This window comes from Ruegeria sp. HKCCA5463 (genome assembly GCF_013034175.1).
Classification (GTDB): domain Bacteria; phylum Pseudomonadota; class Alphaproteobacteria; order Rhodobacterales; family Rhodobacteraceae; genus Ruegeria.
Genome location: NZ_WQFL01000010.1, coordinates 1 through 57075, shown reverse-complemented (window position 1 = coordinate 57075; position 57075 = coordinate 1). Strand labels below are relative to the sequence as shown.

58 protein-coding genes (1 of these 58 only partly in view) are annotated in these 57075 nt (G+C 57.3%); 37 read left to right on the top strand and 21 right to left on the bottom strand.

Translation table 11 applies throughout. The features are described from left to right. From dctP to GOW09_RS18730, 3 genes are all read right to left on the bottom strand, one after another. On the bottom strand, positions 1–290 hold the 5' portion of the coding sequence (gene dctP / locus GOW09_RS18740; RefSeq protein ID WP_170456270.1) for a TRAP transporter substrate-binding protein DctP. The gene continues 721 nt to the left of window position 1, outside the view; the window shows 290 of its 1011 coding nt (coding positions 1–290); its start codon is at positions 288–290; its stop codon lies off the left edge, out of view. A 156-nt stretch (positions 291–446) separates the two neighbouring features. After that, on the bottom strand, positions 447–1538 hold the full coding sequence (locus tag GOW09_RS18735) for an NADH:flavin oxidoreductase/NADH oxidase (protein WP_171120023.1): 1092 nt from the start codon (positions 1536–1538) through the stop codon (positions 447–449). A 151-nt stretch (positions 1539–1689) separates the two neighbouring features. Then, the gene (locus tag GOW09_RS18730; protein WP_253285094.1) at positions 1690–2166 is read right to left on the bottom strand and encodes a RidA family protein; all 477 of its coding nucleotides are present in this window, start codon (positions 2164–2166) and stop codon (positions 1690–1692) included. Positions 2167–2727: 561 nt separating this feature from the next. On the opposite strand from GOW09_RS18730, the gene GOW09_RS18725 reads away from it, so the two are divergent. From GOW09_RS18725 to GOW09_RS18690, 8 genes are all read left to right on the top strand, one after another. Beyond that, complete coding sequence (locus GOW09_RS18725; RefSeq protein WP_171120021.1) at positions 2728–3597, top strand: polysaccharide deacetylase family protein; 870 nt, start codon at positions 2728–2730, stop codon at positions 3595–3597. A gap of 183 nt (positions 3598–3780) precedes the next feature. Continuing rightward, a complete protein-coding gene (locus tag GOW09_RS18720) occupies positions 3781–4290 on the top strand; it encodes a YbhB/YbcL family Raf kinase inhibitor-like protein (RefSeq protein ID WP_253285092.1) in 510 nt (169 codons plus the stop codon). Positions 4291–4432: 142 nt separating this feature from the next. Continuing rightward, complete coding sequence (locus GOW09_RS18715) at positions 4433–6826, top strand: transketolase (RefSeq protein WP_171120019.1); 2394 nt, start codon at positions 4433–4435, stop codon at positions 6824–6826. 20 nt (positions 6827–6846) lie between these two features. Continuing rightward, positions 6847–7965, top strand: coding sequence for an L-dopachrome tautomerase-related protein (locus tag GOW09_RS18710; RefSeq protein WP_171120018.1), 1119 nt, complete (start codon positions 6847–6849; stop codon positions 7963–7965). 64 nt (positions 7966–8029) lie between these two features. Beyond that, positions 8030–9025: an NADPH:quinone reductase gene (locus GOW09_RS18705; RefSeq protein ID WP_171120017.1), complete on the top strand. Its 996-nt coding sequence runs from the start codon at positions 8030–8032 to the stop codon at positions 9023–9025. A 63-nt stretch (positions 9026–9088) separates the two neighbouring features. Further along, entirely contained in the window at positions 9089–9997 is a 909-nt protein-coding gene (locus tag GOW09_RS18700; protein ID WP_171120016.1) for a LysR family transcriptional regulator, read from the top strand. Positions 9998–10081: 84 nt separating this feature from the next. Then, the gene (locus GOW09_RS18695) at positions 10082–11089 is read left to right on the top strand and encodes a zinc-binding alcohol dehydrogenase family protein (RefSeq protein WP_171120015.1); all 1008 of its coding nucleotides are present in this window, start codon (positions 10082–10084) and stop codon (positions 11087–11089) included. A 235-nt stretch (positions 11090–11324) separates the two neighbouring features. Then, the gene (locus tag GOW09_RS18690) at positions 11325–12125 is read left to right on the top strand and encodes a glycine betaine ABC transporter substrate-binding protein (protein WP_171120014.1); all 801 of its coding nucleotides are present in this window, start codon (positions 11325–11327) and stop codon (positions 12123–12125) included. Positions 12126–12232: 107 nt separating this feature from the next. On the opposite strand, the gene GOW09_RS18685 is transcribed toward GOW09_RS18690, so the two are convergent. After that, the gene (locus tag GOW09_RS18685; protein WP_171120013.1) at positions 12233–13192 is read right to left on the bottom strand and encodes a LysR family transcriptional regulator; all 960 of its coding nucleotides are present in this window, start codon (positions 13190–13192) and stop codon (positions 12233–12235) included. Positions 13193–13326: 134 nt separating this feature from the next. On the opposite strand from GOW09_RS18685, the gene GOW09_RS18680 reads away from it, so the two are divergent. Continuing rightward, positions 13327–14445, top strand: a complete 1119-nt coding sequence (locus GOW09_RS18680) for an alkene reductase (protein WP_171120012.1) — start codon at positions 13327–13329, stop codon at positions 14443–14445. Between the two features lie 40 nt (positions 14446–14485). Here GOW09_RS18680 and GOW09_RS18675 read toward each other — a convergent pair whose 3' ends face one another. The 5 genes from GOW09_RS18675 to GOW09_RS18655 form a co-directional block, all read right to left on the bottom strand. After that, a complete protein-coding gene (locus tag GOW09_RS18675; RefSeq protein ID WP_170456292.1) occupies positions 14486–15046 on the bottom strand; it encodes a thioredoxin domain-containing protein in 561 nt (186 codons plus the stop codon). Beyond that, positions 15043–15372: an NIPSNAP family protein gene (locus GOW09_RS18670; protein ID WP_171120011.1), complete on the bottom strand. Its 330-nt coding sequence runs from the start codon at positions 15370–15372 to the stop codon at positions 15043–15045. The genes GOW09_RS18675 and GOW09_RS18670 overlap by 4 nt, the downstream gene beginning before the upstream one ends. 176 nt (positions 15373–15548) lie before the next feature. After that, a complete protein-coding gene (locus GOW09_RS18665) occupies positions 15549–16658 on the bottom strand; it encodes a substrate-binding domain-containing protein (protein WP_171120010.1) in 1110 nt (369 codons plus the stop codon). Positions 16659–16687: 29 nt separating this feature from the next. After that, a complete protein-coding gene (locus tag GOW09_RS18660; protein ID WP_170456297.1) occupies positions 16688–17761 on the bottom strand; it encodes an ABC transporter permease in 1074 nt (357 codons plus the stop codon). Beyond that, positions 17748–19289 carry a sugar ABC transporter ATP-binding protein gene (locus GOW09_RS18655; protein WP_170456299.1) on the bottom strand — a complete coding sequence of 514 codons (1542 nt, stop codon included), beginning with the start codon at positions 19287–19289 and terminating at the stop codon, positions 17748–17750. The genes GOW09_RS18660 and GOW09_RS18655 overlap by 14 nt, the downstream gene beginning before the upstream one ends. A gap of 172 nt (positions 19290–19461) precedes the next feature. On the opposite strand from GOW09_RS18655, the gene GOW09_RS18650 reads away from it, so the two are divergent. The 3 genes from GOW09_RS18650 (at position 19462) to GOW09_RS18640 (ending at position 21743) form a co-directional block, all read left to right on the top strand. Continuing rightward, positions 19462–20271, top strand: coding sequence for a helix-turn-helix transcriptional regulator (locus GOW09_RS18650; RefSeq protein WP_171120009.1), 810 nt, complete (start codon positions 19462–19464; stop codon positions 20269–20271). Positions 20272–20519: 248 nt separating this feature from the next. Further along, entirely contained in the window at positions 20520–21008 is a 489-nt protein-coding gene (locus tag GOW09_RS18645; protein ID WP_171120008.1) for a YbhB/YbcL family Raf kinase inhibitor-like protein, read from the top strand. Between the two features lie 21 nt (positions 21009–21029). After that, the gene (locus GOW09_RS18640; protein ID WP_170456304.1) at positions 21030–21743 is read left to right on the top strand and encodes a cytochrome b561 domain-containing protein; all 714 of its coding nucleotides are present in this window, start codon (positions 21030–21032) and stop codon (positions 21741–21743) included. A 54-nt stretch (positions 21744–21797) separates the two neighbouring features. On the opposite strand, the gene GOW09_RS18635 is transcribed toward GOW09_RS18640, so the two are convergent. The 8 genes from GOW09_RS18635 to GOW09_RS18600 form a co-directional block, all read right to left on the bottom strand. Then, positions 21798–24602: an FAD-binding and (Fe-S)-binding domain-containing protein gene (locus GOW09_RS18635; RefSeq protein ID WP_254442758.1), complete on the bottom strand. Its 2805-nt coding sequence runs from the start codon at positions 24600–24602 to the stop codon at positions 21798–21800. 151 nt (positions 24603–24753) lie between these two features. After that, on the bottom strand, positions 24754–26004 hold the full coding sequence (locus GOW09_RS18630; protein ID WP_170756600.1) for an LVIVD repeat-containing protein: 1251 nt from the start codon (positions 26002–26004) through the stop codon (positions 24754–24756). A 125-nt stretch (positions 26005–26129) separates the two neighbouring features. Then, positions 26130–26984 (bottom strand): DMT family transporter, encoded by an 855-nt coding sequence (locus GOW09_RS18625; protein WP_253285088.1) that lies wholly within the window; start codon positions 26982–26984, stop codon positions 26130–26132. Positions 26985–27130: 146 nt separating this feature from the next. Then, positions 27131–27802 carry an SDR family oxidoreductase gene (locus GOW09_RS18620; RefSeq protein WP_171120005.1) on the bottom strand — a complete coding sequence of 224 codons (672 nt, stop codon included), beginning with the start codon at positions 27800–27802 and terminating at the stop codon, positions 27131–27133. Then, positions 27792–28193 carry a glyoxalase gene (locus GOW09_RS18615; protein WP_171120004.1) on the bottom strand — a complete coding sequence of 134 codons (402 nt, stop codon included), beginning with the start codon at positions 28191–28193 and terminating at the stop codon, positions 27792–27794. The genes GOW09_RS18620 and GOW09_RS18615 overlap by 11 nt, the downstream gene beginning before the upstream one ends. Before the next feature lie 111 nt (positions 28194–28304). Next, positions 28305–29954: an acetolactate synthase large subunit gene (locus GOW09_RS18610; RefSeq protein ID WP_253285086.1), complete on the bottom strand. Its 1650-nt coding sequence runs from the start codon at positions 29952–29954 to the stop codon at positions 28305–28307. A gap of 34 nt (positions 29955–29988) precedes the next feature. Continuing rightward, positions 29989–31368, bottom strand: a complete 1380-nt coding sequence (locus GOW09_RS18605; protein ID WP_171120002.1) for an aldehyde dehydrogenase family protein — start codon at positions 31366–31368, stop codon at positions 29989–29991. Positions 31369–31437: 69 nt separating this feature from the next. Further along, on the bottom strand, positions 31438–31812 hold the full coding sequence (locus GOW09_RS18600; RefSeq protein ID WP_170456186.1) for a cupin domain-containing protein: 375 nt from the start codon (positions 31810–31812) through the stop codon (positions 31438–31440). Between the two features lie 135 nt (positions 31813–31947). Here GOW09_RS18600 and GOW09_RS18595 point away from each other — a divergent pair, with 135 nt between their 5' ends. From GOW09_RS18595 to GOW09_RS18580, 4 genes are all read left to right on the top strand, one after another. Next, positions 31948–33030 carry a TRAP transporter substrate-binding protein gene (locus tag GOW09_RS18595; protein ID WP_171120001.1) on the top strand — a complete coding sequence of 361 codons (1083 nt, stop codon included), beginning with the start codon at positions 31948–31950 and terminating at the stop codon, positions 33028–33030. 156 nt (positions 33031–33186) lie between these two features. Next, positions 33187–33708 (top strand): TRAP transporter small permease subunit, encoded by a 522-nt coding sequence (locus tag GOW09_RS18590; protein WP_216598322.1) that lies wholly within the window; start codon positions 33187–33189, stop codon positions 33706–33708. Then, positions 33701–35251 (top strand): TRAP transporter large permease subunit, encoded by a 1551-nt coding sequence (locus GOW09_RS18585; protein ID WP_171120000.1) that lies wholly within the window; start codon positions 33701–33703, stop codon positions 35249–35251. Before GOW09_RS18590 ends, GOW09_RS18585 begins: the two co-directional genes overlap by 8 nt. A 74-nt stretch (positions 35252–35325) precedes the next feature. Beyond that, the gene (locus GOW09_RS18580; RefSeq protein ID WP_171119999.1) at positions 35326–36042 is read left to right on the top strand and encodes a TetR/AcrR family transcriptional regulator; all 717 of its coding nucleotides are present in this window, start codon (positions 35326–35328) and stop codon (positions 36040–36042) included. Positions 36043–36360: 318 nt separating this feature from the next. Here GOW09_RS18580 and GOW09_RS18575 read toward each other — a convergent pair whose 3' ends face one another. Then, positions 36361–36939 (bottom strand): hypothetical protein, encoded by a 579-nt coding sequence (locus tag GOW09_RS18575; protein ID WP_171119998.1) that lies wholly within the window; start codon positions 36937–36939, stop codon positions 36361–36363. Positions 36940–37071: 132 nt separating this feature from the next. On the opposite strand from GOW09_RS18575, the gene GOW09_RS18570 reads away from it, so the two are divergent. From GOW09_RS18570 to GOW09_RS18505, 14 genes are all read left to right on the top strand, one after another. Next, complete coding sequence (locus tag GOW09_RS18570; protein WP_050524067.1) at positions 37072–37386, top strand: hypothetical protein; 315 nt, start codon at positions 37072–37074, stop codon at positions 37384–37386. After that, positions 37358–38023 carry a lytic transglycosylase domain-containing protein gene (locus GOW09_RS18565; protein WP_171119997.1) on the top strand — a complete coding sequence of 222 codons (666 nt, stop codon included), beginning with the start codon at positions 37358–37360 and terminating at the stop codon, positions 38021–38023. Before GOW09_RS18570 ends, GOW09_RS18565 begins: the two co-directional genes overlap by 29 nt. A 16-nt stretch (positions 38024–38039) precedes the next feature. Beyond that, positions 38040–38321, top strand: a complete 282-nt coding sequence (locus tag GOW09_RS18560; RefSeq protein WP_171119996.1) for a TrbC/VirB2 family protein — start codon at positions 38040–38042, stop codon at positions 38319–38321. Between the two features lie 130 nt (positions 38322–38451). Then, a complete protein-coding gene (locus tag GOW09_RS18555; RefSeq protein WP_171119995.1) occupies positions 38452–38730 on the top strand; it encodes a VirB3 family type IV secretion system protein in 279 nt (92 codons plus the stop codon). After that, complete coding sequence (locus tag GOW09_RS18550) at positions 38705–41098, top strand: type IV secretion system protein B4 (RefSeq protein WP_171119994.1); 2394 nt, start codon at positions 38705–38707, stop codon at positions 41096–41098. The genes GOW09_RS18555 and GOW09_RS18550 overlap by 26 nt, the downstream gene beginning before the upstream one ends. Next, entirely contained in the window at positions 41095–41304 is a 210-nt protein-coding gene (locus GOW09_RS18545; protein ID WP_171119993.1) for a hypothetical protein, read from the top strand. Before GOW09_RS18550 ends, GOW09_RS18545 begins: the two co-directional genes overlap by 4 nt. Continuing rightward, on the top strand, positions 41301–42413 hold the full coding sequence (locus GOW09_RS18540; RefSeq protein ID WP_171119992.1) for a lytic transglycosylase domain-containing protein: 1113 nt from the start codon (positions 41301–41303) through the stop codon (positions 42411–42413). The genes GOW09_RS18545 and GOW09_RS18540 overlap by 4 nt, the downstream gene beginning before the upstream one ends. After that, positions 42410–43177, top strand: coding sequence for a type IV secretion system protein (locus GOW09_RS18535; RefSeq protein WP_171119991.1), 768 nt, complete (start codon positions 42410–42412; stop codon positions 43175–43177). Before GOW09_RS18540 ends, GOW09_RS18535 begins: the two co-directional genes overlap by 4 nt. Positions 43178–43236: 59 nt before the next feature. After that, positions 43237–43611 carry a hypothetical protein gene (locus GOW09_RS18530; RefSeq protein WP_371732289.1) on the top strand — a complete coding sequence of 125 codons (375 nt, stop codon included), beginning with the start codon at positions 43237–43239 and terminating at the stop codon, positions 43609–43611. Next, positions 43612–44625, top strand: coding sequence for a type IV secretion system protein (locus tag GOW09_RS18525; protein WP_171119990.1), 1014 nt, complete (start codon positions 43612–43614; stop codon positions 44623–44625). A gap of 17 nt (positions 44626–44642) precedes the next feature. Further along, positions 44643–45323 (top strand): type IV secretion system protein, encoded by a 681-nt coding sequence (locus tag GOW09_RS18520; protein WP_171119989.1) that lies wholly within the window; start codon positions 44643–44645, stop codon positions 45321–45323. Positions 45324–45328: 5 nt separating this feature from the next. After that, positions 45329–46063, top strand: a complete 735-nt coding sequence (locus GOW09_RS18515) for a TrbG/VirB9 family P-type conjugative transfer protein (RefSeq protein ID WP_171119988.1) — start codon at positions 45329–45331, stop codon at positions 46061–46063. Positions 46064–46065: 2 nt separating this feature from the next. Beyond that, on the top strand, positions 46066–47490 hold the full coding sequence (locus GOW09_RS18510; RefSeq protein WP_171119987.1) for a TrbI/VirB10 family protein: 1425 nt from the start codon (positions 46066–46068) through the stop codon (positions 47488–47490). Next, the gene (locus tag GOW09_RS18505) at positions 47490–48467 is read left to right on the top strand and encodes an ATPase, T2SS/T4P/T4SS family (protein WP_171119986.1); all 978 of its coding nucleotides are present in this window, start codon (positions 47490–47492) and stop codon (positions 48465–48467) included. The genes GOW09_RS18510 and GOW09_RS18505 overlap by 1 nt, the downstream gene beginning before the upstream one ends. A 116-nt stretch (positions 48468–48583) precedes the next feature. Here the strand turns inward: GOW09_RS18505 and GOW09_RS18500 are convergent, their stop codons facing one another. Beyond that, complete coding sequence (locus tag GOW09_RS18500) at positions 48584–49480, bottom strand: LysR family transcriptional regulator (RefSeq protein ID WP_171119985.1); 897 nt, start codon at positions 49478–49480, stop codon at positions 48584–48586. Positions 49481–49565: 85 nt separating this feature from the next. Between GOW09_RS18500 and GOW09_RS18495 the strand changes: the two genes are divergently transcribed. Then, entirely contained in the window at positions 49566–50741 is a 1176-nt protein-coding gene (locus GOW09_RS18495) for a CaiB/BaiF CoA-transferase family protein (protein WP_171119984.1), read from the top strand. Continuing rightward, a complete protein-coding gene (locus GOW09_RS18490; protein ID WP_171119983.1) occupies positions 50738–51874 on the top strand; it encodes an acyl-CoA dehydrogenase family protein in 1137 nt (378 codons plus the stop codon). Before GOW09_RS18495 ends, GOW09_RS18490 begins: the two co-directional genes overlap by 4 nt. Before the next feature lie 219 nt (positions 51875–52093). Here GOW09_RS18490 and GOW09_RS18485 read toward each other — a convergent pair whose 3' ends face one another. Beyond that, positions 52094–52441 (bottom strand): helix-turn-helix domain-containing protein, encoded by a 348-nt coding sequence (locus GOW09_RS18485; RefSeq protein ID WP_171120074.1) that lies wholly within the window; start codon positions 52439–52441, stop codon positions 52094–52096. Positions 52442–52697: 256 nt separating this feature from the next. Here GOW09_RS18485 and GOW09_RS18480 point away from each other — a divergent pair, with 256 nt between their 5' ends. From GOW09_RS18480 to GOW09_RS18460, 5 genes are read left to right on the top strand one after another with little or no spacing between them, the layout of a single operon-like run. Next, positions 52698–53939 carry a hypothetical protein gene (locus tag GOW09_RS18480; protein ID WP_216598321.1) on the top strand — a complete coding sequence of 414 codons (1242 nt, stop codon included), beginning with the start codon at positions 52698–52700 and terminating at the stop codon, positions 53937–53939. A gap of 7 nt (positions 53940–53946) precedes the next feature. Beyond that, positions 53947–54783, top strand: coding sequence for an Ig-like domain-containing protein (locus GOW09_RS18475; protein WP_171119982.1), 837 nt, complete (start codon positions 53947–53949; stop codon positions 54781–54783). A 26-nt stretch (positions 54784–54809) separates the two neighbouring features. Then, positions 54810–55424, top strand: a complete 615-nt coding sequence (locus tag GOW09_RS18470) for a glutathione S-transferase family protein (RefSeq protein WP_171119981.1) — start codon at positions 54810–54812, stop codon at positions 55422–55424. Between the two features lie 2 nt (positions 55425–55426). Continuing rightward, the gene (locus GOW09_RS18465) at positions 55427–56002 is read left to right on the top strand and encodes a hemerythrin domain-containing protein (protein ID WP_171119980.1); all 576 of its coding nucleotides are present in this window, start codon (positions 55427–55429) and stop codon (positions 56000–56002) included. Next, positions 55989–56447 carry an SgcJ/EcaC family oxidoreductase gene (locus GOW09_RS18460; protein WP_171119979.1) on the top strand — a complete coding sequence of 153 codons (459 nt, stop codon included), beginning with the start codon at positions 55989–55991 and terminating at the stop codon, positions 56445–56447. Before GOW09_RS18465 ends, GOW09_RS18460 begins: the two co-directional genes overlap by 14 nt. A 149-nt stretch (positions 56448–56596) precedes the next feature. Here GOW09_RS18460 and GOW09_RS18455 read toward each other — a convergent pair whose 3' ends face one another. Further along, the gene (locus GOW09_RS18455; protein WP_171119978.1) at positions 56597–56917 is read right to left on the bottom strand and encodes a monooxygenase; all 321 of its coding nucleotides are present in this window, start codon (positions 56915–56917) and stop codon (positions 56597–56599) included. Positions 56918–57075: the final 158 nt, after the last annotated feature.

Below are 57075 nucleotides of genomic sequence, written 5' to 3'. Positions count from 1 at the left end.
AGGCCGGGATTGTAAACGGAAGAGACCTGCCCCACGTCAAAGGAACGTGCCTGAAGGCCAGTCGGCTGGCCGGACAGTTTGCCCAACGCACCGCCAAAGACGCGGTTGAAGCCAACGCGGCCATCGGTGCGTTTCTCAACCTCGTCCATCCAGACCCGAACGGACTCATTAAGCCCCGCCTCTCCAAAGGGAGAGTGGAAAGTCAGGTTGTGGTCAGCGGCGTTTGCAGCGCCTGCGACGGTGGTGGCCGCAAAGGTCAAGGCGGCGGCGAATTTGGTAATCGAGATCATTTGGACCTCCCTATCTGTTGGTTTGTGAAAGGCAGCCGCCCACGCTCCTCTTGAGGACGGTCGCCGGGGTTCACGGGTGAATTTTCGTTTTTGGGTGGATTTGCTCCGCCTGCCTGTCCTCCTTTTCGGCAGGGCGGATCTTTACTTGCGGCAAGGTTAGGGCGGCGGCCCCTTCAGGACGTCGGGATGAGCGCGCTCGTATTGCTTCGGATATGTCAGATCGACGCCAAGCTCCTCGGCGGCGCGCCAGGTCCAGCGCGGATCATGCAGATGGCGCCGGGCAACAGCGACAAGATCAGCTGCCCCCAGCCGCAGAACGGTTTCGGCCTGATGCCCGTTGACGATCTGCCCGACCGTTATGACCCGCGCGGAAACAGACTGGCGGACCGCGGCGGCAAAGCCGGTCTGATACCCCGGGCCGACCGGGATTTTCTGAAGCGGGCTGTTGCCGCCGCTGGAGACGTGGATATGGTCGCACCCCAGTCGGTCCAGCTCTTTGGCAAAGGCAACCGATCCTTCGATGTCCCAACCGCCTTCGACCCAATCAGTGGCCGAGATACGAATGCCCATAGGCTTGTCATCCGGCCACTCGGCCCGCACCGCTTCGAACAGCTCCAGCCCGAACCTCATCCGGTTCTCGAGCGCGCCGCCGTATTTGTCGCCACGCTGGTTCGAAAGCGGTGATAGGAACTGGTGGATCAGATAGCCATGCGCCCCATGCAGTTCCAGCGCATCTGCGCCCGCTTCGTTCGCGCGACGCGCAGCCGCCACAAAATGCCCGATCGTGTCCTGGATGCGGTCGACCGACATCTCTTGTGGCACGGCAAACCCCTCGCGCAGAGCCAGGGCAGTCGGCGCGTATGACTGGAACCGATCCTCTTCATTCAACGGGCCCGCGCCTTCCCATAGCGGTTTGTGGCCTGCCTTGCGGCCCGCGTGACACAACTGCACACAGAACTTGGCATCTGAATTGGCATGAACGAAATCGATTACCCGGCCCAGCCCTTCCGCCTGCTGGTCTGAGTAGAGTGCCAGACAGGCCGGGTTATTGCGGGCATGCGGCTCGACATAGGTGCTTTCGGTGAACACCATGGCGGCACCGGAAACCGCGAACTGGCCCAGATGCATCAGATGCCAATCCCCGGCCACGCCGTCATTAGCGCTGTATTGGGTCATTGGCGGAACGACGATCCTGTTGGAAAGGGTCATTCCACGCATTTCCAAGGGCTCGAAAAGAAGCGGTTTCATGGCTGTCCCTCCCCACCGGTTGCCAAGCGCCCTTGCGTCGAACAACCGCAGCGATCCCGATGGAGGTTGATATTGAGTTGTCCGTCAGGCGCCGCCCCTTGAGTCCAACGGGCGGAATGGGGCAGCGCCCTTCGGGGAGAAGATCGGACCGTTACTGTTCGACCTGAGCCCAGAGCACGACCAGCGTCGTACAATCCAGGCACATACCGGGATCAGTGAAGATCATGCGCGAATGGCGCCCCCTGCCACCAAACACCTCATTGATCAGGTGCGATGCCCCGTTCAGCGCCTGAGGTTGTTCGGTGAAGTCCGGCGTGGCCTGAACCGAGCCCTCAAGGCGGATGACACGCTTGATCCGGCTCAACTCACCCACGGCCGATTTCAGTTGGGCAATCGCATTCAAAGCAGAAATCCGGAACGATTGATAGCCATCCTCGGCGGTCAGCACGTCGCCCAGTTTGCCTGTGTATTTCATGTCGCCGTCAATCCACGGCAGTTGGCCCGATGTGTAGATGATCCCGTTGGCTTCGACCCAGGGCTCATAATCTCCGACTGCAGACGGAACAGTCGGCAGCTCCAAGCCAAGCGCTTCCAAACGCTGCTCTGGGGTAAGTAATTCATCAAGCATAGCTTCCTCCCTTTTATATTTCATTATTTGAAAACTTTTTTGTTTTCAACAAACAATTTCATGCAGAACTAGAGCGCAGCCAAGTGAGACCACCTCCTTCAACACCAGACACAAATCGGCCGAGAATGGTCAACAGAACATCAACATAAGGCATTTAAATATAAGTAATTTTCTTGACGAAATCAGCACAGATGAACTGACTTGAAAGCAGAAGCTTCGCACTGCCTCATGCCACCCATCGACTCGCCCAACAACCATGATTGTCTCAACACACCACTCTCGAGGGAATGCGAATAAGTTACTAATAAAGATATTTTATACCGGGCGGCTAACTATGATTCGCCACTCTAAGTGTTGGCCCTCTTTGGGTGAGGCAGGCCTGCTAGATCTTTCGGAAATGAGCCCCAGCCAGATTGCTTTCCCGATCTCCGCGCCCCCAAAGCACCTAGGTTTCGTTAACGTAACCAACAAATGAATTCAGGTGTTTGGAATTGTTCGTCCGTGCCTGGCCCCTAGTCTCTGTCGGAAAGCTCAAATCTATCCAAACACGGGACAAAGGGTATGACGGAAGAACATCAAAATGACACCGGCTTCTGGCCAGGTGGCGCGCAACTTGCCATCTCGATTTCGATGCAGTTTGAGGCAGGGGCGCAGGGAAAAGACGCTGATGGGCCCTTCCCTCCAATGGAGGCTGGGCTCGTCGATACAATCACACCGACATGGTACGAGTACGGGATGAACGAAGGTATTCCCAGATTGCTCGACCTTTGGGACCGGCACGATGTTAAGGTCACTTCTCATATGGTAGGCCAAGCAGTCGAGCGCCGTCCGGACCTTGCCAAAGAACTCGTGTCTCGGGGACATGAAGCTGCTGCTCATGGCTACAACTGGACTCCACAATTTGGCATGGACCCAAGGGAAGAACGCCTGTCGTATGAGAAAAACATAGAGGTGGTGGAGCGTGTGACCGGTCATCGGCCAGTGGGGTTCAACGCGTTTTGGATGCGTCAGACACGTGCAACATTCGAAATTCTTCAAGAACTAGGTTTTCTCTATCACACCGATGATCTTTCTCGCGACGAGCCAGCTCTGACTTTGGTCAACAACAAACCGCTCGTTGTGGTTCCCTATACTTTGCGTTGCAACGACATCGGACGTTTTTCTTCGCAAGGCATGACATCAGCGGCATTTGAGCAGGAACTGAAAGATGAGTTCGATATTCTCTATGCTGAGGGAGCCCGGCGTCGGCGCATGATGTCCATCAGCACACATGATCGCATTGGTGGCGCTCCCGGAATTGTCGGTGCGCTGGATCGGTTTCTCATCTATGCAAAACAGCATGAAGGCGTCATCTTCATGCGAAAGGATGAGATCGCGCAGTACACACTCCAACAGGACGATGTACCAATCAATCCTCCGCGCAAATTTTGATCAATTTTCAGTTCTTTACAGGAGACCAAAAGGGCGCACTTGCGCCCTTTTTTGTTTGCCTATGCCACATGCTGATTTTGCTAAGAAGACGATTTGCTTTCTCCCCCCAGATCTTAGCTTCGCGTCAGGCACCAAATCAAAGAAAGGCCCATCATGCACCTAATAACCGTAGCTGCCACGATCTTGACCACTCTGGCTTTCGGCACCGCGCATGCGGACGAACCCTTTATCTTGTCGAGCCCCGAACTCACATCAGGCCAGTCGATCCCGGCCAAGTATTACTGGAACAACTTCGGTTGCTCTGGTGAAAACGCTCGCCCAGAACTAATCTGGTCAGGAGCACCCAAGGGGACAAAGAGTTTTGCCGTCACCTTTTATGACAAAGACGCGCCGACCGGCAGTGGATTTTGGCATTGGAGCGTCTACAATATCCCCCTCAACGCAACTGGCATAGGAACTGACATTCCCAAAGGCGCGATTGAAAACAACACTGACCTGAATCAACCTGGTTTCTTTGGGCCTTGTCCACCTGTCGGACGGACGCATTCCTATGTTTATACGGTATACGCTCTGTCCACTCCCAGTCTGGATCTTCCAGAAAACGCCTCGGCCGCACTCGCGGGCTTCTTCTACAACAGCAACACGCTTGCAACCGCAACGCTTGAGGTGATTGCCGGACCGCGCGAGGAATAGCAGTCCCCCTGGATCGGGTCAGGGTCGGCCGAGGCTCCTCGGTCGACCTTTGTTTGCTATTCCCAAAAATAGATTTCGCAACTGATCTGATTATCTGGCCGAAACGCGCACATAGGCTGTCCCGACAATTAAGGAAAACCTGATGTCGGACCATCGCGCACACTCCACCGTTCTTGAAGACCTCGAGAAAAAGGCACTCTGGCTATCGACATGGACGATACACCACGCCAACTCCATCCGCCCGAAACCGGATACTCTCAAAGTTGGTGGTCATCAGGCGTCGTCGGCTTCGCTCTCGACCCTTATGGCGGTACTCTATGGTGCGGTGCTGCAGCCCGAGGACCGGGTCGCCGTCAAACCGCACGCTTCTCCGATCTTTCATGCCTGGCAGTACCTTCTCGGGCGACAGACCCGCGAAAACCTCGAAAACTTCCGTGGATTCGGCGGCGCGCAATCTTATCCGTCCCGTACAAAGGATGCCGATGACGTGGATTTTTCGACCGGTTCGGTCGGCCTGGGAGGGGCGATGGCGGTGTTTTCCGCAATGGTGCAGGACTACGTTGCTGCCAAGGGTTGGGGCAAGCGGGCTCCGGGGCGCATGATCTCCATCCTCGGCGATGCCGAACTGGACGAGGGCAACCTCTACGAGGCGCTACTTGAGGGCAAGAAACACGATCTTCGCAATTGCTGGTGGTTCATCGACTATAACCGGCAAAGCCTTGATGCAGTCACGAAAGATGCGCAGAATGCATTTTTTCGCGATGTTTTTGTTTCGATGGGCTGGGAAGTGGTCGAGCTCAAGTACGGATCGCTTCTAGAGGCAGCGTTCGCCGAACCAGGGGGCGAACAGTTGCGCGACTGGATAGATGACTGTTCCAATCAGACCTATGCGGCGCTGACCTTTTCCGGCGGGGCCGCCTGGCGCGAACAACTGTTGAACGATCTTGGTGATCAGGGCGATGTTAGCCGCCTGATCGAGAGCCGCACGGATGACGAACTGGCTAGGCTGATGACCAACCTCGGTGGTCACGACCAGCGCAGCTTGATGCAGACTATTGCATCAATCGACCATGATCGCCCCGTTTGCTTCATCCTTTACACAGTCAAGGGCTATGGCCTGCCTCTTGCGGGTCACAAGGATAACCACTCGGGCCAGATCAACAGCGCCCAGTTGGGAATCTTGCGTGGTGCACACCAAATTCGTACCGGGCATGAGTGGAACCTTTTCGAGGGTCTGCCCCGCCCCACCGCCGAATACGATGCATTCCTGAATCAGGTGCCCTTCATCGCGCAAGGTTGTCGACGTTACACCGCCGCGCGTATCAAAGTGCCGGGTCTGACGCCTATATCGGCAAAAGCCGCTCTGTCGACGCAGGACGGGTTCGGCAAGCTGCTGGACGATCTTGCGCGCGGCTCATCCCCTCTATCGGATCGCATTCTGACCATTGCGCCGGATGTGGCAACCTCAACGGGGCTGGCTGGATGGGTGAACCGTAAGGGGGTTTTTGCCAAGACCCCGATTGCGGATGAGTTTCGGGATCGGGGCATTGCATCGATGCAGAAATGGGCTGCTTCGCCTGAAGGCGCGCATATCGAGCTGGGCATTGCCGAGATGAATCTCTTTACCCTGCTCGGTGCAGCAGGACTGTCGCACGCACTGTTCGGCGAGCGGCTTATTCCTATAGGAACGCTTTATGACCCCTTCATCGAACGCGGCAAGGATGCGCTGAACTATGCCTGTTACCAGGATGCCCGATTCATCGTGGCCGCGACGCCATCCGGCATCACCCTAGCGCCAGAGGGCGGTGCGCATCAGTCCATCGGAACACCGCTGATCGGCATGTCACAAGATGGCCTGGCCAGTTTCGAACCTGCCTTCGTGGACGAGCTTAGCTGCATCCTGGAATGGTCATTCGACTATTTGCAGCGTGACGGAGAAGAGGCCCCCGAACCCGGCGACTGGCTGCGCGATGAAACCGGCGGATCAGTCTATCTGCGCTTAACCACCCACAAACTGGAACAGCCGACACGCACATTGGATGACGGGCTAAGGCGCGACATCGTCAATGGTGGTTACTGGCTCCGCAAGCCGGGTCCGGGTTGCGCCCTCGTGATAGCTTATACCGGCGTGGTAGCAGCCGAAGCGATTGCCGCTGCCGGGCGAATTGGACAGGATCAGCGCGACATCGGCGTCCTGGCTATCACATCGGCAGATCGGCTTAACGCGGGGTGGCACGCCGCAGACCGAGCTCGCGCCCTGGGGCATCCCAATGCGCAATCCCATGTCGAAACGCTGTTGTCCGAGGTCAGCAGAGATGCAGCCATCGTCACGGTCACGGATGGGCATCCCCTCGCCTTGTCCTGGCTTGGGTCGGTCTTGGGTCAGCGGGTTCGCCCTCTTGGAGTCGAGCATTTTGGGCAGACTGGATCAATAGCAGATCTGTACCGCGCTCACCGCATCGACGCCGATGCGATCATGCGAGCGGCGGAACTAGCGCTCAACGGACGCCCGCTCCGTCTGGCCCGAATTAGCTGAAACCAAGAAGGGAAGACTCCATGAAACACCTTGTCACCTCGCTCTGCATGAGTGCGGCCATCGCCTTTCCAGCCTGGAGCGAAGCCCCGCAAACTGCTGAGGTCGTTGCCGAACTCCCGCTATCTGTCGGCAATATCACATTCACGCCGGATAATCGGATTATCTATAGCCACCACCCGTTCTTTTCGCCTGAAATCCGGGTGGCCGAACTGGGCGAAGACGGAAAATCCTTTGCCCCGTTTCCCAACACCGAATGGAACACACCACGGGATGGAACCGACCGCTATTTCGACAGCGTGCTGGGTCTTCGCGGCGATGAAAACGGGATCGTCTGGATCCTCGACATGGGTCAGCGCACCGGGCTGACACCCAAGCTGGTGGGCTGGAACACCTGGGAGGATCACCTGGAAAAGATTTACTACATTCCAGCCCCTGCCTCGCGCCCCGAAAGCCAGCACAACGATTTTGTCGTCAATCACAAGGATGGCGTGTTCGTCATCGCCGACGAAGGCATCGGACCGGGTGGCGACGGAACGACGGCGGCATTGGTCATCGTCGACATGACGACTGGCGCCACGCGGCGCGTTTTGCAAGGTCACGTGTCGACCTTGCCCGAAGATGTAGCGATCGTAGTGGATGGCAAACCGCTGACCGTCCCGGATGGCAATGGGGGGCAGGCCGTGATCAAGGTGGGTGCGGACGGTATCGCTGCGGATACGGAATTCGAATGGTTGTATTACGGTCCGCTTAACGGCTCCGCCATTTATCGCATTCGTTTTGCCGATCTTCTGAATGAAACCCTGACCGAGACTGAGCTCGGCGCGCGGGTCGAACGCTATGCCGACAAGCCCAACAATGGCGGTCTGTCAATCGACCAGGCTGGAAACCTCTATCTGACCGAGGTGGAAACCAACGCTGTCGGGATCATCCCGGCAGACAGCCGGGAATATCGCCGCTACGCCGTGGCAGAGGATCTGTCCTGGCCAGATGGCGTAAGCTATGCGTTGGACGGCTACATGTATGTTTCCGCAGCCCAGATTTCCAAAGCCGCTCTGTTCAACGATGGTGAGGCAAGAAACGAGGCGCCTTACCTGATCTACCGATTCCGCCCTGAGGCACCAGGGCGCATCGGACACTGACACCTCTCCCCAAACTTGTCCGCACGGTTATCCGCGCGGACCCTTTTTTGAAGTAGACACACACATGAAAACCGTATCCGTAGTTGGCCAAGGAGCCGCAAAAGACAGTTTCCGCATCACAAACGGCGCCGTACCTGAACCTGGATCAGGCGAAGTGCGCGTGCGTATTCACGCCAGTGGAATCAATCCGTCAGACTATAAGGTCCGCTCGGGCGCTCAGGGCCCGTTGCCTGATGGCGATGTAACCCCTCATTCAGATGGTGCCGGCATCATTGAGGCTGTGGGCAAGGGGATTTCCTCCGACCAAATCGGCCAGCGTGTCTGGCTGTTCAATGTGAACCGTACTGAAGACGGCCTAGCCCAGGGCAACAGGGGCACCGCCGCGGAGCAGATCGTGGTCAAAGCCGAACTTGCGGCCCCGCTGCCTGATGGCATCTCCTTCGAACAGGGTGCTTGTCTAGGCGTGCCTGCGATGACCGCTCATCGCGCTCTGATGGCGGACGGGCCGGTCAAAGGCCAGTGGGTTCTGGTTACCGGAGGGGCCGGTGCCGTTGGCCAATGCGCCATCGCCCTGGCGAAATGGGCCGGTGCGCGGGTGATCGCCACGGTCAGCGGACCCGAAAAAGCGGAGATCGCTCGCCAAGCCGGGGCAGACTACATCATCAATTACCGGGAAGAAAACCTGCCCGCTGCGGTCCTAACCATCACTGGCGGAAAGAGAATTGACCGGATTGTCGATGTGGCCCTATCCGATACGATGAAGGAGGCCCATCTCTACCTCAAACAGGGCGGTGTTATTGCGCATTATGCTACCAGTGACCCTGCCGCTCCCCTGCCCTATCGTTCCCTTCTGGTAACAAATGCGGTCGTCAGGTTCGTGTTTGTCTATGCAATCCCCGCCCAAGCGCAACAGGATGCGATTGAGGACATAAACGCATGTCTTCAGACTGGTGCACTAAAACTCAAGATCGAGCGGTCCTTCCCTCTGGACCAGATTGTGGCCGCGCATGAGTTCGCTGAACAGGGCGGCTTTGCCGGAAAAGTCATTTTGACCGTTTGAGGCCATTCCGCCGCTGCAAACAATGCGGTTGATTTTGCCTGCTTTGTTTGGCTCACTCAAAGAATGACCTTTGACTTGAAATCGCTGGAACTTTTCGTCCGAGTGGCCGCTCTTGGAGCCCTCGGACGGGCGGGCGAAGAATTCCGGCTATCGCCCACGGCTACGACCCAGCGCATACAGATGCTCGAAGCGGATCTGGGAACCAAGCTTCTCAACCGGACAACCCGAGCAGTGTCTCTTACGCCGGACGGAGAGCTATTCCTGGAGCATGCGCAAAGGGTTCTCGATAGCGTCGAAGAAGCAAGAGCAGCGGTTTCCACTGTCAAAGGACAGGTTGCAGGTGAACTGCGCGTGACCGCTTCGGCCTCTTTTGGGCGCTCACAGATTGTCCCCCATATCGGCGAATTCCTTAATCAATACCCAGATGTCACACTGAAACTCGACCTTAATGATTCCATCATCGACATCGTGGAGCAGGGGTATGATCTGGCAATCCGGGTTGGGATGCTGAACTCATCAACGCTGTTGGCCCGCAAGCTTGCGCCCAATCCACGGCTGCTTGTCGCCTCGCCGGACTATCTGGAGAAGTTCGGCGTTCCACAGCAACCCTCGGACCTGAAATCACACCGCTGTATCGTGCTTGGCGAAACGCGAAATTGGGCGCTCAAGGATGAGGCAGGGAACATTACAGAAGTACGTGTCGGCGGAAACTTCACCACAAACTTTGGCGAGGCGGTGACCGATACTACGCTTCAGGGGATAGGGATCGGGCTTAAATCTGTCTGGGACATATCAGACCACCTAAAGACCCGGCGACTGAAACGTGTCTTGCCCAGTCATACCGTTTCACCAGAATGGCAGGTATGGGCAGTCCGCCCCGCCAGCCGGACCACTCCACCAAGAGTACAGGCATTTACCAGCTTTCTTGAGGAACGGTTTCGCAAAACCGGCCTTGGAACGATTGTTTCATAAACCCAAAATCTGACTTGGGCTCCTCCGAGATTATCCTTCGTTGAACGTTGCCTACATCCAAAACAGCAACGAAAAGGACACCAAATGAAAGCCGTTGGATTTACTCGCTCTTACCCTATCGATCACCCTGCTTCACTCAAAGAGTACCAAGTACCCAAGCCCGAGCCACTTGAACACGATTTGATTGTGCGGATTGATGCAGTTTCCGTGAACCCTGCAGATGCCAAAATCCGCATTCGATCGGCGCAGGATCAAGACAGGGAAACCCCGCGGGTCCTCGGATATGACGCAGTAGGAACCATTGAAGCAATGGGCTCGGCGGTAACAGGCTTTACGCTTGAGGACCGCGTGTTTTACGCTGGCGATGTCACCCGCGATGGCTCTTATGCAGAGTATCAGGCGGTGGATGCTAGGATTACCGCAAAAGCTCCTCAAACCCTGGCAAATGCAGAAGCCGCAGCCCTGCCTCTGGTATCTTTGACGGCCTATGAAGCGCTATTTGATCGCATGAAACTGTCCAAAGGTCAGAGCGGCTCGCTGCTGATCATCGGTGGAGCAGGCGGTGTTGGCTCAACCATGATCCAGCTTGCAAAAGCCCTGACGAAAATGACGGTCATCGCAACGGCTTCACGCTCGGAAACCCGTGACTGGGTTCAGCGTATGGGCGCGGATCATGTGGCTGATCACCGCAATCTGGTGTCATCCGTGCACGATCTTGGGTTTGAGAATGTAGATTACATTTTCAACGCGGCAGACACCAAAGGGCATTGGGATGCCATGGCGGACCTCATTGCGCCGCAGGGTACAATCGGTGCCATTGTTGAGTTCAATGGTGGCGTTGATCTTTCAAAACTTCAGGGCAAGTCCGTGACCTTCGTATGGGAACTTATGTTCACGAGATCCTTGTTCAGCACGTCCGATTTGTCGCGGCAAGGAGAGATACTTTCTCAAATTGCAGACCTCGCTGATACTGGCAAGCTGCGTCCGACCGTTACACAGGAGTTATCAGGGTTGAGCGCTGAATCTTTCAAGGCGGCCCATCAATCCATCGAAACAGGCGCTACAATCGGTAAGATCGCTGTGACTTACTAAAGTCGCGTAGCGGAGGAGGCTCCCACCTCCTCCATTCTTCAGATCTGGCAAATTGTGATTTTCCAACTGGCTGATTGTTTTGACATCGCTGCAATGTCACTTGGTTCAACGATAGGTGCCGTGGAGCAAACAGCTCACACGCACATGATCTGTTCCGATCCGGCAATGTGCCTAAACTCCGAAACGTTCGTTCGGCTCCGGACCGGAACTGCATATTGAACAAAGGAAATTTCAGATGAGCACACCTTTGGTTGTTGGGCAAATCGCGCTTAGCTTTCACAAGGCAGCGGCGGCAGTTCTTTGTGAGCTGCTAACAAGAACCGGCCATGAAGTGGACGTGAAAGAAGCCCCCCATGAGGACATGTACGCCATGCAAAAAGCAGGTGGGGTGGATCTTGTCGTATCCGCGTGGCTTCCTGCAAGTCATGGACCTTACATCGGGCCGTACGCAGACGATCTGCTGAAACTCTCTGTCATCTATAACCCTTATTGCATCTGGGGCGTTTCAGACCGGGCCCCGCAGCACATTCGCTCGGTTGCTGATCTGGCTGATCCACAGGTTGCCGCACTGTTTCGCAAGCGCATTCAGGGCATTGGTCCCGGAGCTGGCATCAGCAGATTTTCGAAGCAATTGGTTCGAGATTATCAACTTGATACGCTAGGGTTCCACTTTGAAAATGGAACTCTTGATGAGTGTACCTCTGCTTACTTGGATGCAGAAGCCAAGGGCGAATTGGCGATCGTGCCGCTCTGGCATCCTCAGTGGCTGCACGGGCAGTCCAAATTGCGTGAATTAGAGGATCCATTGGGCTTGCTTGGTGGGCGAGACGACGCAACCTTGATGCTACGAAAGGATGCGGTCCACAAGCTGAATGCCCAAGGCCGCGCACTTCTTGACCGTATGCACCTCGGGAATGAAACGGTGTCTCGCTTGGATCGCGAAATCTGTATCGATGGGCGTAATCTATCTGATGTCGCCCGCTCGTGGATCGCAGCAAACCCCGATTTGTGCGAGGCTTGGATTGCCACAGGGTAATTGGGCAATCTGCCACTTCCACTCAAATAACCCGAAGCGCTTTCACGTTCGGTCCAATTCTGTGCACATCTGATTTCTCCAAGGTGGACGGCAGCGCCTCGGCTTACTCATTCACAAGCGGCACCGTCATTGGTCAAATAGTGCGGCTTCAGACTAATGGTCTCCAGGCATCTGTCGAGAATCTTCAGTTCCCGGATGATATGATCTGCCAGACGTCGCACCTTTGTCGGTTGACGCGCGAGCGGAGGGAATACTAGCTGCAAATCCACGGAGGGGGGGCAGAACGGGACCAGAAGTGGCACAAGACGGCCATAGTTCAAATCTTCCGCCACATCCCAGGCAGACTTCAACGCGATACCTTTGCCTTCTAGAGCCCACCGCCTTAACACCTCACCATCATTTGTTGCCCTGGAACCTGAGACCCGCACCGTCAGCGCCTTGGTGTTCTCAACAAATGTCCAAGTATCATTCTTGTCCCCCAAAGAAGACAGCAGCATACAGTCATGGCTCCCGAGATCCTTCGGGTGCTCCGGAACGCCTTCCCGCTCCACATATTCAGGAGAAGCGACCGGAATCCGCTTGTTTGAGGACACGCGTCGAATGCGCAAGCTGCTATCCATTAGCGCCCCGTATCGCACTGCAATATCGATCCCGCGTTCAGTTAGGTCTGTCACGCGGTCGGTACACACCAGGTCCACCGAAATACCGGGGTTCGCTTCGACAAACCGATCCAACGACGGAGCGATATAGTTTCGGCCTAGATCCACTGGGGCCGTCACCTTGATCATTCCGGACAGTTCTCGTTTTTCACGCGAAATCTGTTCGTCAAAAGCAGCCAGATCATTGAGAATATTTAACGAAACTTCAAGAAACTCTTCGCCTGCCGATGTTAGGTGCAACTGTCGTGTAGTCCGGCGAAACAAGGTGGCACCGACTGATCTCTCCATGGCTGACAAGCGAAGAGAGGCTGAGCCTGGAGAGATCCCAATATCACCTGCAGCCGCGCTAAGTGAACCAAGTTCCACGATGCGTTTAAACAGCCTCAGATCAGAAATTTTCTCGATCATATTCTTTGAGAATCCTAAAAGGTTTTATGCTGACACGATTATTAACAAGTTTTTCTAAAAAAGCGAAGGTCCAACTGGAAATGCCAAGCAGGTAACTGCTCGCAACAAATTTAAAACTAAAAGGACCTAGGTTCATGACTAAAGAACTGTTCAAACCCCTTACGATGGGGCCCCTCAACCTCCCCAACCGCATTGCTGTCGCGCCGATGACGCGGGCCCGCACAACGCAACCCGGCGATATCCCAAATGCAATGATGGCTGAGTATTACGCACAGCGTGCCAGCGCCGGCCTGATCATCACCGAGGCCACCCAAATCTCTAACCAGGGCAAAGGATACTCGTTCACCCCGGGCATCTTCACCCCGGATCAGATCGAAGGCTGGAAACTGGTTACAGATGCGGTTCACAAGGTCGGAGGGCACATCTTTTTGCAGCTTTGGCATGTGGGGCGGATGAGCCACGAAAGCTTTCACACTGATGGCAAACCCGTTGCGCCATCCGCTCTGTCACCAGACGCACAAGTTTGGATCGTTGACCCGGAAACTGGCGAAGGTGGCATGGTAGATTGCCCTGTTCCGCGGGCGCTGTCAAAAGCCGAGATCACAGACATCATTCAAGATTTCCGACAAGGTGCGGCCAATGCGATTGCCGCTGGATTTGACGGTGTCGAAATTCATGGGGCAAACGGATATCTGATCGACGAGTTCCTGCGTCGGTCTTCAAATCAGCGCACGGATGACTATGGCGGGTCACAGGAAAACCGTATCCGTTTCCTGCGCGAGGTCACCAAAGCCGTCGCCGATGAGATTGGCGCCGACAAGACCGGCATTCGGCTGTCGCCCTACATCACCCAACGCAACATGGCAGATGACGAGATCATCGAGGTGATCCTGAAAGCCGCCGAGGCTTTGAACGACATCGGGATTGCGTATGTTCATCTGTCCGAAGCCGACTGGGATGATGCCCCTATCGTACCCGAACAATTCCGCCACGATCTACGCAAGGTGTATTCGGGAACCATTATCGTTGCTGGAAAATACACTCAGGAACGTGGCGAGAAAATCATCAGCGATGGGTTGGCCGACATCGTGGCCTATGGCCGACCATTCATCGCCAATCCAGACTTGCCTCGCCGGTTTTCTGAAAGTCTGCCTTTGGCCGATTTCGACCCGGCAACCCTGTTTGGTGGAACTGCGGTAGGGTATTCCGACTATCCTGACCACGACGATGCGCTCGAAATCGCAGGTGAATAAATCCAACAACGGTTGGCGGCCTGATGGGGCCGCCAACGCATTACGCTTGTCTCAGGGCATCCACCCAGTTTCCAATGGGATCGCGGCTTCCCAAACCGGGATCTACGATGCCGTTGACCATAAATGTCGGGGAGGCGTGAATGCCGTTTTGCCGGGCATATTTGACGTGCTTTTTGATTTCCCGATCCAGATCATGCCGCGCAAACTGCTCTTTCAACGGGACACCGCTGACAGATTCAATCCGCTCGATAAGAGCATTCGGCGTCACGTCCATATTCGGACCTGAGCAGTGATGCTCAAACTCGAAATTCTCAGGTTGAGAGTAAATGGCTTCCATCACAGCCCAGGCAGACGCTTTTCCATCAGCACAGCAGGACGCGGCCAGGATCGCGCGACAGATAATTGCTGAGAACATGTGCCAGGGTTGCGACTGCAACCAAACCTGCAAAACAAGCCCATTCTCTCCGAACTCCTTTTGCAAAGAAGCGAGCTTTCCAAAAGCAATTGCTGAAAACGGGCAAGTTGGCTCTAGAAACACCTCGAAAACAGGGCCTCCCTGCCCCCAAACCAGCGGATCGGGTTTTGTTGTATCCTGGTTCATTTGCGTGTTCCGGGCAGCCAGAACTTGGCAGGCTTCAGCAACGTGTTGTGTTGTTCGGTTTGATAGCCCAGCTCCGCGCCGGCTTGACGATACGCCAACCAATCGGCGTCGTCATAAAGGGCCTTGCGGCGCGTCTCGCGATCCGCCGCATTCTCATACTGCCAAAGATGTACATAGGCATTCACATCGCCACTTTCGACGACACCATAAAAGGCAGGGTTTCCCAAATGCCGCTTTTGCGCTTCGAACCCAAGTTCTTCGTATAGCGCCAATTGCTTTGGCAATGTACCGGGGCGGGTGCGGTATGTTCTGAGGTCAAATAACATGCTGTTTCCTTCCGGTGAGATGTATCTTGTGCGTCTGAACTCGGTCCTTTTTGAACAGAAATCTGCCGGAAGCGTGGGGAGAGGTCACTTCCGGCAGGGGCTGGATCATGCATAAGCAGCCGATCCAGTCGCAGGCCCTATTAGGCGGGCCTGCCATAGTCCTGGACCTGTAAGGCTTAGTTCACACCCCAGATGCTGCGATAGACATCGCGATAACCATTGCCGGGATCATAAGACAGATCGGCGCCACCATCTTCCATCACGTTGTCAGGAGTGAAGAGATGAACCGGCACCACAAATCCAGAGTGCTCTTCTCCCGCCAGCGCACGGTTCATTTCATCAACGGCCTGCCAGCCATGCAGATTAAGCGGTTCCGCAACAGTCGCGTATTGATAGAAGTTCTGCTGGATGCGCTGGAATGCTGCCTCGGACCCGTCTCCTGCCGAAATATTCCTCGGGAACCCACCTTGCTCCTTGCCCGCCGAAATCAGAGCCGGAGCCATGAAATCAAACGGCAGATCATTGATGGTCAGAGAATAGGTCCAGTCATCCCCAAAACGCTGCAGCAGCGCGTTTGTCAGGGGCGGCATCCGCGTGCTAGCCTCGGCCAGAGGCGTGTCTTCGACTGAGAGGATCTTACACCCTTCGCAGGCACTGATCACTTCGGCAATGGCATCGGATTTCGCGATCGCAATCTCGTACACACTGTCCGTGAAAATCACCACATTTGCCGTGCCATCACTGTCGGCGACCGCAAGCGACGCCGCAGCTCGCGAAATCTCAAGAGGGTCGGTCGTGATGTTTGTGAAAATCGGATGTTTGTCCGACGGTCCAGTGGAGGCGGTCGAATGCCATCCTACAACCACAATGCCCGCCTCATCCGCCTGACGGATCGCCTCGGCCTGTTCATTGGCATCGATCGTGCCCAGGATAATTCCGTCAGGTTGCAACGCGATCGCCTGTTGCATAGCGGATGAGCGCCCGGAAACCGATCCTTGTCCATCAATGATGCGAAGATCCCAACCAATGGCTGCAACCGCTTCCTTGACGCCCTCGCTCACTCCAAGTGCGCCTCCGTTCCGCTGATCCGCAGAGACATAGACCACGGTTTTGCCTTGCTGGGCTTCCGGGCCGGCCGTCGGCCCAGTCCAGGGTGCATTGGGCGCCGAGGCAGCAGCAACGTAGGCTTTGGCATCGCTGACCGCATCTGCCAGCGCCATTTGTCCGCCAAACGCCGATCCGGCCAGCATCGCGGCGAAGACCGCTTTTTGAAGTGTCGTGTTCATGGTTTTCCTCCTCGTTGAACGTCTATGTTTCAGGCTTGTTTTTGTTGGTCGTTGGCTTCCGCTTTCACGTCGGGAACACGGGCATGACGCACGGAGCTCCGCTTGCGCTGTGCGTAGCCAGCAATGCCGATCGCAATCAAAAGGGTGGCCCCGTTGAAGAGTGGCTCCACAAAGAACGCACCGCCAAGTTGCTGGATCCCCGAGATGCCGACAGCCAGGATGATCACGCCAACCATCGTGCCCCAGACATTCACGCGCCCCGGTTTGATGGTCGTGGATCCCAGAAATGCACCGACCAAGGCAGGCAGAAGGAATTCGAGCCCAACACTGGCCTGGCCAATGCGCAGTTTCGCCGCCAGAACAATCCCGGCAATCGCACCGATCAGGCCAGACGCGATAAATGCTCCGATCACATAACGGCGGGTACGGATACCGTTCAGTTCAGCTGCTCTCGAGTTTGCGCCAATGGCATAAAGATTGCGGCCAATTGGCAGGTATTCGGACACCACCCACAGCACGATTGCGATAGCCAGGACATAGAACGCTGCAATTGGCAGGCCGAAAATTGTGTGTGCATAGATGCCAGTAAACGCCTCGGGCAACGCACCGATCACTTGTCGACCGCCGGTATGCCAAAGCGCCAATGCGTAAATGACCGTGCCCGTTCCTAGCGTGGCGATAAAGCTGTCAATCCGAGCCACCTCGACCAACAGGCCATTCAGCAAACCCAAAGCGCAGCCCCCAAGCAACACGATGACGACGGCAATGGTCCAATCGAATCCATAGACCGTTTGCAAACTGATCGCGAGCACGTGCCAAATGACGATCCCATATCCTACTGTCAGGTCGATCCGGCCCGTCATCATCGGGATCATTGCGGCTAACGACAGCAACGCGATTACCGACTTTTCCCCTAGAATTGCGCGCAAGTTCAAATAGGTCGGGAAAGTTTGAGGTAGCAAAACTGAAAACAGCAGGATTAACCCGAGCGTCAGGATCGGCAGACCGTAAACTGGCAGGAAGCGTATGATCTTTGCGGGGGTCGAAAGGCCTTTCAACTGTGCCTGTGTCGGTTCGAGTGCGTTGGATTCAAGCGATTGCATGGCTGGGCTCCTTGCTCGCCGGATCCAAAGACGCGGCATTCAGTAGGGATGTGATTGAGAGGTCTTCTTGCGGGATCTCCGCAACAATTTGGCCGTCATGAAAGACGCAAGCGCGGTGACTCAATGCGGCCACCTCTTCGAAATCGGTCGAAATAAGTAGCACCGCAAGCCCGTTTTCCAGCGCTTTGGCCAGAAGTGCGTAGATGTCGGCTTTTGACCCAACATCCACGCCCGCAGTTGGATCTTCCAAGATCAGGACCGAGCCTCCAACGCTCATCCACCTGGCCATCACAACTTTCTGCTGGTTGCCACCTGACAGAGTTTCAATGGGTGCCGCTGGATCGTTGGGGCGGATATCGAACGCGTCACCAATGCTGCGCGCTTCGCGAGCCTCATCGGCAGGTGTGCGAAACGACAGGTTACTACGCCCAGTCAGCGCCGGGTTGATGAAAAGGTTCTCCTGAATGGTCAGACCTGGAGCGATGGATTCAGCGTTCCGATCACCAGCCACCATGCAGATTCCTTGCTCGATGGATTGTTGTGGATGCGAGGTTTTGAGAGGCGCGCCGTTTTCAAGCTCGACACGGCCTTGTTCAATCGGGCTGCGTCCAAACAAGGCGTGTCCGACGGCGTCCTGCCCCGCGCCGCGAAGCCCAACCAACCCCAGGACCTCTCCGCGGCGCAGTTCAAAACTCACTGGTCCCACATCTTCGGTACACATCTCGTACAGTCGAAGCGCAACGGGGCTGTTTTCCATCGCGGGTGGGTGCACAAACACCTCTTCCAATGCGCGCCCAATGATCAACTGGATCAGGCTATCGCCATCCAGCTTTCCAATTGGCTCATCTCCAACCAGAAACCCATCTCGCAACACCACTGCACGATCGCCGATCGCAAATACCTCATCCAGGCGATGCGACACATAGATCATTGCCACACCGGTTTCCCTGAGGCGGCATAAAACCTCGTGCAGCATTTCAACATCTGACTGCGGAAGGCTCGCCGTGGGCTCATCCAACACAAGCAACTTGGCATTGCGCGCGAGAGCCCGCGCAATCGCGACTAGGGATTTCTCAGTACGCGTCAACTCTTGCACCCGCATATCCGGGTCAATTGCATCGGAAACCAGTGCAAGGGCTTCGCTGGCACGCTTACGGGTCAATCGCCAGTTGATCAGACCAAACCGACGTTCAAACGACCCCTGCATCAAGCCGATGTTCTCGGCGACGGTCATCCATTCAATCAGTCCCAAATCCTGGTGAATGAATGCCACGCCCGGATTTGAGCCTCTGGGATCAAATTTGCTACCTTCAAACAAGAAGCGTCCGCTATCGGCCGAATAAACCCCGGCGAGCATTTTGATCAGAGTTGACTTGCCCGCGCCATTCTCGCCGAGAAGCGCGACAATCTCCCCTTTTGAAACAGTAAAGCTGACATCTGTCACGGCTTTCGTTCCACCAAACCGCTTGTTCAACCCTTCGATTGACAAGACTGGAACGCCCGCATTTTTGATGCGCTCTTTGTCCATGTTCTTCCTCCCATCATCGCCAACTCAGGTGTCCTAAATTAAACGATTTGACATTTATCCACTATTTCGGACTTGTCCCGCATTCGATAATCGGCCAATATGTTTCTTGAATCGGCCACGTCGACACTTGTGCAAAGAACCCACTCTATCGCATTGCTGGGAAGCTTATTTTATGGAAATTCAGATGGATAAACCGTTTAGCATCACCGACCCGGAGCATAGCCATTCCATAGCGTTCAAGGCCGACCGCAGCTCATTTCAGTCGGAGCAAGAACCCGCCGGGCAACTGGTGATGTGTCAATCCGGAGAGATCGAGCTTTACGGCCACAATGGTGAGTGGGCGATCCCCGCCGACTACATGGTTTTCATACCAGCCGGCCGAATGTTTCGAATTCGGATTCGAATGCCCTCTTCTGGTTTGGTGATGAAGTTCTGCAAGCATGAAGTAACCTGGAACCACGACGGTTGTTGGGTTGGCCAAATCCCCGATATCGCGGCGCATATGGCGCAGTATTCGCTGAAATGGAGCCCGGAAGAAGAGCGGAGTCGACGCAAAAGCAAGGCCTTTTTTGTGACATTGGGGGATATGGTCCCGGGCTGGTTCCAACATGAGAGGATCATGTGGACACCTTATGCAGAGAACTCAGCCATCCAGAGGGTCATAGATTTTGCGCGGTCGCGCGGGCCAGCCACCTCTTTGCCCGAAGTCGCCGAACATGTTGGAATGTCCGAACGTACTCTGCGGCGCCATATGCAAACCGAACTAGGGCAAAGCTGGCGGGAGTTCATTCGGGAACTCCGCATGAACAAGGCCATGGAACTGCTGCGCAAAGAAAAGAAATCTGTGACCGAGACTGCCTTTGAGGTGGGATTTTCCAGCAGCTCCGCCTTTTCAAACGCCTTCTTGGACTATGTCGGAAAGACACCTTCCGCGTTTGCCAGATCGGTGCGCCCAAGTGCGGAAAAAATATCTAGCCTCTAAAAGGCTGACGAATGGATCAATGCACTGTCGACAAAGCAAGAGACCTCCAGCACATCCAGCGCGAAGCCTTTGACCGAATTTCCAAGGAGTTTGTCCGAATCTCGCATGCCTGAGTGTCCGTTTTTGGCAAAAATACCGAAAATGGGCGATATTGGGACAGATGAGTGTTGAAGGCACCCCCACCGAGTCAGTGGCTAAAATGCGCAAGTGGTCCGATGTCGTCAGAATTTCCGGCCTAGGAGAGAAATGTGACGGATCAGCAAACACTGCAACTCAACAGCACCACACTTGAAGAAAACGCCAACATTTCGGCCGCACAATACCTGAACAGTTTTGGTTGCAGCGGTGAGAACGAACGCCCAAGGCTCGAATGGCAGAACGTACCGGCTGGGACCAAGAGCTTTGCTCTCACCTTCTATGATCAAGACGCCCCCACAGGCAGTGGATTTTGGCATTGGGTCGCCTATGACATTCCAAGGCATATTACCCGATTAAACAGTGGGCCGTTGCCGGAGGGTATCAAAGAAGCGAATACAGATTTTGGTGAGCCAGGCTATTTTGGGCCATGCCCTCCGGTGGGTCGTAAGCACAGATACACGTTCTATCTGCATGCACTGGATGCCGAGACATTGGACATTCCGGACAACGCTACAGGAGCCCTTGCCGGTTTTTTTATTCACCAGCACACACTGGCCAAAGCCAGCTTTACGGTCATTGCGGGGCCACGCGAAGAATAAGCCGCATTTGAGGGAGGAACCATGAAAACTCAACACAACATCCCCGAAGAGGTCTATCTCGAATTCCTTGGCCGCACGGTTGAAATCCACTGGAATTATCACGCCATCCTGATGGTTACCGTGTGGTTCGTGCTGGTCCCCATTGGCATTATCTCTTTGCGCTATTTCAAACCGAAACCCACCAAAACTGGGATCACCGCTTATCGAACCATATGGCGTCCGGAGTGGGTTTGGTTTCACATTCATCAGTGGGGGCTGAACTTGGCAATTCTTCTGTCTCTGGCGGGCATGTTGGTTGCGCTGGTCGTCAGCCAAGGCGTCTCCGGATCGCTGCATTCCATCTTTGGCCTTGCAACAATCGGACTTGGGGTTCTGCAAGGTATTTCGGCATTCTTTCGCGGTTCCCACGGGGGACGGTACTACGAGATCGCTGACCCCGAAGATCCCAAAACCTGGGAAGGAGACCATTTCAGCATGACCCCACGCCGCCGCCGCATGGAATCTTACCACAAAACCGCAGGGTTCTTTACCATGCTTTGTGCTGCCGCAGCTGTCGGTTCCGGCCTGATGCAATACCCGATGCCCATCCTGACCGCAGTTCTCGTGGTGGTCAGCATCTTATTGCTTGGGCTTTCTGTTTGGCGAGAGCATTTGGGGAAACGATACGACACCTATCGCTCGGTTTTTGGGAATGACCGGACACATCCTTACAACAAGGAGCGCGAAGAGCTTTGAATGTATGACATCGGGTGCACTAGATATGCACCCGATGTATTCATCAGATGAACATCAACGATTTCTTAGGTGGCTTAACAAGATCTGGGCTGGGTGGAGCGCCTGTACGTCTGACAAACGGTTCACCTGGGAGCGACAGGAGTAACCGGTTGCAACCAAACCCCCTTCCGCTTCGGCTTCGACCACCGCCCGCCAGTTCTCGTCATAAAGCCCACGCGACATCTCCTGATGGCTAGCCTCATGGCCAAACAAGCCTGACATTCCACAGCACCCGGCTTTGACAAGATTGACCGATAGACCAGAGCGTTCAAAAATACTCTGCCATTGCACAGAGGTTTGCGGTTCCAGCGAGCGCTCGGTGCAATGCTGGATCATCGTGTAGCAGGTATCTCCGTCAAGCAGAGGCAAGTCTTGCGCATCCAGCCATTCACTGAGCAGTCGCACGCCTAGATCTGGGCAATCAGGCAGCGTTTCTAGGTATTCGTGTCGATACATCAACGTGGTTGCCGCATCGACACCAACAATCGAAAATCCAGCTTTGGATAGTTCCGCAAGATCATGTGCGTTCTGCTGCGCTATCTGCCTGAACCGCTTCAACATCCCTCTTACATGTAAGGGTTTGCCCCCGGTACGATAGCGCAACAGGACCGGGGTGTAGCCAAGCCTTTTGACCAGTTCAACCTGGGCCAGCAAAACGTCGGCGTCATAGAAACTTGTGAAACAGTCCTGAACAATTGCAACAGTCCCTGCCCGCTCCGCGTCTCCCATCCTAAGCAGGGTGGCCGCAGACATGGTCTGAACATTCAGCTTTTGCAACTGATCGAAGAAACCGCGGCGATGGCGAAGCTTCGGCAAGTCAACCAACCCAAATCCATGCGCCATGCTCCACCTGACCAACACGGTAGATTGCAAAAAATTTACCAGACCGCCAATCCGATCCAACATTGGTGCCACCCGCTCGAGGTTGGCTACGAGAAGATCTGCGGCGGGTCGCTTGTGGTCCTCATGATACCAGTTCAGGAACTGGGATTTCATCTCGGGGATATCCACCTTCGCTGGGCAACCCACCCCTGCACAGGCCTTGCATGCAAGGCACGTCTCGAGGATTACGTTGAGCTCGTCGGCGATATCGCGCGCACCGACGGTATCACCAGTCGAGCGTGCTCGCGCCCATTCACGCAGCATGCCGGCGCGACCTTTGGGCGAGAGACGGCGATCGCCTGTGATCTTATATGACGGACAAAATGGCTGTGCGGCATCTTGGTTAAAGCAGGCGCCATTACCATCACACCTCAGGGTGTTGGAAAACTGCTCTGCCAACACGGGCCCAATTTGTGCATCAAAGGCACCGCGCATCGGAACCTCATCCAAGGCCAAAACAGGTGCCCGGTCATCTATTGGCCGCGCAATTTTTCCTGGGTTCATCCGGTTCGACGGATCGAACACCGTCTTTATCTGGCGCATAACCTGAACAAGGTCGCTGCCAATCACCTGTTCGGAGTACTCGCTTCGCAGCCCCTTGCCGTGCTCTCCCCACAACAGCCCACCATATTTTTGCGTAAGAGCGAACACTGCATCCGAAATCTGACGGATCTGGCGGCGCTCATCTTCCGCCGTTAGGTTCATGAGCGGCCGGATATGCACACACCCCACATCAGCATGCCCATACATCCCCAGAGGAATGTTACGTGCTTCCAGAACGGCTTCCAGCTCTGCGACAAAGTCAGCCAGGTTTTCAGGTGGCACTGCGCAGTCTTCGATAAACGCGACCGCGCGTTTGTTTTTGTCAAATCCCGCGAGCAGCCCCTGACACGCCCGGCGGATTTCCCAGACGCGTGCGATATCATCAGGTGATCCAAGGATCTTAATGCCGATGGGGCGCAACGCAGGTGCGATGCGGCTGTCCAAATGTTCCTTAAGACTGTCAAGTCTACGCGCAAGTTCCTGCTCATCCTCATCTGAAATCTCGAAGAAATGCGCAGCAAAAGCACCACCTTCATTTGTGATCCCCAGGACCTGGCGAACATCCTCAGCAAAAGGAGATCGAAGAGCCGCTCCGAGAATTTTGTCGTCTATAAATTCGATGGCATGAGGGCGAGCTTCCAGCAGATCCGGGACCGCCCTTAGTCCGGTGTCATGGCTGTCATACACCAACACCGCAAGCGCCGTATGGGCAGGGATCGGTTCGGATTTTAGGGTGACAGATTTGATAAACCCCAGGGTCCCCTCTGACCCGGCCACGAGCTTTAGCAGGTTGAGCCCCCCATCCCGTGCCCGAGCCTCTTTCAGATTATAACCGGTAAAGCCACGTTTCATTATTGGGAAGCGCAACGCTATCTCGTCAAAATGTGGCGCCAGTTTTTTCTCAACGTCACGACAGATACGGTCGGCCGCTTGGGTTACGTCGTTGTCGCCAAATGCACCTTTCGCATCGAACGTCGCCACGTTTCCATCGGGTAGAACAAGCTCGATCGAGTGTATGTGATCCGAGGTCTTTCCATAAACCACGGAGCCTTTACCCGAACTGTCATTTGACACCATGCCACCGATCGTCGCCCGGCTTGTGGTAGAGACATGCGGCGCAAAGAACCGCCCATGTGGGGCCAGAAAATCAATCAGCTTATCACGGACCAGACCGGGTTCGACACGCACCAGCCCTGTCTCGGGATCATAGTCGTGAATACGGCGCATATGCCGGGATGTATCCACGACAACACCGTCCCCCAATGACTGTCCATTGGTTGATGTCCCTCCCCCCCTTGGAAGGAACACCACCGATGTGAACTCCGCCCTTTGTGCGACCTGAACCGCAAGGGTCAGATCATCCCCATCAAACGGGTAGATCACGGCCTGCGGCATGATCTGGTAAATTGAGTTGTCGGTCGAACAGGCAACACGATCCGCGAGATCAGACTTCGCCTCTCCGACAAAACCCGCACCTTGCAGCGCAGCAAGATATTTCTGAACCGTCTCCGTTACACTGGGTATTCCTACAGGCACATCTTTCATATCAGCCTTGATACTCCAGAATGAACAACCCGCCATTGTAGTCGTTTGCGTATACAAGTCCCTGTTTGTCCACATAGACATCACAGTTCTGGATCACCAATGGACGGCCCGGACGGTGATCAATCAACCGGTTTGGCTTGGGCGGAACAAAGGCCGCCACTTCCATGGGGCGATAGGCGTCTGAAATGTCAGTCACGCGAATGCCTGCATTCTGCATGGTTGAAAAAATTAACTGATCGCTCACCAACCCATCGGGCCGGTTCTCATAGATGTTGTGGGGCCCAAAATGCCCATCTTTCTTGCAATACTCAGCCTCTGACGGGATCGGGAACGTCGAGATACTGACCGGGCTTGAAGGCACACGGTTATCAAACATCCAGATGTGCTTGATCCCGTCTTCGCAGTTGTCGAGCACCGCTTCGTCTACAACAACCAGCAGGTCTCTGTCCGGCAGTGGAAGGCAGTTGTGCGTGCCGCCACCAAACGGCGGGGACCAGTTTTTATGGACAATCAATTCCGGATTGCTGCGGTCTGTCACATCGATGACCACCATGCCCTCGTCGCGCCAAGCTCCGTAAGCCGTATCGCCATGAATGATGGCATGGTGCAACCCACCTCGCCGCTCGCCATTGTGTTCTTCACCAGCAGCCAGGTTCATGCCCGGTAACCAAAAACGCCCTGCCTCTTTCGGATTAGCTGGATCGGCTATGTCGATTGTCATGAAGATGTAATCTGTGAACCCGTCCAGAAGCACAGACGCATAAGCCCAACGCCCGCCTGTATACCAAATCCGATGAATCCCCCCGCCCTCAACAGGCATGAACGAAATCTTTCTTGGCTCAGCCGGGTTGGAGATATCGTAAACCGTCATACCGGCGGTCCAGTCGCGCTGCCGTGTCTGCTGCGCTGTGCCGACCTTCTTGCCCAATGCCCCTTTGTAATACTCGGTTTCATCCTGGAACTCTGCCGAGGCGAACATGTCTTTTGCATTGATCACCAGAAGCAGGTCTTCATGGGTCTGAAGGTGGATATTCCACGTGTTAGCCGGTGCAGGCACATATGCCACGGGTTTTGGGTTGTGGGGATCGCGCACATCAATCACGCTAAACCCCTTTGAAAACATATGCCCAGTAAACGCAAAACCCTTGTTGATCATCAACTGCACCCCATCCGGGCGACCGCCTTGATCAGAATGACCGATCAGTTTCATATTGTTTGCATAGTCGGGTTTGGGCAGATCCAGCACGGTCATCGCAACATCCTCAGATAATTCCTGAAAGCGGGGTCACACCCCGAGTTGCCGATATTTTGCGAAAGGAAAGATTGGCCTGCATTCGCGCTCAGGTCAGTTTTTGTAGATTTTCGGCCAATTTAAATCTAAGCAGAAGACTTGCTTGATAAGGCTCCCCACACAAGCGCCAGAAGCAGCGTTCCCGCACCCACCACAATCATCAAATTCAAAGGGTCACCCAGCAAGAGTGCAGAGCTCACAAAGCCAATCACCGGTGACAACGTACTGAACAACGCGATTTGCGATACAGGAAGCGTTCGCCCTACCGCCACCATCAGTCCGAACCCAAGCCCCGTGGCCACCGGACCGACAAATGCAAGAAGCCCCAACCCGGCGAACGATAAAGAATGGAACTTCATCCCCCCTTCCATCCAGAACGCAATTGGAAGAGAGATCACCCCTGCAACCAGAAATTGCCAGAAAAGCGCATCCCGGACATCGCCCATCCAGTTATGCGTCGCGATAAGCTTCATCGAAGATGACCAGAATAGCGCGGCGAGCAAGATCAATAACAGCGGCCCCACGTCTCCAACCTGACCGGCTCCTAACAAGACCAGAACACAGCCAGTCGCAGAGGCCAGCGTCGGCCAAAGTCGACGTGGCGAAACCTGTTGTCGACATAAAATCCGGTCAATCAGCACCAACCACACCGGCGTGGTGTATATGAGAATACTTGCGGTGCTGGCTGGCACCCATTGCAGGGCCAGCGTCACCAACCCCATCTGCGCAACAAACTGAAGCAGCGCGACGCCAAGAATAACACGCAGATCCCGCCGCTCAAACTTCGGCAATCTATGCCGCGCGACTATTACAAAAACAGCGATTACTGGCACGCTTAGGCAATAGCGTAGCGTGACCATCCAAAACGGGGTCACATGAAGCAACGCCTGCTTCATGATGGGCCAGTTAATCCCCAAAATGACAATCGAAATCCATAGCATCAGATACGGCGCATCAAAAGACGCAGGTCGGCGCCGTGTACACCGACCTGGCTTGCAGGATTCTCTCGTATCAGGTGACCGGATCATCGGGCTAACAGTCCTAACGTCCAAAAATCGAGATTTTTGACATCGAACTGAGGTCAAACCTATGCGACAAGTGCTCCGCCTTCGATATCAATGACAGCGCCTGTGACAGACGGCGTATCAATGGCAAACAAGTAGCCCGCAGCGAGGTCATGAGGTTGCGCAACTCGACCGGCCGGTAAGCTTGCCGCCGCATTTTGAAGCATCTGGCTGCGAGCGGTGGCTTCCATTCCTGAGTAGGCTTCTGTCTCCGTCAGACCGGGACTGACTACGTTGACGCGCAGCGGTGCCAACTCACGCGCGAGTATCTTGGCGGTCGCCTCAAGGGCAGCATTCATTGCCGTTTTGACAAACGTCCCTGGCACCGTGCGCCGCGCCAGAAAACCGGACGTTAAGGTGATTGTTCCTCCGGGTCGAATATTTGACGCGGCAGCGTGAACCGCATTCACGCTTCCCCAGAATTTCGTATCAAATGCTGATCTTGCGCTGTTCAAATTCAGACCGATCAATTTCCCACTTGGGGCGTGCGATCCAGCTGTCACCACAAGATGGTCAAACAATCCTTGCCGTTTAAAAAACTCGTTCACTTGATCCTCGTCTGAGATGTCGAGCCCGTTTGAACGACTGGCCACCACCACCTCACCCGGCCGCGCACTCAACAACTCTGCCACTGCACGACCAATCCCTGAGGTGCCGCCAATAACGATAGTTTTCGTGGTTTTTTCAAAGCCCATCTAGTGTTCCTTCTTGTTCTGGGGGTTCGCGAAATACTGTTTCGATTACGGGCCCGCCAGGCGTTCTGAAAAACAGCCGACGCTCTCCCAACTCAGGCAATTCCATCGGGGCAAATGGTATCTTCAACCGATCAAGCCGCGCACGGAACGCCTCATATCCCTTCAAACGAAAGCCAATATGATCCCACGCCTCTCCTCCCCGGTCCAAGTGTCCATCGTGGGAACCGATGAGATGAACGATGGGTTCATCCTTCGCAAAGAGCCAATGACCTGGGATTGCTTGAATCGCTTTGGGTCGCGGGCGTTCTTCCAAATCCGGAAAAACCTCAAGGAAGAACTCCCGCGCCTCTGGGAGGTTAGAAGTACGAATTGTGATGTGATCAAGTTGCATGTATGCCCCCATCATTCTCATTAGAAGATGGTGCAAAAGGGTGCGGACAATTAGAGTGCTAAAGCAAACATGAGAGTTTGAGTTACTTAAAAAATTCGCACAAACCTCTTCCTACAAAGGCACCACCAAACTCTGTAGCTTTCGGGTAAGCTTCATGTTCTCTGAGTAGTCCACTGGACAGTCGATGATCGACACCGTGCCGTCGTGCAGAGCTTCGCTCAGAATAGGTAGCAAGCTTTCGCTACTCTCTACGCGATATCCTTTGGCGCCAAAGCTTTCTGCAAACTTGACAAAATCGGGATTGCCAAATTCAATGCCTGTTGCACGTCCAAAATGCCGATGCTGATGCCATTCAATCAGTCCATATTTGCTGTCGTTAAAAATCAGAACCACTAAATCAAGGCCCAGTCGGATAGCGGTTTCGATTTCCTGATTGTTCATCATGAAGCCAGCGTCTCCACACACTGCAACGGCATGACGATCTGGGAAAGCCAGTTTGGCAGCGATAGCGCCCGGTAGCGCAATGCCCATTGAAGCAAAGCCGTTCGAAATGATGCAGGTATTTGGACGTTCGGCTTGATACATGCGCGCCATCCACATCTTGTGCGCCCCCACATCAGAAATGACGATGTCTTCCACATCGAGCGCCTGCCTAAGATCCCAAACAATCTTCTGAGGCTTAACAGGGAAACTGCCGTCGTTCTGGAACTCCGACACCTCGGTCGCAATGCTCATTCGGAGTTCATGAAGCTGGGAGGCGGGCCTTGCCTTCACCTTTGCAGAAATCCTGGCAAGTGTATCACGAATTGTACCAACGATGCCCGCTTCCAAAATGTAGTGTTCATCAACTTCAGCCGGGCTCCGATCGATGTGAATTATTTTCTTGGTACACTCAGGATTCCATAGGCGAGGATGATACTCGACCATATCCACACCCACACAAATCACGAGGTCAGCAGCGTCAACGCCATAGCTAACGAAGTCTTTTGCCTGCAACCCGATAGCTCCAAGGCACAATGGATGGCTGAATGGAATCGCCCCTTTAGCCATGAACGTTGTTGCAACAGGGGCATTGATTGCCTCTGCGAAGGCTACCAAAGCAGAGGATGCTTTTTCCCGGATGACGCCATTGCCAGCGATAATCATCACTGATTTTGCAGCATCCACCATTTGAGCTACTTCCGCACATTTTCCAGACGGTGCAATAGGATCGACCGGTTGTTGTACACGAAGTGGCGTTGCCGGTGGGAGGTTGGAGCCTGCAATGTTTTCAGGCAGGTCGATGAATGCACAGCCCGGCTTTTCAGTCTGTGCGATCTTAAAGGCCTTTCTGACAACTTCAGGAATAATTTCGGGCAAAGGAATTTGCGTTGCGTACTTGGTGATAGGCTCGAACAGGTTCACAAGATCCAAAATCTGATGGCTTTCCTTATGCATACGCGCTGTCGAACCCTGCCCTGCAATCGCCACAACTGGCGCACGATCCATGTTTGCATCCGCAATCCCGGTAACCAGATTTGTCGCACCAGGCCCTAGCGTTGAAAGGCACACTCCTGCGCGTCCAGTTAAGCGTCCATACACGTCCGCAATAAACGCTGCCCCTTGTTCATGGCGTGTCGTGACAAACTCTATTGAACTATCCACAAGTGCGTCCATCACATCGATATTCTCTTCGCCAGGGACGCCAAAGATGTACTCGACACCTTCATTCTCAAGGCATTTCACAAGCAGTTCCGCAGCCTTCATTTCTACCTCTGCCATTTTTTGTTGATACTGTTGGTGACCGACGAGATGCTCAACGTCGAATTACAGTCATCTTTTCGACTGTCATGTCATGGTAAGTGCCTTTGATCCCGCCGACGCCCAGACCTGATGTCCCCAAACCAGCGAATGGCATCCAATCAACACGAAAGGCGGTATGATCATTGACCATCACCGCAGAGCCACGCAAGTTTTCGGCAACTGCTAGTGCGGTATCCAGGCTTTCGCTAAACACGGCGGCCTGAAACGAAGCGTCAACGTCATTTGCTCTGGAGACCGCCTCTTCAACTGTCGCGCATCTGAACACCGAAACAACTGGACCAAATACCTCCGACTTTGCGACTTGACTATCTTCGGGAGGATCAATCAAAACGGTCGGTGCATAGGTTCGTTCTGATATTCGGGCACCACCACACCGCAGGTTCGCACCTCCCAGAACTGCGTCGTCAACCCAGCCAGAAACTCGGTCAACTTCTCCAGTTGAAATCAATGGACCAACATCCGTGTCCGGTTCTCGCGGATCACCAGTGACGAGTTCGGAAGTTTTTTCGACCAGTTCATCAACAAATGTATCTGCGGCGTTCCCTACCGCAAATACCCTCTGCACAGAAACACAAACTTGCCCGGCGTGATAAAAACCGCCTTTGACAACACTCTCCACAGCAGAGCCGATACACGCATCCTCAGCAATCACTACTGGCGCTACACCACCATGTTCCAGTGCGCACCGGGCACCAGGCGCAAGCTTGCTTCGCAATGACCAACCGACATCGGCGGATCCGATAAAGCTAAAGAACGCAACCCGTGGATCCGTAACCAATTGCTCTGCGACATCTCGCTTCACCAACACAACAGTACAACACTCTTCCGGCAAACCAGATTCGTGCAGCAAGCGAACATAGCTCAGGCAGGACATCGGTGTTTGCATCGATGGCTTAATAATTACAGGACAGTTGGCCGCGACCGCGGGTGCGACCTGATGGGCAATCAAGTTCAAAGGGTGGTTGAAGGCACTAACCGCAACAACTGGTCCAATGGGGATTTGCCTCGTAAAGGCTATCCTTCCCTGCCCAGCGGGAGTGAGGTCCATTGGGATTTCCCTACCGCCAGTCTCGGCCAAAACTGTCGATGCGAGTTTCGTGCTCTGAGCAGCGCGGTCAACTTCTACCAAAGCGTCCTTTAAAGGCTTGCCGCCCTCAACGGCGATTTGCAGGGCAAGTTCTTCACGACATTCTAGAATCCTCGCTGCCAAACGCTCCAAGATCTCAATTCTCCGCCAAACGGGCAAACCCGCCGTATTTGTTCGATGGATCACGTTCGCTCGATCAAGCGCCTTGTCCACGTCTTGCCAAGTATTCAGTTCAACTCCAGCAATCGTCTCACCCGTGAATGCGTTATGAACCGTATGTATCATTTCCAAGCGCTCTTTCTTTGGGAATTGAGTAGGCCCGGCATCGTTTGGGAATGCCAGTCGGGCCTAAGTTCAGGCCTTGAATTCGACAGTTACAAAAACGAGAGGAGTCTCTCCGATATTTTCGAGGTCGTGAACAAAAAAGTCTCCTTCTCGAAGGTCGAAGTGTTGTGTGTCTCCTGCCCGATAGTCAGTGTCCCTGATTTCTCCATCATGATAGTGGGAGCGGGACTTCCCATCCCCAAGCACCGTCCAGAAGTAGGATTCCTCATGGCGGTGAAACGGTGCGCGTTCTCCTGGTTGAAGTTCCAGATGCCAGATTCGCAACGTGTCGGTTTCAGAGACTACGCGCGATCCAACCTGACGATTCGTCCAGTTTTCAACGATCTCTTGCCTCTTGTCTGGTGCCCATTTGGAGTATTGCTCCAAGCAGGATATGTCAGCCATTTCTCTCTCCTATAGTTCACATGATCTTTAGTGATACACATCTTTTCCCTTTCTAACACAAGTATTTTTTTGTTGACGCGTCTTCTAGCTATTTCTATTGATCGATTGATCATCATATATCAGGGAGGAAACGTGATGAGCTTCAAGGTCACAAGACGAAAATTTTTCAAGACTGCGACGGCGGCCACAGGAGCTGCAGCGCTCGCGGCTCCCGCCCTTGCTCAGGGCGGGACAGAGCTAAAGATGCTGACATGCTGGCCAAAAAATTTTCCCGGCCTAGGAACCAGCGCTGAGCGATTTGCAAAACGCGTGTCAGATGCGAGTGAAGGCAAGCTGCGCATCAAAGTGTACGGAGCCGGTGAAATTGTTGCGCCATTTGAGGTTCTGGACGCTGTAGCATCGGGCGCGGGCGATCTGACCCATGACACGCCTTACTATTGGTTCGGAAAGGACCCAGCCTTTGTGTATTTTGCGGTTGTTCCGTTTGGATTGACCGCCGATGAGCATTTCACTTGGTTGAAATTCGGCGGTGGTCAGGAGCTTTGGGACGAGTTGGGTGCAGCCCATGGTGTCAAGCCGCTTGCCAACCTAAACACCGGCGCGCAAATGGGCGGGTGGTTTAAGAACCCGATTGAAACCGCCGCTGATCTTCAGGGCCTTCGCGTCCGGTATCCCGGTCTGGGCGGGCAGATGCTGTCCCGGCTTGGGGCGACTCCGGTGAACATCCCCGGTGGCGAGCTGTTTACAGCGCTGCAATCCGGTACAATCGACGGGCTTGAGTGGATCGCCCCATGGAATGACTTGGCCTTCGGCTTTCACCGCGCGGCAAAACACTACTATTACCCTGGCTTCCACGAGATGGGGCATACGCTGTCATCCCATGTGAACGCCGAAGTTTGGGCAGGCCTCAGCGACACCGAGCGGGCCATCATGCAGGACGCCGCTGATGCGGAATATGTCACTTCGCTTGCTGAATACAACGCTCGAAATCTGGATGCACTGAACACGCTTGTGAATGATCATGACGTGCAACTGCACGAATGGCCCTCGGACATTGTCCAAGAGATGCAACGCATCGCCCCGGAAGTGCTCGCTGAAAGCGCTGCAAAAAGCCCAATGGCCACAAAGGTTCACGAAAGCTGGATCGCCTTCCGCGAAAACCAACGCCAGTGGGGCGAAATTGGTGACTACGCAAACGCGCGCCTAAAACAGGGCTGAGAAGCCCAGTGATAGCTGACCCCTGTCCACCCTTGTGGTCAGCTGATCCGATCCGGGGATTGGACCTCTTTCTCCCGGATCGGATCACCTTGCTTTGCATCCCTGCCCTCCAACAAATGGCTCTCCTGCTCTACAGCGGGGACCGGGAAAAATGATATGGAACAATCAACAACACATATGGCGCGAACGGGAGCGCTAGGACAGGTCATTGCCTGGACAGGAACCATTAGTAAATGGATGGCCGTTGCAATGGTTTTGCTCCAATTTGCAGTGGTTGTCGCACGATACCTCTTTGATGCGGGATCCGTGATGGCCCAGGAGGCGATCCTTTACCTCTTTGGGACCATGTTCATGCTTGCTATGGCCGACGCTCTAGCCTCAGATCGGCACGTACGTGTCGATATGCTGTATCACACGTTTTCGGCACGACGCAGGTGCATCATTGATGCCTTGGGAATTCTGTTTTTCCTCTTGCCGCTTTGCATCTTCATGCTTTGGGCATCCAAGGATTACGTGCTCAACAGCTGGTCCGCATTGGAAGGATCACGAGAAGCATCAGGTTTGCCCGGTGTTTTCCTGTTCAAAACAGTTATTCCTATCGCCTTGCTGCTCCTGATCCTGCAAGCCCTTTCGATCCTGAAACGGTGCATTCTACCGAAAGGACGTCACGATGGATGACATTCACACACTCTATTTGCTCGCCCTATTCGCGGGCCTGCTCATCTTCCTGATGTCCGGATTTCCGGTTGCCTTTGTTCTGGGGGGCGTATCTCTGCTTCTGGCGGGAATCGGTGTACTCTTCCAGCAATTTGACGCCTCATTTCTGGCTGCCATCCCACAGCGAATATACGCGGCAATGACCAACGATGTATTACTTGCAGTACCGCTTTTCGTGTTCATGGGGGCAATGTTGGAGCGAAGTGGCATCGCCTCTGAACTCTTAGACGGCATCGGCCGGCTGTTTGGCAAACGTCGTGGCGGTCTCGGATTTGCGATAACACTGGTAGGTGCACTTCTTGCAGCTTCCACTGGGATCGTTGGAGCAACAGTGACAACCATGGCCCTACTGTCCCTTCCGGTAATGTTGAAATGGGGCTACTCGCCGCGTTTGGCAGCCGGATCAATTTGTGCGGCGGGAACACTCGGTCAGATTATCCCTCCTTCTCTGGTGCTTGTCCTGCTGGCAGACACGATTTCCTCGGCGTATCAAAAAGCCCAATTGGCCCAAGGCAATTTCTCACCCGACACAGTGTCGATATCGGATCTGTTTGCCGGCGCGATCGTTCCCGGATTGCTGATGGTGGTCGTGTTCCTCATCTATCAAGTGTTGCTGACCTTTTTCAGACCGGAAACTTGCCCACCACCGCCTGAAACAGAAGCAGCGGAAATGAAGATTTCCGTTAAGGCCCTGCTCGTTAGGTTGGTACCGCCATTGGCGCTCATCCTTGGTGTGCTCGGCTCAATCCTTGGTGGAGTTGCAACGCCAACGGAATCCGCATCGATTGGGGCTGCAGGTGCCATTTTGCTGGCCGGATTTGGGTCAGAACACCGAAAACACGCCAACATTGCACTTCTTTTTCTGGCGGCGGCTGTATTTCTGAAGCAACTGGTTTTCGGCAATGTCGAGGCGCCGATTTTGGTAGAACGCATAAGTGTCGCTATCCCGGTTCTGATTTTCGTTGGGTACTTCCTTGTTGCTCTGTTGCGCGTCTTCAAGTCGGGGGCGATTTCCAGCACGGCCGTCGAAACCGTTCGGCTGAGCTCGATGGTGTTCATGATCTTGATCGGAGCGGCCATGCTGTCACTGGTCTTCCGCGGGTTTGGTGGCGATGAAGCGGTGCAACATCTGATCTCGAACGTTCCCGGTGGCCCTTATGCTGCTCTGGCGGTTGTTCTGGCGGTCATGTTCCTATTGGGTTTCATCCTCGACTTCATCGAAATCATCTTTGTCATCGTACCGACAATCGCACCTGTATTGCTGATGTCTGGGATTGATCCGATCTGGCTTGCCATTCTGATCTCACTGAACCTGCAAACCTCTTTCCTGACGCCGCCATTTGGATTTGCGTTGTTTTATTTCCGGTCTGCCGCCCCCCCGGACATATCGACACGAAATATCTATCTTGGTGTCATGCCATTCATCGGCTTGCAGATCTTGGTTCTGATAATTGTGGCATTCATACCAAGCATTTCCACCTGGCTGCCCTATGCACTAAGGTAAACCCAACGCCCTGCCCAATCCCTGGGCAGGGCAAATTTGTGCAATACCTGAACCACCAAACCGTGAAGTAAAAGATGCAAAACCCAGACACGCAAGTACCCGCCCCCAAAAAACGCACGCGCCTTTCCCCGCAGGACAGAGAACACCTGATCCTTACAGGTGCGATCGAATTTGTGGCGGATCATGGATTTGCATTCTCCACCCGCGAACTGGCTCGACACCTCAACGTCAGCCAAAGTCTGCTATACCGATACTTTGCGACCAAAGAAGAGATTATCGAGAAGATTTATGAGAGGGTCTATGTCGGACGTTGGAACCCGGAATGGGACGAGATTCTGAGAGATCGCCAACTTAGCGTCCAGGAAAGACTGGAACGCTACCTATTAGATTACTCAAAGGTGGTGCTTCAAAAAGATTGGGTGCGCATTTTTCTACTGTCCGCCTTCGAAGACCCGATCATTTCTCAGCGATATATTTCAATGTTGCGTAGACGAATTTTTGAACCCTTGCTTGATGAGCAACTCGTCAGCATGGGCCAAAAGGCACTTTCGAAACCAGAAGACCATGAACTGGCGCTGGAGTTAATCTGGGGGTTCCATTCGAGCATCTTCTACCTCGGGGTGCGGCGGTGGATCTATAAGACACCGACACAGGTGAACATAGAAACGCTGGTCCGCAGCAGAACTCGCAGTTTTCTTGTTGGTTTCGAGTCATTTTTGAGCGACCTCAACCATCGTGAAAACGGGAAAGCACCTCCCTCGGCAATAACAGTGAATGAAGGTTTGGAATGAAACCGAATTTTTTGAAAGCTGGATTCAGCTGGCAAAGGTGACTGCCGCTCCTTTTGCTCGGATAAGTCAGAGTTCTAATGAACAACGGTAGCAAAATGAACAAGGCAACGGTGGCGCGAAGCTAGTGGTAAAGAAACAATCAGGCTGGCCTTTCCAAGAAGGCTACCTTGTGGCTGGTCAAACAGAGGTCCACATCTTTACCGATTACCGCTGGAACGATGGCTCCGTGAGCCGCCGTTGGCTCGTCGATCCAGATGGTGTTGAATTTCGGTCAGTAGAGGCAAGGCCGTTCTCCCTAGAGACGACCAAGAAATCGGATCAGTAGGAGAACCACTCCGAGTGGCCCATGTTGCCTTCGTAGTCGCCGTATTCGACCATGATGCTGCGGGAATAGAAGTGCCATAGGCCACCGCTGGTCGGGTAGGCAATCTCCTGACCGCTTTCCGAGACGAATGTCGTGGGCCAGGGCGTGCGGGACCCGTAGACACGCTGGATGAAGCGACAGGTTTGGTTCTCGCGATCGCAGGAGCGGATCGACCAATCCCACTGCCGAGGCATATCCCGCTCCTTGTAAGACCGCCCTCGAAACCAGATCACATGGGTCCGGTTCAGCCACTCGTATTCGGGGAGGCTAGTGTCGAGTTTACCCTCCCCGCCAGGGCCACCCAGTTCGACTGGCACATGGGCGAAGGTGCAAACTCCGAAGGGCGGCAGGCTCGGCCATGGCGTGATGCGGCGGATCATGGTGCGATAGGCGCGCGCACAGACGGTGCTCGGGGGGAAACCACCCGCCATGCAGAGCATGATGGCGCAGTCGATGTCATAGGCCTGCGCCTTCTCAGGGGCGCCAAACACCGCCATCACTCCCATTGCAGCTGCCATCGCCTCTCGTTTCATGTCGCTCTCCCGCAAAAGTTGCACCGACTATCCTGCAATTTGTATTCTTCTGCAATATGTTGTATTGACTCCATATGACTTTATGGCCTTAGTGTCGTGAAGTAGAAGGGCTCTCGTGGGGAGAGTCCGAACATGCCGATAGCGCGCAACCAGATCCTGATCACCATCGATGGTGTCAAAGACCTGTCCGAGAAGGGCATCGCGTTCCGCTGCCGGTATGAACTCGTGGGGTTCACGGACGATGGCAAGCCGCGCTACCAGTGCATCTACCTGCGCGAGGGCGAGCCGGAAGCCATTCTGGTCTCGACCCGGATCACCCCGCACGGGCCCGAGCCGCGGTATTTCAACATATGGCCGGGGCTCTTCAAACATCATCTCGAGTTCGGTGACGGGCGCGATCTGCGCTTTGGTCCTGACTATGAGCTCACCCTCGAGGAGCGCGGCTGACGTCACAGCCTTCAGCCGCGACGGCACGGCGCGGACATCCGGCTGGACCTTTCATGGCGAACGACCTGCCTGGGCAGGGCTGGATGATAGCGCTGAGGCCGAAGTCGTTCTGGCCTCGCTGGACGCCACGCCGCCTTCCAGTCGCGGCGGCATCCTCTCCCTTATCCGGACGACTGCCGTCCGCCACCAGGGGAACCGTGCCCTGCGCCTAGCTGGTCTGAGTGCCGACGACTGGCAGGTCTTGTTCCGCGCCCTGGTTGAGGCGGAAAGCAGCTACAACACGAACGCCGTCAGCCCCAAGGGCGCTTACGGTTTGGGGCAGTTGATGCCGGACACGGCCCGCGCGCTCGGCGTCGATCCGCGCGATCCGTCCCAGAACCTCGATGGCGCCGCACGCTATCTGCTCGCGCAGATCGCCACGTTCAAGGACATCGATCTGGCGCTCGCAGCCTATAACGCGGGCCCGCACCGCGTGGTCGAGTATTCCGGCATTCCACCCTTCGCCGAGACCCGCGACTACATCGCGCGCATCCACCGGATCCGGTCCCGACTCGCGGGTACACCTGTTTCCGCGCCAGAAACCCGCGTCGCAGCCCGGGTGCCTGCGCGCGCTCCGGTCCTCATCGATCTTCAGTAAAACAAGGGAACTTCGCATGCTTCGACATCGCCTCAGCCGCCTCTTGCCTGCCGCCACAACCCTGGCGGCTTTCGCAAGCCCTGCCTTCGCGCAAGACTTGTCGCCGATCCAGACCATGCTGGAAACCGTCGAGGCCGCGCTGACCGGTCCGATCGGGATCGCTGTCGCCACGCTCGCGGTCATCGGCACCGGCTTCATGTGCATGATGGGACGGCTCAACTGGGGCTGGTTCGCCTCGGTCATCATCGGGATCGTGCTGATCTTCTCGGCCGGCACCATCGTCGACGGCTTCTCCTGAGAAGAGGCCCGATTGATGACTTCCCTGCAATCTCGCATCCTACGGTCGCCTCGAACGCGTTGTGCTTCGCAAACGCTGCCTCGAGCCGACCTGCGGATTCATTTTCATTGCTAAGCAGGGAAGCATCGAAGTGGCAGAACGATCCCCTCTCTTTCTGGGCCTCGCCCGTCCGCCCAAGTATCTGGGCTTGCCCGTAGGGTACCTCGTGGTTCTGGCGACCGGGGTCGTTCTGCCGTTCATCTGGACGAAGTCGATGGTCTTCTTCCTGATTGGTCTCGTCGCCTATCCGATCCTGTGGTTCGTCGCAGACCGCGAGCCGCATTTTTTCGAGGTTCTGCGCGTCTCCAATGGCACCGTCCGCCCGACGAAGAAGCGGGCCCTGCATGGAGGCGACAGCTTTGGCGCTTGATGCGGGCACACTTTCCACTCACGGAACGGCACTCCTTCAAGCGGGCGGCGCGGAGTTCGCGCGGGAGAGCTATCTCGCCGAACACCTGCCGTATTTTACCCTCGCCGATGACGATGTCATGGTCCTGCGCGAGGGCGATCTGATGGCGACCTTGCGCCTTGATGGTCTGAACCAGATGACCAGCGAAGACGCCCGGCTCGACGCGCTCAAACGCGCGGTTGCCGCCATCGTCGCCCAGACCGGCAACGCCTTCGGCTTCTACATCCACCGGATCTCGGTCCCACAGGATCTCGGGATACATCCCATCGAGGGAGACAGTTTCGCCGCTGCAATCGACGCCCGCTGGCAGGCCCATGTCAAAGACCTGCGCCCGGCCAAGCGCCAACTCTATCTCAGCGTGATCCGGCGCCCCGACATCTCCGCGCGTATTCCCCTCCTGCGGGCGCTGGCCCGCAAGGCCTGGGTCAAGGACCGCGCAACGCGCCTTCAGGAACTGAACGAGGTCATGGGCTTCTTCGAGGTGGCGCTTGCTTCGGCCAATCCGGTGAGGCTCACAAAGTCAGGTGGCGAATGGCTGGGCTATCTCAACACCTTGAATGCGGGCAGCTTCTCCCCCATTGCCTTCGGGCAAAGCGCCCTGCCCCTTTCACATACCTTGAGCAACTGCCGCGCGACCTTTGATGGCGACGTCGTCACCCTGACGGACGCCGTGACCGGTCAGATCAAATACGGTGCACTCTTCTCGATGAAGACCTATCCGGCCTTCACCGACGTCACGCTGCTCGATACGCTCGACCTACCTCTCGACATCGTGCTGACGAATTCCTTCAGCCCGATCCCGAACAACATCATGGCCGAGCGCATCCAGCGGATCATCCGCCAGATGCATGCCTCCGACGATGCCGCTGTCTCCCTGCGCGAACAGCTGGGCCAGGCTGCCGACGACCAGGAGGCGGGGCGCATCGCCTTTGGCGATCATCACCTTTCCATCGCCGTCTATGCGCCGGATCGCGACATGCTCGAACGGGCCGCCGCCCAGATCAAGCGCGTCGGCCAGGAAATCATGTCGGTGATCGTGCGCGAAAACATGGCGCTGAAAGCCACCTACTTCGCACAATCCCCCGGCAATTTCGGCTACCGCGCGCGCAAGACGCCGATCTCCTCGATCAACTTCGCTGATTTCGCGGCCCTGCATGGCAGCGTCGAGGGGCGGGGTCCAGATCAGTCGCCCTGGGGCCAGACCATCTCGGTCCTGCCGACGGTCGGCACCTCGAACTATCGGTTCAACTTCCACGAGGCGGGAGACCCAAGCAAGGAACCCACGGTCGGCCATACGCTCGTTCTGGGCCGTACCGGCACCGGCAAGACACTGACCACAGCCTTTCTCGCAGCCCAAGCACAACGGGTCGGCGCGCGGCTTTTCTTCTTCGACAAGGATCGCGGCCTCGAGATGGCCGTGCGCGCCCTTGGTGGCCGCTACAACGAAATCCGCGCGGGCGTTCCCACGGGTCTCAATCCGCTCGCCACCGAGACCGACGAACGCGGCCGTGCCTGGCTCTCGGATTGGCTTGCGACACTTCTCACACGCAATGGAACCCTCACGGGCGAGCAATCCCGCCATATCCAGAGCGCGGTCGGTCAGAACGCCGATGCGGGCGCGGCCCTGCAGCGCTTCGCCAGTTTCGAGACCCTGTTCCAGTCGCTCGACGATGATGGCGAGTTGCAAAGCCGCGTCGCCGAATGGGCGCCGGGTGGGCGCTACGGTTGGGTCTTTGACGAACCCGAACGCGGGGCGGGTCTCAAGCTCACGGGCGACATCGTCGGGTTTGACATGACCGAGATCCTCGACATGACCACCGAGCGCATGGCGGTGCTCTCCTACATCTTCCGCCAGATCGAACGGGTGGTCGAGGATCGCCGCCCCACCATCATCGTACTCGACGAGGCGTGGAAGCTCTTGGACGATCCCTACTTTGGGGCGCGACTCGAAAACTGGCTGGTGACGCTACGCAAGATGAACTGCGTCGTCATCATGATGACGCAATATCCAAGCCAGCTGCGCGACAGCCGCGTCGGCAAGACCATCGTCGAGACGGTGCCCACCCAGATCCTCTTCCCGAACGATCGCGCCACCATCTCCGATTACGACTTCCTTCGCGTGAACGCCAAAGAGGCGGCCCTCCTCGTCCAGCCCACCATCGGCCAGCGCATCGCGCTCGTGCGCTCGGCCGGCGACAGCGTCTTCGTCGATGCGGACCTCTCCGCACTTGGCGACCTCCTTCCCATACTTGGCGGCGGTGCCACGGGCGAGGCGCGTGTGCCCGCCGATTGGCGCGCCCACCCCGATTTCTGGAGACACGTGTTATGAATATGAAACCTTTCCTCGCGCTTTGCGCCGCCGCGAGCCTGCTCGCCGCTTGCGAAAAATACACCGAGAAAACCTCGCCCTGCTTCGGCCGCAATGGCGAGCCGCAGGTGACGCGGTCCGCCCTGTCGTTCTCGACAATGGGCGCACCAGTTCAAGAGGCTGCGAAGCACGACTGCACCTTCGAACCCCTGCCCCGTCCGGAATGAGCCGCGTCGCGATCATATCCGCGGGGCTCTGCCTTGGGCTTGGTGCCCTGCCCGCGCATGCCCAGGGCGTGCCGACGCAGGACAATTCCACGATCGGCCGCGCCATCGCGCGGGTGACGGCACTGGCCGAGGATCTGGGCGTCCAGCAGGACAAGGACCGCACCGAGTCCACGCTGGCCGATGTGCAGGCCGACCAGCTGCGCGTCCTCGAAGAGATGACGGCGGCCATCACCGGCCCCGGCTTCGACATCCGCGCGCTCGAAGGAAACGCGGATTTTGGAGTGGCGGCGGTCTATCCCAATACCGATCCGAGCCCGATGAACAACCGCCTTTTCGGTGAAGGCCGCGAGACGGTCGAGATGATGATCGTCGAGGTCGCGGGCGAGTTCGCGAGTGCCCCCGGTGTGGCCCGCGCCGGTCTCTCGGCTACCCAATGGCGCTGCCTCTTCCAGGCCCTGATCAAGCAGGAGAGCCGCTTCAATGTCGCCGCCGAAAGCCCGGTCGGCGCCTACGGGTTGACCCAGCTCATGCCCGGCACCGCCTCCGATCTTGGAGTCGACCGCTATGATGTGAAAGACAACCTCCGCGGCGGCGCGCGTTACATCACCACCCAGCTCAATCGCTTCGGCAACATCCCCCATGCGCTCGCGGCCTATAACGCGGGGCCGGGTCGGGTCATCGAATACGGGGGCGTGCCGCCCTTTGCTGAGACCCAAGGCTACGTGCGCAATATCTCGAAGTTCTACAACGAATACTTGGCCGTGGTCGGAGGCGCCGATGCACTCGACACGCTCTCGCCCTCGGACTTTGCTCTGGCCGAATATGCCAGCATCTCCGAAGCCAGCGTCTATTACGCCGCCGACAGTTCGGCCACGACCGAACAAGTGATCAACCGCCTCCGCGCGATCATCCTGCAGATCGATGCGCAACCCAATGCCAAGGCGGCCTGGGAACTCAACACCTACGCCAAGGCCGAGATCGGCCGCATCCTCAACCTCCGCGTCCGGCTCATGGCTGCGAACCAGCAGCGTGAGGCAGCCTTCGCGCAGCACCTCGTCGCGGACCGGCTGGCCGAGCGCGACTTCATGCAGATGGGAGTTCCCGAATGAGACAGCTTCTCCTGACCGTAGCCGCGGTCACTACGCTCGGGGTCTCCAGCCCCGCCACCGCCCAAGGTGTGCCAACTTTCGACGGCTCGGCACTTCAGCAGTTCGTGGCGCAACTCGAGCACATGGCAGAGGATCTGAATGTCCAGATGCAGCAACTCGCGACCATGCGGCTGGAATTGGAAACCCAGCTCTCGCAGCTCACCAACCTCGAGGCGCAACTGACCTCGCTCATTGAAGGCAGCGGGTTGGGCGAACTCTTCGCCACGGTCGAGGAATTCCGCGCGCTCCGCGGCAAGCTGGTCGCCCCCCTCAGTACCGCGCAATCTCTGGCCAGCGGCGATTTCCTGAGCGGCTTCAATCCCGGCGTGGAACTCTCGGCCTCTGTCGAGCGCGTGCTTTCGGGCAGCGGCTTCACCTCGGAGCGCCTGAGCACGCTCTCAGTCTCCGATCATCCGGCCGACAATCGCATCGCCACCTCGGCCGGGGCCAGCGCCATGCTCTCCGTCGCCGCGCAGGAAAGCCATGAAGAGGCAGGCCAAAGCCTCGAACGGCTCGAGACCATGGTCGGGCTCATCGACGATCAGGACGGTCTGAAGGCCGCCGTCGATCTCAACACCCGCGTCACCGCCGAGCTTGGCATCATCCTGACCCAGATCTGGCGGCTTGAAGCGGCGCAAGGCGTCAGCGCCGGCCAGCTTGGCGTCGTCGATGCCGCGACCCTCGCGGACGAGCGCAAGTTCCGGTCGATGGCGGTCGACCCATGAGGCAAACCATTAGACTCAGCTTGGCACCAATTCGATCTCTTTGTCTCGCCGCGCTCGTCGTGAGTGCCCTGACCTGTGCCGCGCTGGCCCAGACCACGAGCACGAACCCTTCCGGCGAAACACCCTTCAACTCGATGGCCATCGCGCGGGACGGGGCCGACGAATGTCGTGTTCCGAAACCGCCCGCCGATCTGGCGGAAACGGCCTATCTCCGCAACGGCTACCGCGCGATCCTGCGCATCCTGATCGCCGAGGAGGCCCTCGCCTCGGAGAGCTGCACCTGCCTGCTGGACCAGTTCACCTGGGATCAGGCACTCACCGCCCTGCCCCGGTTCCAGACCTCGGACAACCCGCGTCTGCCCTTCAACGTGCTCGAGCTCTACGCCAAGGCGGACGCGCTCGAGGCGCAAGTTGTGGAGGCCTGTGCGGAATAGATGGGGGTCATTCGCGACATCCTGAGCCAGGTCGACGCCGCGGTGGATACCGTGGCACAGGACGGCTTTGCCTCCTCGGCGGGTGCCGTCGGCGACGTGATCTCCGCCGGGGCCGCGCTCCTCGTCGTGCTCCTCGGGATCAACGCAGTTATGCAGCTCCGCCCCCTGCCCTTCGGCACCGGCTTTGCTTTCGGCATGAAGATCGCGCTCGTGGGCATATTCGCGCAGAGCTGGGACAATTTCAGCGTCATCTATGACATCGTCACGCGGGTGCCCGACTCCGTCGGCGCTTCGATCCTCGCGCTCACCGGCTCGGGCGACGAGGCCGGGGTCTATGAGAGCCTCGACAACATGGTCGCCCGCATCACCGCCTATGGTGACACGATTGGTGATCGCGCGGGCTGGGTCTTCGGCGCGGTCCTGGGTGCCATCTTCTTCGTCCTCTCCGCCGTCTTTGCCGCCGTCACCGCCGGCATCATCGCCTTCGCCCGCATCGTCTTCGCGCTGATGATTGTCATCGCCCCCTTCATGATCGTGACCTCGCTCTTCAAGCCGACCCAGTCCCTCTTCGAGGCCTGGACCCGCGCCACCATCGGCTATGCGCTCATGCCCGTCGCCGCCGCAGGCGCGGCGGGCATCATCGTCGCCATCGCCGAGGCCATCGGGGATGCTTCCGCCGATCCCGGCGATGTCGAGACCGTCAGCCTGATCCTGCCCTTCCTCGTCATCCTGATCCTCAGCGCCGGGATCATGGCCTCGGTGCCCTACATCGCCTCCAACCTCACCGGGGTTGTCGGCATTGCCTCGAATGCCGTGGGGCTGACCGGCCTCGCGCGGCAGGGGTTCGTAAATACGCGGGAGTATGGCGCGGGTGCCGCCTCGCGTCTCGTCACCGGCAAGTCCCCGCAGGAGCTGAACCAGATGGCCAATGCGGGCGTGGTGAAAACCGGCGAGTTGATCCGGCAAAGCCCCGGCGCGCTCCTCTCCGCCGCCAAGGCTTTCCGCAAACCCTGATGTGAAAGACGACTGACGTGAAGAAGCTTGTGACCAGTTCCCCCGCGCCAGACCGCGACGCTTTCGAGGCGGATTTCATCTACGGGCCAAGACGGCGCGAGCGCTTTGCCTGGTTCGTTGCGGCGGCAGGCGTGCTGGTCGGCGTGGCAGGCATGGTCGCGGGCGCAAGCCTCTTTCCGCTCAAATCCACCGAGACCTTCGTGGTCGTGGTCGACAAGGAGACCGGCGAGATGGATCGCGTGGCCGCCGTGCAGGCGCTGACGCTCTCGGAAAGTGACGCCATCATCCAGGCCAATCTCGTGGCCTATGTCGACGATCGAGAGACCTATGACCTGACCGACGGCGAGCAGCGCATCAACTCGGTGCTCGATCGCTCGGGTGGCGACGCCGCCCGCACGCTGCGCGATCTCTGGTCCTCCACCAATGAGGACTACCCGATCACCGTCTATGGCCGCGACGCCAAGATCGAGGTGGTCATCAAATCGGTGAACCAGATCGAGCGTGGCGTGGCCCAGGTCCGCTTCACCCGCACGCTGCGCCGCCCCCGCGACACCCGCACCGTCACCCGGTCCTACGTGGCCACTGTCGGCTACGACTTCCAACCCGAAACCCGCCAGCGCCTTCAGGACGTCTGGGCCAACCCCTTGGGCTTCGTGGTGACCTCCTACCGCGTCGACGCCGAGACCCTGGAGAACTGACCCAAATGAATTCCCTGCCCGCGCTCCTCACCACGTTTCTCCTAGCGCTTGCCCTTCCTGTTGCAGCCCTCGCCGAGGCCACACCGCAAGGCGGCCCGCTCGACATCCGCATCCGCACCGCCGTCTATAACGAAAACCAGGTTTACCGGATCGAGACCGATCTTCGGCATTCAACCACGATTCATTTCGGGGCCGGGGAGAGGTTCGAGGCGGTGATTGTCGGCGACACCGAAAGCTTCCAGGTCGATCCGATCCCCGAGCTCGGCAATGTGCTCACGATCAAACCGCATGTGGCCAATGCCTCCACCAACATGACGCTGATCACCAACCGCCGCACCTATTCCTTCCACCTGCGCGAGGGCTCGATCCCGAACCGCACAGGCATGTTCTTCGAGGTGCGCTTCCGTTACCCCGACGAGGAACGCCGCGCGGCGGGTGCCTCTCAACCGAAGGGGTTTGAGGCCCCGCGCAATTACAACTACCGCGTCTCGGGCGAAGGCGACTTCCGCCCCAGCCATATTTATGACGACGGGCGCTACACGTATTTCGTCTTCCCGGAGAATGGCCGCCAGCCCGCCCTCTTCAAGGCCGACGACCAGGGCCGTGAACGCACGGTCAATTGGACCCAGCAAGGCAATACCGTCCGCGTGCTCGGGGTGAACACCTACTGGACGCTGCGCATCGGCAACGAGGCGATCTGCGCCTTGCACGACGAGAGCGCAATCTACGTGAGCAACTGACCATGGCCGATCAAACCCCTCCCGACCTTCAGAACCGCCTTGATCAATTCAGCCAGCGCGGGAAATCCAAACGCCGGGGCAACAGCCTCGGGGTTGGGGCCCTCGCCGCTGCCCTCGCCCTTGGCGGAGCTGGGGTTGCGTATTTCCTGGCGACCGGCCTGCAAGAGGGCGAAAGTGCGCTTGAGACCTCCGACGTCGAGACCTTTCAGGACCGTCGCCCCGGCACCGGCGGGCGGCTAGAGTTCCCGCCCGACGAGACCGAGCAACGGGTTAATGACGCGCTGATCGCCGTCGAGGAGGCGCTGGACGTGCCCGCGGCCCCTGCCCCTGAAGCGAGCGCCGAGGTGCTGGTCGAGATCGCCAAGCTGCGCGAGGCCCTCGCCGCCAGCCAGGCCGCGCGGAATTCGGAAATCCAGTCCGCCGTTGCGGACCTGCGCGAAGCTTTCGACGAGCAGAAGGTCGCGCTTGAAGCCACCTTGACCGAAAAGGAAACCGAGCTCGCCAACCTGCAGCGCCAGACAGAGACCCGCATCGAGGGTCTGCAGGCCATGCTGGATGCCGAGCGCGCACAGCGCGAGGGGCTCGAGGCCGAGCTCGACCGCGAAGGGTTGATCGCCGATCAGCGCTTGCTCGAAGAACGCCGCCGTCAGGAAGAGGAGCAGCGCCTGCGCGAGGCCGAGAGGGTTGCCGAGGAGCTTCTGACCGCACAGATCAAGTCGCCGGCCGTGGTCTACGCCGATGGCCCACGTGGCGGCACAAGCGGGGCGGCGGTGGCCGATCCCGCTGCCGCTGGCACCGGCGGGCCGGTCCTCTCGGGCAATGAGGCGTTCCTGCAGAGTGCGCCGCCGCTCGAGGTGCAGGAGGCTGCGCGCCTCACCCATCCCGAACGCACGTTGACCCAGGGCTCGGTTATCCAGGCCGCGCTCCAGACCGCCATCAACAGCGATCTGCCCGGGTCAGTGGTTGCGGTGGTCTCCGAGCCGGTTTCGGCGTTTTCCGGGGACCGGATCCTGATCCCCCGGGGCTCCCGCCTTTTTGGCCAATACCGCTCCGGGATCGAGATGCACCAGAAGCGCATCCTGATCCTCTGGACCCGTGTCCTGACCCCGGACGGCACCTCGATGGAAATCGCCGCCGTGGGCGGGGACCAGCTTGGCCGCTCTGGCCTCACCGGCCTTGTCGATACCAAATTCGCCGAGCGCTTCGGCGGGGCGGCGCTGATTTCCGTGATCGGGGCAGCACCGGCCGTGGCGGCGGAAAGCGCCAACAATGAAACGACCAGCATCGTCCTGGGCGATGTCGGCAGCGATCTTCAGGATGCGGTCGGCTCGGTCATCGCCGACCAGGTGTCGATCGCGCCCACGATCTATGTCGATCAGGGTGCCTCGGTCACTGTGCTCGTGGACCGGGATGTGGTGATTTACTGATGGAGCAGGCGTCACCAGCCTCCTACCTCGAGCGTTATCTCGACCCGTTCCGCGACCTTCTAAGGCGCGACGACGTCGTCGAAATCGCGATCAACCCGGACGGCAAAGTCTGGCTCGAGGTCGCAGGCGACGCCACCATGCGCCACGAAGGTCAGACCGTGGACCGGACCACCGCGCTCAACATGGCCCAGACCATCGTTGGCGATGCCAAGGCCCGCGTCTCTGAAAAGAACCCGCTCGTCTCTGGAAAGGTGGAATATGCCGGCCGCCCGCTTCGGGTTCAGGTCGCCGTGCCGCCCGCTATCGATCGCGGCGCCTCGATCACGATCCGCCTCTTCGCCTCAGGCAGCGTTCGGGACTACGCCCCTGCCTATCTCTTCGGCAAGGCCATCTCGCTCGATGCCCTCCGCGCCAAGAAAATGAAAGACATCGCCACACTCGCCGAAGAGAACCTCGAGGCCGCATTGCAGACCCTTGTCGAAGCGCGGCTCAACGTCCTGATCAGCGGTGGCACCTCGACCGGCAAGACCACTTTCGCCCGCCACCTGCTGACCTATGTGGGCGAGCACGAACGGCTGATCACCATCGAAGACGCTTTTGAGCTGTTCCCCGGCCAGCCGAACACCGTCGCCCTCCTGGCCGACCGAGGTGCCGGGTCGCAACGCAGCGCCAACGCACTATTGCAGGCATCGCTCCGCATGCGCCCCGACCGGATCATCGTTAGCGAGCTGCGTGGGGCCGAGGCCCTGACCTATCTCGAGGCGATCAACACAGGCCATGGCGGGTCAGTTTCCACCATCCACGCCGAAACCGCAGAGCTCGCCATCGACCGGCTAGCGATAATGGTTCTACAGGCCGGGACCCCGCTGACTTTCGCCGAGGTACGAGAATACATCCGGAAATCCATCGATGTGATCGTGCAGCTCGGGCGAACCGAGGGGAAGCGGGGGATTACGGAGTTCTATCTGCCGGGCTGATGGCGATTTTCACAAAAGCGCCTTGAAATAAGGCCGCCACCGCTGCAAACGGCCAGCAAGACGGAAAACTGAAGTCCAAATTTGTTGGGACCTTGCGCCGAAGTGGCGCGTTACGCTCAGGAGCGCTGATTGAAAAAGGCTTCTGCTAAGGCGGTGAACGCTTGGAGGATTGGCCGTTTGAGAGCTGCACCACGATGGGCAAGAGCGATCTGATGAAGGGGGGGGCTGCCGGAAAGGGGGACACGGGCCACCGGAGTCCCGTCATAGCAGGCGGTATCGGGCAGATCGGTGGCCAGCAGACCAACGCCGAATCCGTTGGCAACCATCGCCCGCAGCATTTCAATTGAGCTGGTTTCGTGGGCGACCTGCACTGGACTTCTGGCATTCTGCAGCAGGGACAGGAAATAGCCGCGGCTGTGATGCAGGTTCATCAGGATTACCGGTTCCTGTGCCAGGTCTTCGGCGTTGACGCTGGGCTGCTGCGCGAGCCGGTGCCCCTGCGGCAGCAAGGCATAGGGTACCGCCGCCATCAGAGGTGTGATGACAAAATCAGATGGAATGCCAAAGTCGTAAAGCAGCGCCATGTCAATCCGGCCTTCGCTGAGCCAGTCGAACAGCGTTTGCAGGTCACCTTCGAGGATACGGACTTTGGCGTCCGGGCGGTCGTCCAGGAACCGGCGTACCAGCCGTGGGGCATAGCGCGGGCCGAGGGTGGAAAACACTCCCAGGTTCATGAATTCCGGTGTTCCGCCACCGCCGCTCAGTACCCAACGCGCTTGCTTTTCCAGTTCGCGCAGCTGGGCGACCTTGTGCCGCCCGAACGGGGTCAGCTCCATCCCGCGCCCTGGGATGCGAAGAAAGAGCTTCTGTCCGAACACCTCCTCACAGCGGGCAATGGCCAGCGAAACCGAGGGCTGCGAGGTGTTCAGCGCGCGGCTCGCGGCGGCGGTGCTGCCGGTGTCCGCGACCGCCAGCAGGATTTCAACCTGGCGGAAGTTCAATGGTATATTCAACTGAGAATACCCTTTATATGCATATCGCATTTCCAAGTATATCTTATCGGACGCTATCCTCCAGCAAGCAATTGATGGTGGATACATGCTTGAAGATGACAAAATGGCAGGCCACAGGCCGCTCGAGGGTGTCAGAGTGCTGGATTTCTCGCGCGTTCTGGCCGGGCCCTACTGCACGGCACTGATGGCTGATCTTGGTGCGGAAGTGATCAAGGTCGAACCCCCTGCGGGCGATGACTACCGCCATATCGGCCCCTTCAAGGACGGCGAAAGCCTGCTGTTCCAATCGGTGAACCGCGGCAAGAAATCCATCGTTCTGGATCTGAAATCCGAGGACGGCGCGGCAGCGGCGCGGGCGCTGGCGGCGGAGTGCGACGTGCTGATCGAAAACTTCCGTCCCGGCGTGATGGAGCGGTTCGGACTGGGTGCAGAAGAGCTGTGCGCGGTGTGTCCGCAACTGGTCTATGTGTCTGTGTCCGGGTTCGGCCAGACAGGCCCGAACCGGATGCTGCCGGCCTATGACATCATCATCCAGGCGATGAGCGGGCTGATGGATATGACCGGCGCCGAGGACGGCCCGCCGATGATGGCCGGAGATGCCTTTGCTGACGTTGCAGGCGGCATGTTTGCTGCATTTGGGGCGATGGTGGCACTGTTTGACCGGGAACGCAGCGGCAGGGGGCGGCATGTTGATCTGGCGCTTTATGACTCGCTGGTGTCGATGATGCCGGTGGCGGCCTGCCGGGCGCTGATGGCGGGTGAGACGCCAAAGCGGACGGGCAGTAAACATGCGCTATCAGCGCCATTTGGCACCTATCCGGCTAAAGATGGCAGTTTTTCCGTAGCGGTACTGAACGACCGGCTGTTTGCCCGTTTCGCAGAAGCCATTGGCGCGTCGGATCTGGCGGAGGACGAGCGTTTTGCCAGTGATGTGTTGCGGCGACAGAATGAATCGGCCCTGGCCCGGCATATCGAAGATTGGGCCGCCGCGCGCTGCGCGCAGGATGCGGTGACGGTCCTGACAGAGGCGGGCATTCCAGCCGCGGCCCTGAGTACAGTGTCTGAAGCCTGGGCCTCGCCTCAGGCGCAGGCGCGCGGGCTGGCATCCCCGGTGAAACATCCCATTCTCGGTGAATTTTCTGTGCCGGAACAGCCCGTCCATTTCAGTGGAGCGGCAAGAGGTCACCGGCAGGCGGCCCCGGAACTGGGCGCGCACACACAGGAAATTCTGCAAAAGTTACAGGAAGGAGAGGCCGAATGACCGGCGACCTGAACAGCGAAGAGCAGGCTGTCATCAGCCAGATTGAACGGTTTTCCAGCGAGGTGCTGGCACCGGCCGCCGCCGACATCGATGCCAAAGGGAAGTTTGCAACCCTGCACCGCGCGGCGCTGGCAGAAATGGGCATCATGGGGATGAACCTGCCCGAAACCTATGGCGGCATCGGCCTGTCCGGGCCCGCTCTCTATGGCGCGGTGGAGGCTATCGCAGGTGCCTGCGGCTCCACAGCCTCGATGCTGACGGCGCACTTCCTGGCAACGGATTCGCTGCTGCTGGGCGGGGGGAAGACGCTCAAACAGCGCTTCCTGCCGGCCGCCGCAGCGGGTGAGGCACTTGGCGCCTTTGCGCTGACTGAGCCGATGGCGGGTTCCAACCCCGCTGATATGCGCAGTACCGCCAGCCGCGAAGGCGACGGCTACCGGCTGAAGGGCTCCAAATGCTTCATCTCCAATGCGGGTGATGCAGATTTTATCGTGGTCTATGCCAAGACCGACGGCGCAGCCGGCGCCCGCGGGGTCAGCGCCTTTGTGGTGGAACCCGGCAAGACCGGCGGGGTGGAGGTCGGCAAACACGAGGAGACCATGGGTCTGCGCGGCGGCCATGTGTTCCCGATCTCATTTGATTGCCATGTGCCGGCGGAAAACCGGCTTGGCGAAGAGGGCACTGGGTTCCGAACCGCGATGAAGGTGCTGGATAACGGCCGTATCGAAGTGGCCGCGCAGGCCACTGGCATTGCGCGCGCTGCACTGGGCGCAGCTGTGTCCTATGCCAAGGAACGAGAGGTCGGCGGACAGCCGATCGGCAATTTCCAGGGGCTGCAGTGGATGCTGGCCGACAGTGCCACTGAGCTGGCCGCGGCGCGGGCATTGGGGCTGCAAGCCGCCCGCAAGCGGGGCACCGGCGAGCGTTATTCGCCTGAGTCTGCCTTCGCCAAGCTTTATGCCAGTGAGGCAGCCTGGCGCATTGCGGACCGGGCGCTGCAGATTCACGGCGGCTATGGCTATACCCGCGATTTTCCGGTGGAACGCTACTTGCGCGACTTACGGATCTTCCGGATCTATGAAGGATCATCGGAGATACAGCGAACCATCATTGCGCGCGAACTGCTGAGCTAACGGCTTAGGCGGGCGTTATGTCAGTTAGCGCCGTTTTCGAAAATTGCTCCAGCGGAGTGAACTGAACAGGAATTGTGAAGGCTGTTGCAATGGTTCTGGCCTTGGCCTGCAACCCGTACAGCCTTCCAAGATCTTTTTTGTGCCAACGGCACTGGTCTGTTGCGCCAGGACAGTGCGGCATTCAACAGGCGCACCCGGTTTCGCCACCGCTTATTCTAACTAGACTACGCCACCGGAACTGCCCAGATTTGCCTGTGCCCAACGGTCAAGCTCCTGCATTACGGGCTCAAGCGACTGCCCGGTCGGCGTAAGGGAATACTCCGTGCGGGGCGGAACCTCTGCATAAACTGTACGGATGACGATTCCATGCGCTTCCAGTTCCCGCAATTTGCGGGTCAGAACACGCTGAGAAACGTCGGGGATTTGACGGCGGATTTCACCGAACCGCCGGGTGCCGCCAATCAGAAAATGAATGATCTGGCACTTCCACTTCCCGCCGATGATCTCGATGACGGTTTCGACCGGGCATTCATGCGCACCTGCATCTTCCTCTTTTGAATCCTTCATCTTGTCTTCGAACATCCCATTAAGCTCCCCGCTTCAGAAATGTACCCGTGGTTGCGCTTCCCTGCCAAGGTTTGCTCCCTCGCAGGGCGCCGGGTTCTGCGTCATGAACAGCCACTGTGCAGAAGCGAACTGACATCTTCAATAGTATCCAAAGTGTTCCTACTCACCACATTGGGCCATAGGTGCTAAATTGGGGCGCGGCGGCAAGGCAGAAACTGTCTTGGAGCCGCCAGCCCACGACCTGCCTGGAGGCACCATGAAACTGAAATCCACCTCACCCGCCCTGGCGGCAGGAATTCTGTCCCTGTCGTTTGCAACAGGCGCTGCCGCGCTTGAAACGCCTCAGTCCACCACCGTGCTGGAGTTTGCCGACAGCAATACGCTGTTTGTAGCTGACTCCGACGGTGGAAGGATCTTTGCCTACACGCTGCCCGAATCTGCCCCGGCAGCGGAATCACGCAGTTACAACCTGATTGGCCTGGGCGCCCGGCTGGCCGCCACAACCGGCGCTGATCCGTACAGCATCAGCTATCACGACATCGCTGTGCATCCCGTCTCCAAGGAAACCTATATTTCGATGTCCCTGCGCTCGGGCGGCAGCAAGTCGCCGATGATTGTGCGCGTGGATCAGGATGGCAGTATCACACCGCTGGATCTGGCCGCATTGGAGGGCACGTCGGTGGAACTGAACGGCACACCCGATGACAGCGTCACTTTCTGGCATGACATTCCGGCTGCCACCTTCACCGTCACGGATCTTGATTTCGTGGATGGCACGCTGTTCGCTGCCGGGCTGTCGACCGGAGAGTTCGCCTCAACCCTGCGGCAGATCCCATACCCGTTCACCGACACCGCTTCCGCGTCCAGCATCGAAATCTACCATACCGTTCACAATCAAACCGAAACCCGGGCACCGATCCGGGCTATGAGCGTGGTCGAGCTGGATGGCGTGAAAACGGTTGTTGCCGCCTACACCTGTACACCGCTGGTCACGATCCCCTCTTCCGATCTGGCTGATGGTGCCCATGTATCCGGCAAAACCGTAGCCGAACTGGGCTATGGCAACACCCCGCTTGAGGTGCTGCATTTCACTGCGCCGAATGAGGAGTTCCAGCCGGAAGAGTATGTGCTGGTCATCAACAAGGAACGCGATGCCGATCTGATCCGGGTGGCTGACCTGGCCGAGGCTGCCAAAAGCGAAGGGCTGTCGTCCCCCGAGCTTTGGGGCGACGCAGGGGTCAAAACCGCTGCCCGCCCGCTGGGGGCAGTCCTGCAGGCCGATGATCAGGATGAGCAGTTTCTGGTTACGCTCAAGCGCAACCTGGATACCGGCGACGTCGACCTGGTCTCCTTCCGCAAGGGCGCCTACTTCCGGCTCAGCGATTTCGTCAGCGAATACAATTTCCCCGACTATCAGTATGTGGAGGAGCAGGAGTTTTTCCGCAACTTCCAGAACATGCTGAAGGCAGACGCGGGCTACGCTGATCTGGCAAGGTAAAGTGAAGATGCTCCGCAATCTGAAAACTTCATCCCTCTGGCTGGCCGCGCTTCTTGCGGCCAGTTCAGCGGCCCAGGCCTGCGAGGAAAGCGTGCCAGGTCCTGCCGGGGTAACCCAAGTCTACCCCAATGCTGATGTGCTGCCGGAAAACCTGCTGCGCTTCTATGTCTACTTCTCCGAACCGATGGCACGGGAGGGCATATGGGACTCCGTCGTGCTGCTCGATGAAGACGGCAAGGTGGTTCCGGGGGCTTTTATCGAGAACAAATTCGATCTCTGGTCGCCGGATGACCGGAGGCTGACGGTGCTGTTTGATCCGGGCCGGGTAAAAACTGGGCTGGTTGCACACAATAAGCTGGGCCGGGCGCTGGAGCCGGGAAAGACTTATACGCTGCAAGTCAGGAACAGCGCGGAAACCAGGAGTGGCTGCACGTTAACGCGCAGCTATAAGAAGACCTTCGTTGCCGCCAAAGCAGATTTCGAGGCGCCTGATTTGGCGAAATGGCAGGTGCAGGCACCCATGGCGGATTCAACTGAGCCGCTTCTGGTGACACTGAATGGCCCGATGGATCACGTCTCCCTGGCCTACAGGGTGCGGGTAACCGATGAAACCGGTGCAAAGCTCGGCGGCTCGCTGCGGCTTGGGCCGGATGAGCGGGAGTGGATATTCACACCCCGCGATCCCTGGGCAAACGCCAATTACCGGATTGAGGTGGATACCACGCTGGAAGATATCGCTGGAAACAGGCTGACCGGCTTGTTCGACCGGCCGCTGGACAGCGATGGCTACAGCCAGCCGGGACAAAAGACAGAAAGCCTCACCTTCAAGCCGCGCAACAACTGAAGAGCTGCATGGAAAGGACACCGGTCATGAAACTCTACTACGCACCCGGCACCTGTGCCCTGGCACCGCATATCGCCCTGGAATGGACGGGCAAGCCTTACGAAGCAGAGCGGGTCGAACTCGGATCCGAGGAATATCTCAAGATCAATCCTATGGGAATGGTCCCGGCGCTGAAGGATGATGGCTTCCGTATCATGACGCAGGCAGATGCGATCCTGAAGTATATCGAGGCCAAATACCCGGAGGCCGGCCTGGGCGTCGCCAAGGATCCGCTCAGCCAATTCGGGCTGGATGAGGCGCTGGCCTTTCTGACAGGCGATTTCCATCCCGCGTTCTGGCCTTTCTTTGTGCCGGACCGGTACACGGTCAACCGCAGCGAGGGCGCGCAGAATGAAGTCCGTGAAGCGGCATACGCCAGGATTGACCGGGTGATGAGCCATCTCGGCACATTGCTGGACGGCGGCCCGCATGTTGCAGGCAGCAAGCGCACGATTGCCGACCCCTATGCTTTTGCAATGGTCCGCTGGACGGCACACACGCCGAAACCCTGGCAGGACTACCCGCCGGTGAAACGCTTCATGGAAACCATGCTGGAAGACAGCGGCGTGCAAGCTGCGATGAAGACGCAGGGATTGAGCTGACAATGCACAGCTACGACTACAACGCACCCGACTACCACATTGCTTCGCGCGGCCGGATTGGCCCGGACCTGCTGCACGGCCTGTTTCCAGCGGACCGTTCGGCATGGGACGATGATCCCCGGTTTCTTGGCTGGCCCGCGCATCTTCAGCGCCTTCACGCCTCGATCTCTGAGGCCAGTGCCCGACTGATCGGCGGGCTGGAAGTCGTATTGGTGGAGCCGGAGGGCAGCGCGCAGGAGTTGATGGGCCTGACCGGCATGAACCGCCTGGGGCTTGATCTGGTCTCGCATGTTCACGGCCATCACAGCTTCGAGGACAGCAATGTGCTGCCCGGGTTCCTGGGGCGCTTCCCGCAGCTGGCTTCGGCCATTGACCTCCTGGAAAACGACCACCAGGTCCTGGAGCAGGCGCTGGACCAATCGGAACAGGTCTTTGCCCTGCTTCGTGGCGGGGAAATCTCCAAATCGCAGATCGGCAAGGCGCTGGAGCAGGCGAAAGTTCTGAACAAGATCCTGAACCGGCATACCTATGACGAGGAAGATATCCTGATCCCGGCGGTGCTGCATGCCTATGCCTGAAACACCGGATGACATCCCCCGGCTTTTTGCCGAGGCCTGGAATGCCAGGGACGCTCGCGCCCTGGCTGCCCTCTTTGCTGAGGACGCTGATTTCGTCAACGTGGTTGGCCTGTGGTGGCACAACCGCGTCAACATTGAAAAAGCGCACGCCTACGGGCTCAGTACGTTTTTCCAGCACTCAGAGATTACTGCCCGGGGTATCAAGGTCCGGCGGGTTGGCGGCGACACCTCGATCATTCACACCCGCTGGAAGCTAGCAGGGCAGATTGGCAAGGCAGGTGAAACCCTTGAGGACCGGTTTGCAATAATGGTGTTCTTTGCACAGCGTCTGGCCAATGGCTGGACCGTCCTGGCTGCGCACAACACCGACGTCATACCGGGCATGGAGACCATTGCTGCCAAGGACGGGTCGGCATTTGCTGTAAACTACCGGGATGGCGAATAGCGGCTACCCCACTTGTTCGTTCTAGCCCTGGAACCAAGGTTTATTTGCCGCAATTGAGGCGCAGGCGGGAAGAAATTGTAGAATGAACCCGGATTTGGAAGGCCTCTCCTGTTGCGGTCAGGAGAGGCACTCAGGACCAGCGGGCCGGTCTACGAACTTGTCCCAACTGGCGCGCGGTTGATCTGGCTGAGTTCTTCCATCACGTCGAACACGTGGTCGCTGACGACCTCGATGCCGATCGCGTTCAGGCGGGGAATGTGCATGGTCTTGTAGGCCTCCAGTTGCTCAAGGCTTTTGAACAGATAGGTGGAGCCGAAGTGATTGGTGCCGGCCTCATGGGTCCAGATTTTCCAGACAACGCCGGGTTCCTGGGCGATGCTTTCGGCTAGCTGTTTGGCGCCTTGGCGGAAATCTTCGGTGACGGGGCCATCGTAGGTCAGATGGATGTCCCAGATTTTCTGAGTGCTCATGATTTGGTCCTTCTTGAGGAGTTGCGAGAAACGTGTGGTTGAGGTTGCATTGGGGCGGGCTCAGCCCTTGCGGAGTTGCAGGAAGCAGAGAGCCGAGAGCAGGGCGAAGAATGCCGGATCCGACCAGCCAAAGCCGGTGAAAATACCTGCGGCACCGG

Bases quoted from the DNA above. Each gene is read 5' to 3' on its own strand.
- GOW09_RS18465 (WP_171119980.1), top strand. From the start codon at position 55,427: ATGCACAGCTACGACTACAACGCACCCGACTACCACATTGCTTCGCGC.
- GOW09_RS18455 (WP_171119978.1), bottom strand. From the start codon at position 56,917: ATGAGCACTCAGAAAATCTGGGACATCCATCTGACCTACGATGGCCCC.
- GOW09_RS18640 (WP_170456304.1), top strand. From the start codon at position 21,030: ATGAAAACTCAACACAACATCCCCGAAGAGGTCTATCTCGAATTCCTT.
- GOW09_RS18460 (WP_171119979.1), top strand. From the start codon at position 55,989: ATGCCTATGCCTGAAACACCGGATGACATCCCCCGGCTTTTTGCCGAG.
- GOW09_RS18615 (WP_171120004.1), bottom strand. From the start codon at position 28,193: ATGCAACTTGATCACATCACAATTCGTACTTCTAACCTCCCAGAGGCG.
- GOW09_RS18695 (WP_171120015.1), top strand. From the start codon at position 10,082: ATGAAAGCCGTTGGATTTACTCGCTCTTACCCTATCGATCACCCTGCT.
- GOW09_RS18655 (WP_170456299.1), bottom strand. From the start codon at position 19,289: ATGGACAAAGAGCGCATCAAAAATGCGGGCGTTCCAGTCTTGTCAATC.
- GOW09_RS18575 (WP_171119998.1), bottom strand. From the start codon at position 36,939: ATGAAACGAGAGGCGATGGCAGCTGCAATGGGAGTGATGGCGGTGTTT.
- GOW09_RS18635 (WP_254442758.1), bottom strand. From the start codon at position 24,602: ATGCCGCAGGCCGTGATCTACCCGTTTGATGGGGATGATCTGACCCTT.
- GOW09_RS18700 (WP_171120016.1), top strand. From the start codon at position 9,089: ATGACCTTTGACTTGAAATCGCTGGAACTTTTCGTCCGAGTGGCCGCT.
- GOW09_RS18585 (WP_171120000.1), top strand. From the start codon at position 33,701: ATGGATGACATTCACACACTCTATTTGCTCGCCCTATTCGCGGGCCTG.
- GOW09_RS18540 (WP_171119992.1), top strand. From the start codon at position 41,301: ATGAGCCGCGTCGCGATCATATCCGCGGGGCTCTGCCTTGGGCTTGGT.
- GOW09_RS18490 (WP_171119983.1), top strand. From the start codon at position 50,738: ATGACCGGCGACCTGAACAGCGAAGAGCAGGCTGTCATCAGCCAGATT.
- GOW09_RS18705 (WP_171120017.1), top strand. From the start codon at position 8,030: ATGAAAACCGTATCCGTAGTTGGCCAAGGAGCCGCAAAAGACAGTTTC.
- GOW09_RS18660 (WP_170456297.1), bottom strand. From the start codon at position 17,761: ATGCAATCGCTTGAATCCAACGCACTCGAACCGACACAGGCACAGTTG.
- GOW09_RS18730 (WP_253285094.1), bottom strand. From the start codon at position 2,166: ATGCTTGATGAATTACTTACCCCAGAGCAGCGTTTGGAAGCGCTTGGC.
- GOW09_RS18685 (WP_171120013.1), bottom strand. From the start codon at position 13,192: ATGATCGAGAAAATTTCTGATCTGAGGCTGTTTAAACGCATCGTGGAA.
- GOW09_RS18735 (WP_171120023.1), bottom strand. From the start codon at position 1,538: ATGAAACCGCTTCTTTTCGAGCCCTTGGAAATGCGTGGAATGACCCTT.
- GOW09_RS18665 (WP_171120010.1), bottom strand. From the start codon at position 16,658: ATGAACACGACACTTCAAAAAGCGGTCTTCGCCGCGATGCTGGCCGGA.
- GOW09_RS18690 (WP_171120014.1), top strand. From the start codon at position 11,325: ATGAGCACACCTTTGGTTGTTGGGCAAATCGCGCTTAGCTTTCACAAG.
- GOW09_RS18680 (WP_171120012.1), top strand. From the start codon at position 13,327: ATGACTAAAGAACTGTTCAAACCCCTTACGATGGGGCCCCTCAACCTC.
- GOW09_RS18495 (WP_171119984.1), top strand. From the start codon at position 49,566: ATGCTTGAAGATGACAAAATGGCAGGCCACAGGCCGCTCGAGGGTGTC.
- GOW09_RS18505 (WP_171119986.1), top strand. From the start codon at position 47,490: ATGGAGCAGGCGTCACCAGCCTCCTACCTCGAGCGTTATCTCGACCCG.
- GOW09_RS18710 (WP_171120018.1), top strand. From the start codon at position 6,847: ATGAAACACCTTGTCACCTCGCTCTGCATGAGTGCGGCCATCGCCTTT.
- GOW09_RS18725 (WP_171120021.1), top strand. From the start codon at position 2,728: ATGACGGAAGAACATCAAAATGACACCGGCTTCTGGCCAGGTGGCGCG.
- GOW09_RS18715 (WP_171120019.1), top strand. From the start codon at position 4,433: ATGTCGGACCATCGCGCACACTCCACCGTTCTTGAAGACCTCGAGAAA.
- GOW09_RS18565 (WP_171119997.1), top strand. From the start codon at position 37,358: ATGAGCTCACCCTCGAGGAGCGCGGCTGACGTCACAGCCTTCAGCCGC.
- GOW09_RS18475 (WP_171119982.1), top strand. From the start codon at position 53,947: ATGCTCCGCAATCTGAAAACTTCATCCCTCTGGCTGGCCGCGCTTCTT.
- GOW09_RS18525 (WP_171119990.1), top strand. From the start codon at position 43,612: ATGGGGGTCATTCGCGACATCCTGAGCCAGGTCGACGCCGCGGTGGAT.
- GOW09_RS18510 (WP_171119987.1), top strand. From the start codon at position 46,066: ATGGCCGATCAAACCCCTCCCGACCTTCAGAACCGCCTTGATCAATTC.
- GOW09_RS18550 (WP_171119994.1), top strand. From the start codon at position 38,705: ATGGAGGCGACAGCTTTGGCGCTTGATGCGGGCACACTTTCCACTCAC.
- GOW09_RS18625 (WP_253285088.1), bottom strand. From the start codon at position 26,984: ATGCTATGGATTTCGATTGTCATTTTGGGGATTAACTGGCCCATCATG.
- GOW09_RS18470 (WP_171119981.1), top strand. From the start codon at position 54,810: ATGAAACTCTACTACGCACCCGGCACCTGTGCCCTGGCACCGCATATC.
- GOW09_RS18545 (WP_171119993.1), top strand. From the start codon at position 41,095: ATGAATATGAAACCTTTCCTCGCGCTTTGCGCCGCCGCGAGCCTGCTC.
- GOW09_RS18670 (WP_171120011.1), bottom strand. From the start codon at position 15,372: ATGTTATTTGACCTCAGAACATACCGCACCCGCCCCGGTACATTGCCA.
- GOW09_RS18580 (WP_171119999.1), top strand. From the start codon at position 35,326: ATGCAAAACCCAGACACGCAAGTACCCGCCCCCAAAAAACGCACGCGC.
- GOW09_RS18590 (WP_216598322.1), top strand. From the start codon at position 33,187: ATGGAACAATCAACAACACATATGGCGCGAACGGGAGCGCTAGGACAG.
- GOW09_RS18570 (WP_050524067.1), top strand. From the start codon at position 37,072: ATGCCGATAGCGCGCAACCAGATCCTGATCACCATCGATGGTGTCAAA.
- GOW09_RS18485 (WP_171120074.1), bottom strand. From the start codon at position 52,441: ATGAAGGATTCAAAAGAGGAAGATGCAGGTGCGCATGAATGCCCGGTC.
- GOW09_RS18610 (WP_253285086.1), bottom strand. From the start codon at position 29,954: ATGGCAGAGGTAGAAATGAAGGCTGCGGAACTGCTTGTGAAATGCCTT.
- GOW09_RS18630 (WP_170756600.1), bottom strand. From the start codon at position 26,004: ATGACCGTGCTGGATCTGCCCAAACCCGACTATGCAAACAATATGAAA.
- GOW09_RS18650 (WP_171120009.1), top strand. From the start codon at position 19,462: ATGGAAATTCAGATGGATAAACCGTTTAGCATCACCGACCCGGAGCAT.
- GOW09_RS18480 (WP_216598321.1), top strand. From the start codon at position 52,698: ATGAAACTGAAATCCACCTCACCCGCCCTGGCGGCAGGAATTCTGTCC.
- GOW09_RS18535 (WP_171119991.1), top strand. From the start codon at position 42,410: ATGAGACAGCTTCTCCTGACCGTAGCCGCGGTCACTACGCTCGGGGTC.
- GOW09_RS18620 (WP_171120005.1), bottom strand. From the start codon at position 27,802: ATGGGCTTTGAAAAAACCACGAAAACTATCGTTATTGGCGGCACCTCA.
- GOW09_RS18600 (WP_170456186.1), bottom strand. From the start codon at position 31,812: ATGGCTGACATATCCTGCTTGGAGCAATACTCCAAATGGGCACCAGAC.
- GOW09_RS18560 (WP_171119996.1), top strand. From the start codon at position 38,040: ATGCTTCGACATCGCCTCAGCCGCCTCTTGCCTGCCGCCACAACCCTG.
- GOW09_RS18515 (WP_171119988.1), top strand. From the start codon at position 45,329: ATGAATTCCCTGCCCGCGCTCCTCACCACGTTTCTCCTAGCGCTTGCC.
- GOW09_RS18605 (WP_171120002.1), bottom strand. From the start codon at position 31,368: ATGATACATACGGTTCATAACGCATTCACGGGTGAGACGATTGCTGGA.
- GOW09_RS18595 (WP_171120001.1), top strand. From the start codon at position 31,948: ATGAGCTTCAAGGTCACAAGACGAAAATTTTTCAAGACTGCGACGGCG.
- GOW09_RS18675 (WP_170456292.1), bottom strand. From the start codon at position 15,046: ATGAACCAGGATACAACAAAACCCGATCCGCTGGTTTGGGGGCAGGGA.